This is a genomic window from Streptomyces sp. NPDC001920, from assembly GCF_053594495.1.
In genome coordinates, this window is record NZ_JBSFEP010000006.1 from 57672 (window position 1) to 113810 (window position 56139).

General features: G+C 71.8%; 50 protein-coding genes, 2 tRNA genes, 1 other RNA gene and 2 pseudogenes (2 of these 55 running past the window's edge). 26 read left to right on the top strand and 29 right to left on the bottom strand.

The window, feature by feature from the left end:
• The 6 genes from ACWCPI_RS11750 to ffs form a co-directional block, all read right to left on the bottom strand.
• Nucleotides 1-814, bottom strand: the 5' portion of a protein-coding gene (locus ACWCPI_RS11750; protein ID WP_451037974.1) for a phosphoribosylaminoimidazolesuccinocarboxamide synthase. 86 nt of this gene lie to the left of the window's left edge; 814 of the gene's 900 nt are visible here — the first part of the coding sequence; it begins with the start codon at nucleotides 812-814; its stop codon lies off the left edge, out of view.
• Between the two features lie 85 nt (nucleotides 815-899).
• Complete coding sequence (locus ACWCPI_RS11755; RefSeq protein WP_451037975.1) at nucleotides 900-2390, bottom strand: N,N-dimethylformamidase beta subunit family domain-containing protein; 1491 nt, start codon at nucleotides 2388-2390, stop codon at nucleotides 900-902.
• A 259-nt stretch (nucleotides 2391-2649) separates the two neighbouring features.
• Entirely contained in the window at nucleotides 2650-4875 is a 2226-nt protein-coding gene (locus tag ACWCPI_RS11760; protein ID WP_451037976.1) for a hypothetical protein, read from the bottom strand.
• A gap of 291 nt (nucleotides 4876-5166) precedes the next feature.
• Nucleotides 5167-6420 (bottom strand): phosphoribosylamine--glycine ligase, encoded by a 1254-nt coding sequence (purD, locus tag ACWCPI_RS11765; protein ID WP_451037977.1) that lies wholly within the window; start codon nucleotides 6418-6420, stop codon nucleotides 5167-5169.
• 156 nt (nucleotides 6421-6576) lie between these two features.
• Entirely contained in the window at nucleotides 6577-8862 is a 2286-nt protein-coding gene (locus ACWCPI_RS11770) for a DNA polymerase III subunit gamma and tau (RefSeq protein ID WP_451037978.1), read from the bottom strand.
• 59 nt (nucleotides 8863-8921) lie between these two features.
• Nucleotides 8922-9020: signal recognition particle sRNA small type (gene ffs / locus ACWCPI_RS11775), an RNA gene on the bottom strand.
• Nucleotides 9021-9092: 72 nt separating this feature from the next.
• On the opposite strand from ffs, the gene ACWCPI_RS11780 reads away from it, so the two are divergent.
• Both ACWCPI_RS11780 and ACWCPI_RS11785 read left to right on the top strand, forming a co-directional pair.
• A tRNA-Ser gene (locus ACWCPI_RS11780) sits at nucleotides 9093-9180 on the top strand.
• Between the two features lie 437 nt (nucleotides 9181-9617).
• A complete protein-coding gene (locus ACWCPI_RS11785; RefSeq protein ID WP_451037979.1) occupies nucleotides 9618-10199 on the top strand; it encodes a hypothetical protein in 582 nt (193 codons plus the stop codon).
• 254 nt (nucleotides 10200-10453) lie between these two features.
• Here ACWCPI_RS11785 and ACWCPI_RS11790 read toward each other — a convergent pair whose 3' ends face one another.
• The 10 genes from ACWCPI_RS11790 to ACWCPI_RS11835 all read right to left on the bottom strand — a co-directional run bounded on the left by ACWCPI_RS11790 (nucleotide 10454) and on the right by ACWCPI_RS11835 (nucleotide 24385).
• Entirely contained in the window at nucleotides 10454-12883 is a 2430-nt protein-coding gene (locus ACWCPI_RS11790; RefSeq protein WP_451037980.1) for a SpoIIE family protein phosphatase, read from the bottom strand.
• A gap of 267 nt (nucleotides 12884-13150) precedes the next feature.
• Complete coding sequence (locus ACWCPI_RS11795; RefSeq protein ID WP_451037981.1) at nucleotides 13151-13954, bottom strand: Fpg/Nei family DNA glycosylase; 804 nt, start codon at nucleotides 13952-13954, stop codon at nucleotides 13151-13153.
• 50 nt (nucleotides 13955-14004) lie between these two features.
• Nucleotides 14005-15291: a TerD family protein gene (locus ACWCPI_RS11800; RefSeq protein ID WP_451037982.1), complete on the bottom strand. Its 1287-nt coding sequence runs from the start codon at nucleotides 15289-15291 to the stop codon at nucleotides 14005-14007.
• A 48-nt stretch (nucleotides 15292-15339) separates the two neighbouring features.
• Nucleotides 15340-17340: a beta-galactosidase gene (locus tag ACWCPI_RS11805; protein WP_451037983.1), complete on the bottom strand. Its 2001-nt coding sequence runs from the start codon at nucleotides 17338-17340 to the stop codon at nucleotides 15340-15342.
• Nucleotides 17337-18653 (bottom strand): glycoside hydrolase family 36 protein, encoded by a 1317-nt coding sequence (locus tag ACWCPI_RS11810; RefSeq protein WP_451037984.1) that lies wholly within the window; start codon nucleotides 18651-18653, stop codon nucleotides 17337-17339. Before ACWCPI_RS11810 ends, ACWCPI_RS11805 begins: the two co-directional genes overlap by 4 nt.
• 26 nt (nucleotides 18654-18679) lie before the next feature.
• The gene (locus ACWCPI_RS11815; protein ID WP_451037985.1) at nucleotides 18680-19567 is read right to left on the bottom strand and encodes a carbohydrate ABC transporter permease; all 888 of its coding nucleotides are present in this window, start codon (nucleotides 19565-19567) and stop codon (nucleotides 18680-18682) included.
• On the bottom strand, nucleotides 19564-20550 hold the full coding sequence (locus ACWCPI_RS11820) for a carbohydrate ABC transporter permease (RefSeq protein ID WP_451037986.1): 987 nt from the start codon (nucleotides 20548-20550) through the stop codon (nucleotides 19564-19566). The genes ACWCPI_RS11815 and ACWCPI_RS11820 overlap by 4 nt, the downstream gene beginning before the upstream one ends.
• 5 nt (nucleotides 20551-20555) lie before the next feature.
• A complete protein-coding gene (locus tag ACWCPI_RS11825; RefSeq protein WP_451037987.1) occupies nucleotides 20556-21869 on the bottom strand; it encodes an ABC transporter substrate-binding protein in 1314 nt (437 codons plus the stop codon).
• A gap of 210 nt (nucleotides 21870-22079) precedes the next feature.
• Entirely contained in the window at nucleotides 22080-23813 is a 1734-nt protein-coding gene (locus ACWCPI_RS11830; RefSeq protein ID WP_451038213.1) for a copper resistance CopC/CopD family protein, read from the bottom strand.
• Between the two features lie 128 nt (nucleotides 23814-23941).
• Nucleotides 23942-24385, bottom strand: a complete 444-nt coding sequence (locus ACWCPI_RS11835) for an ATP-binding protein (RefSeq protein ID WP_451037988.1) — start codon at nucleotides 24383-24385, stop codon at nucleotides 23942-23944.
• Between the two features lie 231 nt (nucleotides 24386-24616).
• Between ACWCPI_RS11835 and ACWCPI_RS11840 the strand changes: the two genes are divergently transcribed.
• Together ACWCPI_RS11840 and ACWCPI_RS11845 are read left to right on the top strand one after the other, a co-directional pair.
• Nucleotides 24617-25471 (top strand): helix-turn-helix domain-containing protein, encoded by an 855-nt coding sequence (locus ACWCPI_RS11840; protein ID WP_451037989.1) that lies wholly within the window; start codon nucleotides 24617-24619, stop codon nucleotides 25469-25471.
• An 11-nt stretch (nucleotides 25472-25482) separates the two neighbouring features.
• Nucleotides 25483-25665, top strand: a complete 183-nt coding sequence (locus tag ACWCPI_RS11845) for a DUF397 domain-containing protein (protein WP_451037990.1) — start codon at nucleotides 25483-25485, stop codon at nucleotides 25663-25665.
• Between the two features lie 12 nt (nucleotides 25666-25677).
• Here ACWCPI_RS11845 and ACWCPI_RS11850 read toward each other — a convergent pair whose 3' ends face one another.
• The 4 genes from ACWCPI_RS11850 to ACWCPI_RS11865 are packed head-to-tail and all read right to left on the bottom strand — an operon-like array spanning nucleotide 25678 to nucleotide 29666.
• Nucleotides 25678-26445 (bottom strand): SDR family NAD(P)-dependent oxidoreductase, encoded by a 768-nt coding sequence (locus tag ACWCPI_RS11850; RefSeq protein WP_451037991.1) that lies wholly within the window; start codon nucleotides 26443-26445, stop codon nucleotides 25678-25680.
• Nucleotides 26442-26915, bottom strand: coding sequence for a cupin domain-containing protein (locus ACWCPI_RS11855; protein WP_451037992.1), 474 nt, complete (start codon nucleotides 26913-26915; stop codon nucleotides 26442-26444). Before ACWCPI_RS11855 ends, ACWCPI_RS11850 begins: the two co-directional genes overlap by 4 nt.
• Entirely contained in the window at nucleotides 26912-27535 is a 624-nt protein-coding gene (locus tag ACWCPI_RS11860) for a GNAT family N-acetyltransferase (RefSeq protein ID WP_451037993.1), read from the bottom strand. Before ACWCPI_RS11860 ends, ACWCPI_RS11855 begins: the two co-directional genes overlap by 4 nt.
• Nucleotides 27528-29666 carry a penicillin acylase family protein gene (locus tag ACWCPI_RS11865; RefSeq protein WP_451037994.1) on the bottom strand — a complete coding sequence of 713 codons (2139 nt, stop codon included), beginning with the start codon at nucleotides 29664-29666 and terminating at the stop codon, nucleotides 27528-27530. Before ACWCPI_RS11865 ends, ACWCPI_RS11860 begins: the two co-directional genes overlap by 8 nt.
• Before the next feature lie 77 nt (nucleotides 29667-29743).
• Here ACWCPI_RS11865 and ACWCPI_RS11870 point away from each other — a divergent pair, with 77 nt between their 5' ends.
• The 8 genes from ACWCPI_RS11870 (at nucleotide 29744) to ACWCPI_RS11905 (ending at nucleotide 35470) form a co-directional block, all read left to right on the top strand.
• Entirely contained in the window at nucleotides 29744-30463 is a 720-nt protein-coding gene (locus tag ACWCPI_RS11870) for a siderophore-interacting protein (protein ID WP_451038214.1), read from the top strand.
• A gap of 99 nt (nucleotides 30464-30562) precedes the next feature.
• Nucleotides 30563-32050, top strand: a complete 1488-nt coding sequence (locus ACWCPI_RS11875) for an FG-GAP-like repeat-containing protein (RefSeq protein WP_451037995.1) — start codon at nucleotides 30563-30565, stop codon at nucleotides 32048-32050.
• A 25-nt stretch (nucleotides 32051-32075) separates the two neighbouring features.
• The gene (locus ACWCPI_RS11880) at nucleotides 32076-32669 is read left to right on the top strand and encodes an HhH-GPD-type base excision DNA repair protein (RefSeq protein ID WP_451037996.1); all 594 of its coding nucleotides are present in this window, start codon (nucleotides 32076-32078) and stop codon (nucleotides 32667-32669) included.
• Between the two features lie 67 nt (nucleotides 32670-32736).
• A complete protein-coding gene (locus ACWCPI_RS11885) occupies nucleotides 32737-33426 on the top strand; it encodes an HdeD family acid-resistance protein (RefSeq protein ID WP_451037997.1) in 690 nt (229 codons plus the stop codon).
• An 86-nt stretch (nucleotides 33427-33512) separates the two neighbouring features.
• On the top strand, nucleotides 33513-33839 hold the full coding sequence (locus ACWCPI_RS11890) for a hypothetical protein (RefSeq protein ID WP_451037998.1): 327 nt from the start codon (nucleotides 33513-33515) through the stop codon (nucleotides 33837-33839).
• Nucleotides 33840-33886: 47 nt separating this feature from the next.
• Nucleotides 33887-34012 carry a hypothetical protein gene (locus ACWCPI_RS11895; protein WP_451037999.1) on the top strand — a complete coding sequence of 42 codons (126 nt, stop codon included), beginning with the start codon at nucleotides 33887-33889 and terminating at the stop codon, nucleotides 34010-34012.
• 412 nt (nucleotides 34013-34424) lie between these two features.
• Complete coding sequence (locus ACWCPI_RS11900; RefSeq protein WP_003999914.1) at nucleotides 34425-34721, top strand: type II toxin-antitoxin system VapB family antitoxin; 297 nt, start codon at nucleotides 34425-34427, stop codon at nucleotides 34719-34721.
• Nucleotides 34722-34831: 110 nt separating this feature from the next.
• Complete coding sequence (locus ACWCPI_RS11905; RefSeq protein ID WP_451038000.1) at nucleotides 34832-35470, top strand: LytR C-terminal domain-containing protein; 639 nt, start codon at nucleotides 34832-34834, stop codon at nucleotides 35468-35470.
• Nucleotides 35471-35534: 64 nt separating this feature from the next.
• Here ACWCPI_RS11905 and upp read toward each other — a convergent pair whose 3' ends face one another.
• Nucleotides 35535-36170 (bottom strand): uracil phosphoribosyltransferase, encoded by a 636-nt coding sequence (upp, locus tag ACWCPI_RS11910; RefSeq protein ID WP_388802986.1) that lies wholly within the window; start codon nucleotides 36168-36170, stop codon nucleotides 35535-35537.
• Between the two features lie 136 nt (nucleotides 36171-36306).
• On the opposite strand from upp, the gene ACWCPI_RS11915 reads away from it, so the two are divergent.
• The 8 genes from ACWCPI_RS11915 to ACWCPI_RS11950 all read left to right on the top strand — a co-directional run bounded on the left by ACWCPI_RS11915 (nucleotide 36307) and on the right by ACWCPI_RS11950 (nucleotide 40927).
• Nucleotides 36307-36501: a hypothetical protein gene (locus tag ACWCPI_RS11915; RefSeq protein WP_451038001.1), complete on the top strand. Its 195-nt coding sequence runs from the start codon at nucleotides 36307-36309 to the stop codon at nucleotides 36499-36501.
• 316 nt (nucleotides 36502-36817) lie between these two features.
• A complete protein-coding gene (locus tag ACWCPI_RS11920; RefSeq protein WP_451038215.1) occupies nucleotides 36818-37345 on the top strand; it encodes a tRNA adenosine deaminase-associated protein in 528 nt (175 codons plus the stop codon).
• A 65-nt stretch (nucleotides 37346-37410) separates the two neighbouring features.
• Nucleotides 37411-37917, top strand: coding sequence for a nucleoside deaminase (locus ACWCPI_RS11925; RefSeq protein ID WP_451038002.1), 507 nt, complete (start codon nucleotides 37411-37413; stop codon nucleotides 37915-37917).
• Between the two features lie 84 nt (nucleotides 37918-38001).
• Nucleotides 38002-38086, top strand: a tRNA-Ser gene (locus ACWCPI_RS11930).
• A gap of 143 nt (nucleotides 38087-38229) precedes the next feature.
• Nucleotides 38230-38409 carry a hypothetical protein gene (locus ACWCPI_RS11935; protein WP_388802995.1) on the top strand — a complete coding sequence of 60 codons (180 nt, stop codon included), beginning with the start codon at nucleotides 38230-38232 and terminating at the stop codon, nucleotides 38407-38409.
• 9 nt (nucleotides 38410-38418) lie between these two features.
• On the top strand, nucleotides 38419-38712 hold the full coding sequence (locus tag ACWCPI_RS11940; protein WP_451038003.1) for a Dabb family protein: 294 nt from the start codon (nucleotides 38419-38421) through the stop codon (nucleotides 38710-38712).
• Nucleotides 38713-38877: 165 nt separating this feature from the next.
• Entirely contained in the window at nucleotides 38878-39747 is an 870-nt protein-coding gene (locus ACWCPI_RS11945; protein WP_388803001.1) for an RNA polymerase sigma factor SigF, read from the top strand.
• A 268-nt stretch (nucleotides 39748-40015) separates the two neighbouring features.
• Nucleotides 40016-40927, top strand: coding sequence for an RNA polymerase sigma factor SigF (locus ACWCPI_RS11950; protein ID WP_451038004.1), 912 nt, complete (start codon nucleotides 40016-40018; stop codon nucleotides 40925-40927).
• 362 nt (nucleotides 40928-41289) lie between these two features.
• Here ACWCPI_RS11950 and ACWCPI_RS11955 read toward each other — a convergent pair whose 3' ends face one another.
• The gene (locus ACWCPI_RS11955) at nucleotides 41290-41514 is read right to left on the bottom strand and encodes a hypothetical protein (protein ID WP_451038005.1); all 225 of its coding nucleotides are present in this window, start codon (nucleotides 41512-41514) and stop codon (nucleotides 41290-41292) included.
• Nucleotides 41515-41719: 205 nt separating this feature from the next.
• Nucleotides 41720-41911, bottom strand: a complete 192-nt coding sequence (locus tag ACWCPI_RS11960; RefSeq protein WP_388803010.1) for a hypothetical protein — start codon at nucleotides 41909-41911, stop codon at nucleotides 41720-41722.
• Between the two features lie 205 nt (nucleotides 41912-42116).
• On the opposite strand from ACWCPI_RS11960, the gene ACWCPI_RS11965 reads away from it, so the two are divergent.
• The 4 genes and pseudogenes from ACWCPI_RS11965 to ACWCPI_RS11980 form a co-directional block, all read left to right on the top strand.
• A complete protein-coding gene (locus ACWCPI_RS11965) occupies nucleotides 42117-42614 on the top strand; it encodes a MarR family winged helix-turn-helix transcriptional regulator (RefSeq protein ID WP_451038006.1) in 498 nt (165 codons plus the stop codon).
• Nucleotides 42615-42627: 13 nt separating this feature from the next.
• Nucleotides 42628-45081, top strand: coding sequence for an MFS transporter (locus ACWCPI_RS11970; protein WP_451038007.1), 2454 nt, complete (start codon nucleotides 42628-42630; stop codon nucleotides 45079-45081).
• 90 nt (nucleotides 45082-45171) lie between these two features.
• Complete coding sequence (locus ACWCPI_RS11975) at nucleotides 45172-45996, top strand: YceI family protein (RefSeq protein WP_451038008.1); 825 nt, start codon at nucleotides 45172-45174, stop codon at nucleotides 45994-45996.
• A gap of 7 nt (nucleotides 45997-46003) precedes the next feature.
• Nucleotides 46004-46090: pseudogene (locus ACWCPI_RS11980) on the top strand (IS5/IS1182 family transposase); the annotation flags it as partial.
• On the opposite strand, the gene ACWCPI_RS11985 reads toward ACWCPI_RS11980, so the two are convergent.
• Nucleotides 46076-46966 carry a LysR substrate-binding domain-containing protein gene (locus tag ACWCPI_RS11985; protein ID WP_451038009.1) on the bottom strand — a complete coding sequence of 297 codons (891 nt, stop codon included), beginning with the start codon at nucleotides 46964-46966 and terminating at the stop codon, nucleotides 46076-46078. The pseudogene ACWCPI_RS11980 and the gene ACWCPI_RS11985 sit on opposite strands and share 15 nt — an antisense overlap.
• Nucleotides 46967-47237: 271 nt before the next feature.
• Here ACWCPI_RS11985 and ACWCPI_RS11990 point away from each other — a divergent pair, with 271 nt between their 5' ends.
• Complete coding sequence (locus tag ACWCPI_RS11990; protein WP_451038216.1) at nucleotides 47238-48560, top strand: serine hydrolase domain-containing protein; 1323 nt, start codon at nucleotides 47238-47240, stop codon at nucleotides 48558-48560.
• Nucleotides 48561-48718: 158 nt separating this feature from the next.
• Nucleotides 48719-48802: pseudogene (locus ACWCPI_RS11995) on the top strand (PPOX class F420-dependent oxidoreductase); the annotation flags it as partial.
• On the opposite strand, the gene ACWCPI_RS12000 reads toward ACWCPI_RS11995, so the two are convergent.
• From ACWCPI_RS12000 to ACWCPI_RS12020, 5 genes are all read right to left on the bottom strand, one after another.
• On the bottom strand, nucleotides 48790-49569 hold the full coding sequence (locus tag ACWCPI_RS12000) for a TetR/AcrR family transcriptional regulator (protein WP_451038010.1): 780 nt from the start codon (nucleotides 49567-49569) through the stop codon (nucleotides 48790-48792). The pseudogene ACWCPI_RS11995 and the gene ACWCPI_RS12000 overlap by 13 nt on opposite strands.
• A 330-nt stretch (nucleotides 49570-49899) precedes the next feature.
• The gene (locus ACWCPI_RS12005) at nucleotides 49900-51399 is read right to left on the bottom strand and encodes an MFS transporter (RefSeq protein ID WP_451038011.1); all 1500 of its coding nucleotides are present in this window, start codon (nucleotides 51397-51399) and stop codon (nucleotides 49900-49902) included.
• 122 nt (nucleotides 51400-51521) lie between these two features.
• On the bottom strand, nucleotides 51522-53753 hold the full coding sequence (locus tag ACWCPI_RS12010) for an ArnT family glycosyltransferase (protein ID WP_451038012.1): 2232 nt from the start codon (nucleotides 53751-53753) through the stop codon (nucleotides 51522-51524).
• Nucleotides 53750-55111 carry a glycosyltransferase gene (locus tag ACWCPI_RS12015; RefSeq protein WP_451038013.1) on the bottom strand — a complete coding sequence of 454 codons (1362 nt, stop codon included), beginning with the start codon at nucleotides 55109-55111 and terminating at the stop codon, nucleotides 53750-53752. Before ACWCPI_RS12015 ends, ACWCPI_RS12010 begins: the two co-directional genes overlap by 4 nt.
• Before the next feature lie 14 nt (nucleotides 55112-55125).
• A protein-coding gene (locus ACWCPI_RS12020) for an ATP-binding protein (RefSeq protein WP_451038014.1) crosses the window boundary here: on the bottom strand, nucleotides 55126-56139 show its 3' portion. The gene runs 558 nt beyond the window's last position; only the last 1014 of its 1572 coding nucleotides appear in the window; its start codon lies off the right edge, out of view; it ends in the stop codon at nucleotides 55126-55128.

Sequence of the window (56139 nt, forward strand, 5' to 3'; positions counted from 1 at the left end):
GCGGGGGCTGCTCGCTCCTCCGGTCCCAGCCGGACGCCGGCGAGGTCAGCCAGTCACGGACGAACTGCTTGTCGTACGACGGCTGCGCGCGGCCCGGCTGCCACTGGTCGGCCGGCCAGAAGCGGGAGGAGTCCGGGGTGAGGATCTCGTCGGCGAGGACCAGCGTCTCCCCGTCGAAGCCGAACTCGAACTTGGTGTCGGCGAGGATGATGCCGCGCTCACGGGCGATGTCCCGGCCGCGGGAGTAGACGGCGAGGGTGGCCTGCCGGAGCCGGGCGGCGGTGTCGGCGCCGACCTGGCGGGCGACCTCCTCGTAGGAGACGTTCTCGTCGTGCTCGCCGACCGCGGCCTTCGTGGCCGGGGTGAAGATCGGGGCGGGCAGTTCGGAGCCGTCCACGAGTCCCTCGGGAAGGGCGAGGCCGCAGACGGTGCGGGACTCGTCGTACTCGACCAGGCCGGAGCCGGTGAGGTAGCCGCGGGCCACCGCCTCCACCGGGACCATCTGGAGCGACTTGCAGACGAGGGTGCGGCCCGCCCAGTCGGCGGGGGCGCCGGCGGGCAGGTCGGTGCCCAGGACGTGGTTGGGGATCAGGTCGGCGATCTGGTCGAACCACCACAGGGACAGCTGGGTGAGGACGCGGCCCTTCTCGGGGATCTCGGTCGGCAGCACCCAGTCGTACGCGGAGATGCGGTCGCTGGCGACCATCACGAGGTCGCCCGCCTCGTTCTGGTACAGCTCGCGCACCTTGCCGGTGTGCAGGTGCACCAAGCCGGGAACCTGGGTCGGCTCGGGCTTTTCTACGAATCCGGACACGGTTCCTCCCCGTGGTTCTGTCCAAGTGGCTCGATTCTCCCGTATGCCGGAGATCGACCGCGGACGGGGGGTGCTTCAGCTGAGGTCAGTCACGTTTGCAGATGCGGTCGAGGAGGTTTGCGGTGGCGCGCTGGACACGCGCGTCGACGTGGCCCGGGCGGTCCAGCGCGGGGGACCAGGCGAACGTCCCGGACGCGAAGACCAGGGCGCCGGAAGGTGCGCGGTACAGGGACGTCTCCTGGTGGCGGACGACGCCCTCCTTGTCGGTGTACGGGGAGTGGGCGAGCAGGACGCGCTCCTCGTGGTCGGGCAGCGGGGTGCGCGGAAAGTAGCGGTCGGCCTCGCCCGCGACCATGCCGGCGAGTTCGTCGCCCTCGTGTGCGCCGGTCGCCTCCCACAGCCAGTGGTCGGCGTTGCGGACGATCAGGGGGTGCGGCTCGGGGACGTGGCCCGCGTACTGGATGCCGATCACCTCCTGCTCGGGGCGGTCGATCTCGCGCCAGAGCACCGGGCGGCCGGGGCCCTTGCGCTTGCGGCAGGTGAGCAGGCGGTCGGGGACGCCGGAGGGCGAGGGTCCCAACTCGACCTGCCAGTACATGGAGTTGGCCGAGAGGAAGACCAGGGAGGTGCCGTTCTCGCGGGCGACCTCCACCGTGCGGCGCATCTGCGTCGACCAGTACTCGTCGTGGCCGGGGAAGACCAGGCCGCGGTACCGGGTGGGGTCGACGTGTCCGGCGTGCAGGTCGCGGGCGTCGGCGTAGGCGAGGTCGTAGCCGTAGCGCTCGGCCCAGCGGATGAAGTCGTAGGCGTGGCCGACGTGCAGGGGCAGGCCCGCGCCCGCGTACGGGCGGTCGAAGGAGACGGTCGTGGCGGCGTCGGTCTCGCCGAGCAGCCGGCCGTCCTCGTCCCAGGCGTGATAGAGGCTGGCTCCGGTGCGGCCGTCCTCGGGGTAGAGGTTGTACGCCTGCCAGGTGATGTCGGGCAGGAGCAGGAGCAGGTCCGCGGGGTGCTTGTCCCGCACGGTGAAGGGGATGTGGGAGCGGTAGCCGTCGGCGGTGGTCAGGACGGCCACGTACGCGCCGATGCTCCAGTACGACGGGATCTGCAGGCGCCAGGACAGCCACCAGTGGTGGCAGGAGACCGTGCGGTCGGCGGTGAGCGGTGGGGGCTGCACGATGCCCGAGAGACGCGGGCTGGTGGTGATCTTGGCGGCGCCGTCACCGCCGTAGTGGCCGATGCGGTAGACGTCCACGGCGAATTCCTGGGGCGGGTCGACGGTGATGTGGAAGTCGACGGCCTCGCCGGGGGTGACCGCGCCGGTGGATGTGAAGCCCTTGATCTGGCGGTGGATGTCGTCGGCCGAGCGAGGGCCGGCGCTTCGGGGCGCCGGGACCCTGGGTGTGTTCGCCGTCGGGGGGTGGGCCTGACCGTCCACGTACCAGGGGACGACCTGGCCGGTGTCGTCGAAGTACGTCACGTTGCCGCGCAGCCAGGGGACGGGTCCCTGCCCGAAGGGGTCCGTCACGGCGTGCGCGAGTGCTCCCGACTCCCAGCGGCGGATCTGCTCCGACCCCATGGCCACTACCCCTCCCTCGTCCCCCGTGGCGGTGCGTCGAGCGTTGTGTGGTGCCAGTTGCCCATGTGACTTGCGGTTTCTTCCTTCAGGCGCGGGCCGCGGTGACAACTGTCGTCTGTCGTAAGCCCTTGCCATATGCGCTATCGGTCCCAGCACATCACATTGCGCACGCATCCTGTCACTATTCGTTGCGAATTGGCCGAAAGTGGAACCGGGGCCTCCGACCGCGAACGCGTCCGGGCCGCTGTGTTCCAGGTGTTCAGACGAGTCGTACCGGCTTCTCCGGGCGTATCCCGGACTCCAGCAACCAGGCGCGCAGAGGTGCCGGATCGCCCTCCTCGATCAGGCTGAGCACCCTGGGGGTCAGATCGGCGGCCCTCTCGCCGTTGATCAGAAGGGTGGGCCCGTCGAGCCAGTCCAGCCCTGGGGCCGCGCCTGCCGTGTCCATCGCGGCGCAGCACACCATCGCCGTCACGTGGTCGGTCAGCAGCTCCCGGGACGTGCGCGGCGGTTGGAGCGGGAAGAGGGGCAGCGCGCCGATGTCCAGGAGAGTGCTGCCGGCGGCCGGGGAGGCCGTCCGGTCCGTCGGCGCCGCGGCCTCCTCACGGGCCAGTTCGGCGGTCAGGCCGGCGGCGAGGGTGGAGCTTCGCTCGGTTTCCTCGGCGTCCGAGGGGTGCTCTTCGGCCATGGATGCGTAGGGGGCCTTGGGGGGTGTCGGGGTGTTGGGCGGGGTGGGGGCGATGGGGGCGCCCGGGGCGCCGGGGCCGCTGGGGGCGCCGGGGCCGCTGGGACCGCTGGGACCGCTGGGGCCGCTGGGGCCGCTGGGGCCGCTGGGGCCGCTGGGAGGGTGTGGCGGCTCGGGAGCGTCGGTGGCCTGGGGGGTGGTGGGGGGATGAGTGCCGGGGGTGGGGGTGGGGGTGGGGGTGGGGGTGGGGGTGGTGAGGTCTGAGGTGGGGCCGAGCTCGGGGGTGGGGCCGGTGGTGGGGCCGGGAGCGAGTTCGGAGGCGGGGCCGGTGGTGGGGCCGGGGGTGGGCTCCGAAACAGGGCCGGGAGTGGGCTCGGAGGCGGGTCGAGCTGCGGGGCCGCTCGTGGTCCCGGAGGCGGGCCCGCCATCGGGTGCGGCCGTGGGGTCGGAAGCGGTCGCCGGGCCGGGCCCGGTCGGGGGACCGGTGATGGTGGTGGAGGTCGGTGGGGTCGACAGGTGGTCCAGGACGCGGGCAAGGGTCGGGCCGTCCGCCTCGGGCGCGGTGCCACCGGGCGTGGGGCGGACGCCGAGGGTGTCGAGGACGCGGTGGAGGCGGGCCGCGTCGGTACGCCACTTGCGGTCGACGACCTCCTCCGGATACGCCTGCCAGTCCACCGGGGACCAGTCCGGTCCGGGCTCGGCGGGACCGCCGTGGAAGAGTCGGGCGGCGAGCAGTGAGGCGGCCTCGTCGATCGCGCCGGGCTCTTCGAGCAGGTCACAGGCGGGGCGCTCGCCCAGTCGGGAGGCGAAGCCCTCGGCCAGCCGGTCCCGTCGGGACAGTTCGGTGAGCGCGGCCACGACGCCCGCGTCCAGCCGGGACGGCCAGCGGCCCATCCGCCAGGCCGGCAGTGCGACGCGGGTGAGCAGCCGGTCCCAGCCGGCGTACGCCAGCCCGACCTGTTCCTGGGCGACGATCCGCAGCCCGTAATCCACAGCCTGTGCACGCTCGGCGGCAGCGGCGGCCACGCCCCGCTCCATCTCGGCGGCGTGATCCCGGCAGCTGCGCAGCAGCAGGCGCGCGACCCAGCCGAGGGCCGCGCACACCGCCCGCGACCCCGGGCAGCGGCCGCTCGTCGAGGCGACGGCCACCGCGGCGTCCAGGCCCCGGACGAAGCGCCGGGCCAGGGCTATGTCCGGGTGGGCGGACGGACCCGTACCGGCGACGACCGGGGCGAGGACCGCACGCAGTTCGCCCACGCGCATCCACCACAGGAACGGGGAGCCGATGACGAGGACGGGGGCGGCGGGCGCACGGCGCTGGGCGCCACGGGCGCTCGGGCCGCGCAGGCCGCCAGGTTCGTCGCCGTCCTCGGCCGGTGGACGGCCGTGGGACGGATGCGTGCGGTCCTCCAGCCAGCTGTCGCAGTCCGGGGTGAGCGCTATCGCGGACGGAGCGGGCACGTCCAGGCGGTCGGCGAGGTCGCGCACCATCCGGTACAGGTCCGGCGCCTGCTCCTCGGTTATCGGGACCGTCGGGCTGACGGCGGGGCGGGCTCGGGCCACGACCAGGGCGACACCGGCGGCGGCGAGCAGAACGAGCGCGGCGACCGGGGTCACCACCCAGCGGGCGACCTGCCAGACCGGCCCGACGAGGTGACCGGTGGAGACGCCCGCGAGCAGCACCACGGCGACCGCGGCGGGCAGCAGGGCCACGGCGAGCGCACGGCTGCGAATGCGCAGCACGGCGAGCGCACGGGCGCGCGCGGCCTGCGCACCCATCTCCACACCCATACCGGTCACGCCGGACCTCACCCCCTCCGCGCTGCCCTGGCTGTCCGGACTGTCCTGGCTTTGCTCACTCCCCCACTGTGGCACCCGCCACTGACATCGCAATGCCGGTGGGCCAAGTGCCGGAATGCTTGCGCCGCACCCTAGTTGGGGCCCCGGCTCACGTCAGCCGGATGGGGCATCGGTCACTCGATGGAATGGCTTTGGGGAAAGGTGAACGACGGACAGCAAGGATCAGGCCCCGAATCCTGAGACGGATTCGGGGCCCGCGGGGTTTATCGGAAGCAGGGGTTTCGGGGGTGCCTACGCGCCCTGCGCCGCCTTCGCCGCGATGTCCGTACGGTGCTGGGAGCCGTCGAGCCGGATACGGGCGACGGCCCGGTAGGCGCGCTCGCGGGCCTGGGTGAGGTCCTTGCCGGTCGCCGTGACGGACAGGACGCGGCCGCCGGCACTCACGACCGCCTCGCCGTCGCGCCTGGTGCCCGCGTGCAGGACGTAGGCGTGCGGGGCGTCCTCGGCGGCCACCTCGTCGAGGCCGGTGATCGGGTCGCCGGTGCGCGGGGTTCCCGGGTAGTTGTGCGAGGCGACGACGACGGTGACCGCGGCGTCCTCGCTCCAGCGCAGGGGCTCCAGGTCGGCGAGGTCGCCCCTGGCGGCGGCCAGTAGGACGCCGGCCAGCGGGGTCTTCAGACGGGCCAGGACGACCTGCGTCTCGGGGTCGCCGAAGCGGGCGTTGAACTCGATGACCCGTACGCCGCGGGAGGTGATCGCCAGACCGGCGTAGAGCAGGCCGGAGAACGGGGTGCCGCGTCGGCGCATCTCGTCGACGGTCGGCTGCAGGACCGTCTCCAGGACCTCGCCGACCAGCTTCGGGTCCGCCCACGGCAGCGGGGAGTAGGCGCCCATGCCGCCGGTGTTGGGGCCCTCGTCGCCGTCGAGGGCGCGCTTGAAGTCCTGGGCGGGCTGGAGCGGGACGACCGTCTCGCCGTCGGTGATGGCGAAGAGGGAGACCTCGGGGCCGTCGAGGTACTCCTCGATGACGACGCGTTCGCAGGCGTTGGCGTGCGCCCGGGCCGCTTCCAGGTCGGCGGTCACGACGACGCCCTTGCCGGCGGCGAGACCGTCGTCCTTGACTACGTAGGGGGCGCCGAAGGCGTCGAGGGCCTCCTCGACCTCGGCGGGCGTGGTGCAGACGTAGGAACGGGCCGTGGGCACGCCGGCCGCGGCCATCACGTCCTTCGCGAACGCCTTGGAGCCCTCGATCTGCGCGGCCTCCCCGGAGGGGCCGAAGACGGGAATGCCCGCCTCGCGCACGGCGTCGGCGACCCCGGCGACGAGCGGCGCCTCCGGCCCGACGACGACGAGGTCGGCACCGAGCTCCGTGGCCAGCGCGGACACGGCCTTGCCGTCCAGGGCGTCGACCTGGTGCAGCTCGGCGACCTCGGCGATGCCGGCGTTGCCGGGTGCGCAGTGCAGCGCGGTGACGTCGGGGTCGAGGGACAGGGAGCGGCACAGGGCGTGTTCGCGGGCGCCGCTACCGATGACGAGGACCTTCACGGGGGTCAGCCTAACGGGGTTCTTGTGCGGGATGCCGAGGGGCCGGGGGTTGGCGACCTGTACGTTCCTCCAAGTCCGCCCCGTGTGCTCGTTCAAGTCCGCGCGTCTACGAAGTCAGTGCTCTGCGAAATCCGCGCGTCTGTGAAGTCCGTGCGTCTACTCGTTCATGATCTCTTCCACCACCGTCGCCCCCAGCTCCCGGACGATCAGGTCGTACCCGGACAGGGCCGACTCGTTGAGGTCGGGGTCGTCGTCCTCGGGGATGTCGTCCTCGATGGAGACGGGGGGCGGCGGCTCGGGTGCGGAGCGCTGCGGCGCCGGGGCGGGGGCCGAGGCCGTCGGGGGCGAGGTCGGCGCCGTGGACTGGGCAGGAGCCGGGCGCTGAGGGGACGGCGCACCGCCGCCGAAGCCGCTGTTGCCGCCACCGCCGTAGCCGCCCGCGCCGCCCCCGGCGTGGCTTCCGGCCCCGCCGCCGCCGAAGCCGGGGGAGCCGCCGGTCGGCGCAGGAGCCGAGCCGCCACCGGACGGGTCGACGATCGCCTCGATCTTCCACTGCACGTTGAACTGCTCGGCCAGCGCCTGCCGCAGGACGTCCTCGCTGCCGCTGCTCGCGAAGTTGTCGCGCGCCCCGGCGTTGACGAAGCCGAGTTGCAGGGTGGTGCCGTCGAAGCCGGTCACCTGGGCGTTCTGGCTGAGCAGGATCCAGGTGAAGCGGCGCCGGTTCTTGACGGCCTCCAGGATGTTGGGCCAGAGCATGCGCGGGTCCAGGCCGCCGCTCGGAGGGGCGTAGGCGGGTGCCGCGCCCGGGGTGGGGGCCGGCGGGGGTGCCGAGGGCTGCGGAGCGGGTGTGGGGGCGCCGCTCGGCGCGGCCGGGGACTGCTGGGCTCCGCCGCCCGCCGAGGCCGCCGTGGGCCAGCCACCGGGGCGGCGGCCGCCGCCTGCGGACGCGGCGGTGGGCCAGGCGCCGGGGGCCGGGGCAGAGGCGGGAGGCGCGGCGGGAGCGGCGGCCGGGGCGGGCGCAGGCGTGGACTCCGCGGCGACAGGGGCCGGAGCTTGGGATTGCTGGGGTCGCTGGGGCTGTTGGCCGGCCTGCGGTCCCGCAGCGGGAGCCGAGGGGGTGGGCGGGGTGGGTGCCGTGGGCGGCGCACCTGGAGTCCGTACGGCGGCCCGGGCCGCGGCGGGCCCGCCACCCGGCGGAACGGGCGCGGCGGCGGCCGCCCCCGCATGGGCGTCGGGCCCCGGCACGTACCCCATGGCGGGCATGCCGGCACCCGCGGAGAAGTTGCCGCCCCGTTCCAGGCGGTCGAGGCGGGCCATCACGGAACGCTCGTCCCCGTACGCCGCGGGCAGCAGCACCCGGGCGCAGATCAGTTCGAGCTGGAGCCGCGGGGAGGTGGCGCCCCGCATCTCGGTCAGCCCCTCGTTGACGAGGTCGGCGGCCCGGCTCAGCTCTGCGGCGCCGAAGGTGCCGGCCTGGGCCTGCATGCGCTCCAGGACGTCGGCGGGGGCGTCGAGGAGCCCCTTCTCCACGGCATCCGGCACGGCGGCCAGGATCACCAGGTCCCGCAGCCGCTCCAGCAGGTCGGCGACGAAACGGCGGGGGTCGTTGCCCCCCTCGATGACACGGTCCACGACCTCGAAGGCGGCGGCCCCGTCGCCGGTCGCGAAGGCCTCCACGACGGAGTCGAGCAGCGAACCGTCGGTGTAGCCGAGCAGCGAGGTGGCCATGGCATACGTCACACCCTCCTCCCCCGCTCCGGCGAGCAGCTGGTCCATGACGGACATCGAGTCACGCACGGATCCCTGACCCGCGCGCACGACGAGCGGCAGCACGCCGTCCTCGACGGGGATCTCCTCCCGGCCGCAGACCTCGGCGAGGTAGTCGCGCAGCGTGCCCGGCGGGACGAGCCGGAAGGGGTAGTGGTGGGTCCGCGAGCGGATGGTCCCGATGACCTTCTCGGGCTCAGTGGTGGCGAAGATGAACTTCAGGTGCTCGGGGGGCTCCTCGACGACCTTCAGCAGCGCGTTGAAGCCGGCCGACGTGACCATGTGGGCCTCGTCGATGATGTAGATCTTGTAGCGGCTGGAGGCGGGGCCGAAGAAGGCCTTCTCCCGCAGCTCACGGGCGTCGTCCACACCACCGTGCGACGCGGCGTCGATCTCGATGACGTCGATCGAGCCGGGCCCGTTGCGGGCCAGGTCCCGGCAGGACTGGCACTCTCCGCACGGGGTCGGCGTGGGCCCCTGCTCGCAGTTCAGGCACCGCGCGAGGATCCGCGCACTGGTCGTCTTGCCGCAGCCGCGCGGTCCGCTGAACAGGTACGCGTGGTTGACCCGGTTGTTCCGCAGCGCCTGCTGCAGCGGGTCGGTGACATGCTCCTGCCCGATGACCTCGGCGAAAGACTCCGGGCGATAGCGGCGGTACAGCGCGAGAGACGACACGCCTACGAGGTTATAGGCGCCCACTGACAACGAGCCCCGCCCGCCGACCCGCCTCCGGACACGCAAGCGCCCCCCACGCACCCGCCAGAGCCAACCTACCCTTGCTGCCTTCCGGCCCTGGGGGAGTTCAGTCAGATAGCGCCGCGTGAGGGGCTCCACAGAGAGTACCCGATGTCAGCAGCGGGGAACGAGTTCGCGAGCACTCCTCTCGGTCATGTAATGTTTCCGGCGGAGGATTCGCCTAGAGGCCTAGGGCGCACGCTTGGAAAGCGTGTTGGGGGCAACCCCTCACGAGTTCGAATCTCGTATCCTCCGCCAGCCCAGAGGGCCGGACCGCATCAGCGGTCCGGCCCTCTGGCGTTTGTCCGTCTCGGTTTCCGTCTCGGTTTCCGTCTCAGTCGGTTCTCGGCGGCTCCCGGAGCTCGTCGCCGACCTCTTTCGCGACCTTGCGGAGCATGGTCCCGGTCACATGCACGGACGAGCTAGCCTCGCCGAGGGCGACCCGGACATGCGTTCTCCGAGACGTACGGCTTGGCGATGTTCTCGGCCCGGTGCTCAAGCCGGCTCCGGATTGCGGTGCCGCGGCGGCATCCGATGAGCGCGAGAATCATGCCGGCCTGGGTGCCCCGGCATGATGGGCACGACCGTGCATCACGGCTACCGGCGGCGGCCTGGTGCATCCGGGGGTTCCGCAGCGGCGGGCCGGGGGGATCTTCCGTGGGGTGAGGTCTTCCGACTGCACGAAGGGGGGCATCGTGGACGCCGGTTGGACGGGGTTGTTGATCGCGGTGGTGGGCGTGGCGGGCACGCTGGGAGCCGCGGTGCTGACACAGAACCGCGCGGACCGCACCAAGCGCATGGAGCTCCAGGCCGCCGCTGAACAGCGGCGTGAGGAACGCGGTCATGCCGAGGAACTGCTCAGGGCGGAGCAGACCCGACAACAGCAGCGCGAGAACCTTGAACGGCGGCGCACCTGCTACGTCACACTGAACACTGCCTCACGCCAGTACGTGACGGCGATGACCAACTACCTCTACGCGCTTCAACGCAGCGAGGACGTTGCCACGGCCCTGGAGAGTCTGGAGGCGGGCAGGCTGGCCTATCGGGACAGCTACGCGGAATCCCAGATGATCGTTCCGGAGGCGGTGTTGCGCGCCTCCAGCACGGCAAAGAGACGTTTGAACGCCGCGTACGGCAAGCTCAGGAAGTACGGAGCGGCACCCGCCACCTATGCGGAGGAACTGGCGGCCCTGGAGGGTGAACTCCGCAAGGAGGTCTGGCCTTACCTGGGGGCGCTGAAGAAGGCCATGCGTGCCGACCTGGGCGTCGACGACTAGAGCGAACCGGTCCGGCCCGGGCCGCAGACGTCCTGAGCGGGGCAGGCGGGGTCTCGGGGCGAGGTGGCCTGCGCGGCGGCCGCGGTGTCAGGTCCGGGACCTGTGTCGGGGAGGAGATCGAGCTGACGGCCGGGACCGCGGCCGTCGTGCCGCGCGGTCGCCGGCACCGCATCGCCCTGGGCGGCCCCAGCGACCTTATGTCCGTCACCCTGCCGCGGGGCAGCCGCCTGGAGAAGCGGAAGCGTGGGTGATCTTCATGTCCCGTGGTCGAGGGCCTGCTCCGTCCAGATCGTCTTGCCCTTCGGGGTCTGGCGTGTGCCCCAGCGTCGGGTGAGCTGGGCCACCAGGAGCAGGCCCCGGCCGCCCTCGTCGTAGGTGCGGGCGCGGCGCAGGTGGGGGGAGGTGCTGTCGCCGTCGGTCACCTCGCAGATGAGGGAGCTGTCGTGGGCGAGGTGGATCAGGCGGAGCTGGATGGGGGGCTGGGCGTGGCGGATGGCGTTGGTGACCAGTTCGCTGACGACCAGTTCCGTGACGAAGGCGGCGTCCTCCAGGTCCCAGGCGTCCAGCTGGGCCAGGGCGTCCTTGCGGGCCTGGGCGACGGCGGACGGGTCGGCCGGGACGTCCCAGGCGGCGACCTGGGAGGCGTCCAGCGCGCGTGTACGGGCCAGGAGGAGGGCGACGTCGTCGGGCGGGCGGGGCGGCAGGAGGTCGGTGAGGATCCGGTCGCACTGGGCGTCCAGGGTCGGCTCCGAACGCGTGAGGAGGCGGCAGAGGCGAAGGACGCCATCGTCGCCACGGGCGCGGCGGCCCGGTGTGATCAGGCCGTCGGTGTAGAGGGCGAGCAGGCTGCCCTCGGGCAGTTCGATCTCGGCTGCCTCGAAGGGCAGGCCGCCCAGACCCAGCGGCGGGCCGGCCGGCAGGTCGATCAGCTCGGCGGGGCCGCCGGGGCTCACCACGGCCGGCAGGGGATGTCCTGCGCGGGCCAGGGTGCAGCGCCGTGAGATCGGGTCGTACACCGCGTACAGGCAGGTCGCTCCCACCTCGCCGCCGGTGTCCCGCTCGGTGGACAGGCGGGCGACCAGGTCGTCGAGGTGGGTGAGCAGTTCGTCCGGCGCCAGGTCGATGTCGGCGAGGGTGCGTACGGCCGTGCGCAGGCGGCCCATGGTCGCCGAGGCGTGGATGCCGTGGCCGACGATGTCGCCCACGACGAGCGCCACGCGCGCCCCGGACAGGGGGATCACGTCGAACCAGTCGCCGCCCACGCCGGCGTGCGCGTCGGCCGGGAGGTAGCGGGAGGCGACCTCGACCGCGGCCTGCCGCGGCAGCCGCTGCGGCAGCAGGCTGCGCTGCAGCATCACCGCGGTGCCGCGTTCGCGGGTGAAGCGGCGGGCGTTGTCGATGCACACGGCCGCCCTGGCCGCCAGTTCCTCGGCGAGCACCAGGTCGTCCTGCCGGAAGACGTCGGGGTTGCGGTGACGTGCGAAGACGGCGACGCCCAGGGTGGTTCCGCGTGCCGTCAGGGGCACCGCCATCACCGAGTGGACCCCGAACTCACGGACCCGGGAGGCACGGGCCGGGTCGCGGGCGACCAGGGCGGTGATCGCGGGGTTCGTCATCTCGTACAGCTTGGCCCGGCCCGAGCGGAGCGTCTCGGCCGGCGCGGAGCCCGCCGGGTACTCGTCGAGGCTGCCGAGGGCGACGACCGCCTCCGGGACGCCCGGGGTCCCGGACTGGTGGGCGGCCCGGCGCAGCACGACGGGGCCGGTCGTGGCCACGGCGTCCGGTGGCGGCTCCTGGAGGTCGTCGAGGGTGGTCAGCAGGTCTACGGTGACGAAGTCGGCGAAGTCGGGGACCGTCACGTCGGCCAGCTCCTGGGCCGTACGCATCGCGTCGAGGGTGCTGCCGATGCGCCGGCCGGCGTCGGCCATCAGCTGGAGCCGCTTGCGGGCCCAGTACTGCTCCGTCATGTCGTGCGAGGTGAGGCACACGCCGCGCAGGGTGCCCGCGGCGTCGCGCAGCGGCGACATGAGGACGGACCAGGCGTGCGTTCGGGACGCGCCGGCGGGGCGCAGGAAGTCCTCGTCGTACTGCGGCTCGCCGGTCCGAAGGACCCGCGCCATGCTCTGCTCCGCCCGCTCGCCGGCCGGGTCGTCCACGATCTCGTTGACGCGCAGGCCGAGCATGTCGGCCTCGGTGAGGGCCACGGCCTTCTCCATGGCCCCGTTGGCCCGCCGCAGGCGGAGCCTGGTGTCGTACAGCGCCAGCGCGCAGCACGGGGACTGGGCGAACGTCCAGGACACGAACGGCTCGTCCAAGGGCTGGGGCCGGCGGCCGGTCACCGCGGAGACCACGAACCATTCGCGTCTGCCGGTGGGCGCCGTCCTGTGGTGCGCGAGGACCTTGATCTCCCGCCGTCCGCCGTCGAGGTGCCGGAGGGGGATCTCGCCGTGCCATCTCGACAGCCGTGCGAAGGGCGGCAGGTCCGGGGCCGGGACCGGGTCGGCCAGCAGGTCGGCCGCCGGCCGTCCGACGATCTGTGCGCCCGAGTACCCGAGGAGCCGCTCGGCACCCGCGTTCCACCCGGTCACCGTGCCCTGTTCGTCGATGGTGACGCGGGCCGTGAGCTCCTCGCCGACCACCTCGTCGAGCGGACCGGGCGCCCGGCCGATGGCGGGCTCGTCCATGATCGCTCATCTCGCTCTCGCAGAGATCCGTCAGGTCGGCGATCCGCGGCGCGCGGTCCGCCCCCGCGCGTCCGCGGACGTCGTTGCCCGGACTCAGAGCCCCGGACAGCAGTGGAGTCCGATCAGCTCGCGGGGTCCGGGTGCGTGCGACCGCAAGGCGCCGGAAGCTCCTCGCAGCGGAGCTACCAGGGGCTTTCGGCAACGCGGCGAGCGTACGTGCCGGGCGTCGCGAGCCGGACTCCAACCTTGTGCGGAGCTCTTCAGCCATTATCGCCGTCCGGTGGCGCTCGGCGCGGCCTGGCAGCTCGGGCACCACACCGTGGTCCGGCCGCCCACGCGGGTCCGGCGCAGGGGGGTGTGGCAGCGGGGGCAGCGAGGGTCGGGGGAGTCCCGGTGGCCGGTCAGCCAGGAGTCGCGGGGCGGGACGCAGCCGGCGGTGACCGCGGGACGCAGGGTGCGGCGCATCTCGGTGTACAGACGGTGGGCCTCCGGCCCGGTCAGGGCGTTGGCCGGGGTGCCGGGGCGCAGCCTCGCGCGCCACAGGATCTCGTCCGCCAGGAGGTTGCCGAGGCCGGCCACCACCGACTGGTCGATCAGCACCGCCTTGAGGCGACCGCGGTGCGAGGCGAGCGCCCCTTCGAATGCAGCGCGGTCCACCGTCAGGGCGTCGGGGCCCTGCCGGCCGAGCAGTCGTAGGACGTCGCGGTCGTCCTCCGCCAGCCACAGGCCCTGGAGTTTGCGCTGGTCGCGGTAGCGGAGCTGGCGGTCGCGGGCGAGGGTGAACAGGACCCGGTCGTGCGGCTCGGGCCCGTCGTCGGGGTGGGCGCAGAGCAGCCGGCCGGTCATGCCGAAGTGCAGCAGCAGGGTGGGGCCGCCGGTACGGGCGAGCAGCCACTTGCCGTGCCGTTCCGTCCCGGTGACGCGCCGCCCCTCCAGGGCTTCCCGCAGCCGCCGCGCGTCGATCCCGTGCAGGACGCCCGCGTCGCGCACGTCGACGCGCCGGACGACTCTGCCCTGGGCGCAGGACCGGAGGACCTCCCGGAACCCTTCGACGTCTGGCAGCTCGGGCATGGCGGACGGCTTTCGGCACTGGGAGGCGGTGTGCCTGCCCGAGTGCCCCGTCAACGCCTCTTGAACTCCACCGGTCCCGCGTTCATCTCGACGGTGCCGTCCGGGTGGAGGACCGGGCGGCGTTCGGTCATGCGGGCGCTGTACGCCTCGACCTGGTGGATCGCGGCTCCGTCGGCGTCGGTGAAGTCGACGAGGGCGATGGCCACCCAGTAGCGGGTCTTGGTGTTCTCGAAGAGCGGGACGGTGACCGTGGAGCCGCGACCGTCGGTGACCACGACCTTCGCCCCGAAGCTGCGGAACGAGCCGAAGCCGTTGCTGACCGCGGAGTACGCGCAGAGCAGGACGTAGCCCTGCTGGTCCGGGCGGACGATCCGCAGTGTCTCGCGGCCGGGGACGCGGGCGTCGCCGTCGAGGTGGATGAAGGGAGGGTGCTTCAGGGAGCCGAGGCTCTTGTAGTAGACGACGTCACCGTGGCCGCCCTTCTTCGCGGCGCTCTCGCCGGGGGCGGGGCGGGACCTCTTCTTCGCCGTGACGAGGGTGCCGGGTGCCTGGTCGCCGCGCACCGCCTTCGAGGCGGGCACGAACAGGGCGTACAGGTCGAGGTCGGCTCCTCTCCTGCGGCGTTCGTCGCTGCCGCCGTCCCACTCCAGGGTCGCCGTGACCACCAGCTCGCGATCGGCCTTGTCCAGGCTCATCGAGACCTGGCCGCCCTTGTCGAGGCTGACCGTGCCGAGCGGGGGCTTGCGCAGGCTCATGGGGGGCGGGACGGCGGCGGGTCGCGTCGGTACGGGCCGCTCGGGTTCCCCGGACGGCTGCTCCGGTTCCGCCACGTCGATGCCGAAGTCCGTGGCGAGACCGGCCAAACCGTCGGCGTAGCCCTGGCCGATGGCGCGCAGCTTCCATGTCTCGCCCCTGCGGTACAGCTCCACCAGCAGCACGGCGCGCTCGCCGTCGGTGAGGGCGGGCGGACGGAAGCGGACCGGGTCGGCGCCGGCCTGGGTGGCGTGGACCAGTACGTCCTCGACCTCGCGGAAGGTGCGGCTGACGTCGTCGGGATCGCAGCTGCCGACCAGGACCACCCGGTCCACGTCCGCGGGCAGGGCGGCCGGGCTCACCTCGATGCGTTCGGGGCCGTCGGCATCGGCGGCGAGGTGGCGGACGGCACCGGACTCGGCGGACGGCTGGTTGTAGAAGACCAGGTCGTCGTCGGAACGCACCTTGCCGTCCGCGGCCACCAGCAGGGCGCTGAGGTCGACCGTGCCGCCGACGGTGCGCAGTTCGGCCACGAGGGGCCCGGAGCCCACCACGGTGTTCCCGCCCTTGCTCAGCTCCGGCATGCCGCCCCGCCCCTCGAATATCCCGATGATGTCCCGCCACCCTGTCACTCAGCGGGGCTCGCGCACCACCGCCGTCTCCCCCGCCGGGACGCTGACCGCCCCCGGCGCCGGTTTGCCCGTGAGCAGTTCGGTGGCGCCGGACGCGACCGCGACATGGGCGGGCCGGTCGGTGTGGTTGATCAGGAAGAGGTAGTCGGCGTCCGGGCCGCGTCGCAGCACCGCCTCGACGCCCCGCGGGGTGCTGCGCACGGGCTCGACGCCCGCCTCCCCGCGGATGCGGTCCAGGAGCCCGGTGAGGGTCTCGGGGTCCGGCAGGGTGGCCAGGTACCACGCGACGCCCGCACCGTGGGCGTGCCGGGTCACCGCCGGTACGCCGCTCAGGGGCCCGCTGGTGTACGACGCGACCGTCTCGGCGCCGGCCGGGCGCACCCGCTCCGACCACAGGGTGCCGCGGCCGCCCGAGCTCAGGCCCACCGACTCCCCCGGCAGCAACGGGAACAGCTCGTCCGTCCGTACCCCCAGCACGTCCCGGAACGCTCCGGGGTAACCGCCCAGCCGCACATGGCAGTTCTCGTCGACGGCGCCGCTGTGGAAGCCGACGGCCAGCGTGCCGCCGCGCTCCACGAAGCCGGTGAGGTTCGCCGCGCCCGTGTCGTCCACGAGGTAGAGGCTCGGGGCGAGGACCAGGCGGTAGGCCGACAGGTCCGCGTCGGGGCGTACGAAGTCCACCGCGACGCCCGCCCGCCACAGCGGCTCGTACCAGGCGCGGACCAGGTCGTGGAAGCGCAGTTCGGCGCTCGGCTGGGACGGGAGCTCCATCGCCCAGCGGGCGTTCCAGTCCCAGACGATGGCCACCTCGGCGGTGCCGGCGCTGCCGCGCACCTCGGCCAGCGCCCGCAGGTCGGCGCCGAGTCGGACGACGTCACGCCAGATCCGGCTGTCCGTGCCCGCGTGCGGAAGCATCGCCGAGTGCCACTGCTCGGCGCCCGCCTTCGCCGCGCGCCACTGGAAGTAGGCGATGCCGTCCGCGCCCCGGGCCACATGGGCCAACGCGTTCCGCCGGAGCTCGCCGGGGCGCTTGGCCCGGTTCACCGGCTGCCAGTTGACGGCGCCCGTGGAGTGCTCCATCAGCAGCCAGGGCCCGCCCGCGAGGGAGCGGACCAGGTCGCCGCTGAGCGCGACGTCGATCTCGGACTCGGGGTCGGCGGACTGGAGGTAGTGGTCGTTGGAGACGATGTCCAGCTTCGGGGCCCAGCGCCAGTAGTCGAGGGCGTCGAAGTTGTACATCACCATGAAGTTGGTGGTGGCGGGGATCGAAGGGGCCGCCTCCAGCAGCACCCGGCGCTCCGCCTCGTACAGCGACAGCAGTTCGTCGCTGCAGAAGCGGCGCCAGTCCAGTTGGTGGGTGGGGTTGGGGACGGCGCCGGTGGGGCGGGGCGGGAGGATCTCGTCCCAGTCGTAGTACCACTGGCTCCAGAAGCGGGTGCCCCAGGCGTGGTTGAGGGCGGTGAGGTCGTTCGCGTACCGCCCGCGCAGCCAGCGCCGGAAGGCCGCCGCGCTCTGGTCGCAGTAGCACTCGGCGTTGTGGCAGCCGTACTCGTTGTGGACGTGCCACATCACCAGGGCCGGGTGGTCCGCGTACCGTCCGGCCAGCGCCCGCGCCATCCGCAGGGCCGCCTCCCGGTAGGCGGGGCTCGACGGGCAGAACGTCTGGCGGCTGCCGTACGACAGCGTCCTGCCGTCCTTGTCCACGGGCAGCGCCTCGGGGTGGGCGCGGAAGAACCACGCCGGGGGCGCCGCCGTCGGGGTCGCGAGGTCGGCGGCGATGCCGTGGGTGTGCAGCAGGTCCAGGACGCGGTCGAGGAGGGAGAAGTCGTACGCGCCCTCGCTGGGCTCCAGCAGCGCCCAGGAGAAGATGCCGACGCTGACCATGGTCACCCCGGCCTCGCGCATCAGGCGCATGTCCTCGGCCCAGACCTCCTCGGGCCACTGCTCGGGGTTGTAGTCGCCGCCGTAGGCGATGCCGGGGACGGACAGTTCGCGCTTCACCGGGCGGCTCCCTGAAGGAGACGGCGGGTGGTGGTCACGCCCCACTCGTCGAGCGAGAGCAGACGGTCGCTGGACGCCACCAGGCCGCCGGTCGCCTCGACGTGCGCGGCCCACCGCTCCCGGGTCTCGACCGCGGGGCGGGCCATCAGGCAGTCGGGGTCGTTGATCCAGAGCCGGCCGTGCTGCCACTGGCGTCCGGCGCCGGTGAACTCGGCGGGGTCCTGGCCGGGCTGGCTGTAGTCGTCGGCCTCGGGGCGGCGGTGCGGGGCCGTGTCGGGGCTGACCCGCATCGCGTCGAACAGCCCGATGGACGCGAGCAGGGGCGCCCCACAGCCCAGCAGGTAGGCGTCCGCGCCGATCGCCTCGCGGATCAGGTTGATGCCGGCCCGGTAGGCCGTCAGCGCGTCCACGTCCGGGTCGTGCCGTACGCCTTGAAGCGCGCCCGCGTACAGGAAGTCGACCTTGAAGTAGTCGTAGCCCTCGGTGCGCAGGGTGCGGAAGACCTCCGTCAGGTACGCCGCCGCCCCGGGATGCGTGGTGTCCAGGACGTGCAGGTCGTGGCCCCAGTTGCGGCCGGCGTGCGTGAAGCCGCCGTCCTCGTTTCGGACCAGCCACTCGGGGTGCTCGGCGGCCAGCTCGCTCGCCGGGTCGACGAGGAAGGGGGCCGTCCAGATGCCGGCGCGGCGGCCTCTGGCCCTGATGGTGTCGGCGATGCCCGCGCGGGAGCGGAAGCGGCCGGAGAGGGTGAGCCAGTCACCGAGAGCCCGCTGGTATCCGTCGTCGATCTGGACGACGTCGATGGGCAGGTCGAGCGTGTCCATCGCGCGGAGGTTCTCGTGGATGTCGTCCTCGGTGACCTGGGTGAAGTACTCGTACCAGGAGCACCAGACGGTGGGGGCCGGGCGGGGAGCGGGCAGCTGGAGGCTGTCGGCCCACTCGCCCAGCACCGTCCCGACGGTGGACCCCGTCCACTCCTTCACGGCCCCGTCGGAGCTGACCTGCGCCCGTCCGTCCGTCATGACGAGCCGTACGGACGGGACTTCGCGCGTCGGATCGACGGCCGCCCACAGGCGGACCGGTGAGCCGTCGCCCGGGTCGAGCGCCAGCAGGCCCTCGCCCTGGAAGGTTCCCTCGGGGACGGTGACGCCGGGCCGGTAACACACGGTCGCCCAGTTGTCGTTGGTCGGGCGGTACGGCTTGTCGCCGAGGGCGTAGGCGCCGCTGGGGCTCCAGGACTGCCAGCCCTCCTCGTGGACGCGGGCCTTGCCGGGGTCCACGGGCACGGAGGCGACCGGGGTGAAGGGGTTGTGCACGGGGGTCTCTTTCAAGCTGCGGGCCGTCAGCCCTTGTTGGCGCCCAGCGTCAGGCCGCTGACGAACTGCCGCTGGAGCACGAAGTAGACGATCAGCGTGGGGATCGCGGTGAGCAGGGCGCCGGCGGCGACCAGGTTGGGGTCGGTGAAGTAGGCGCCGGTGAGGTTGTTCAGGGCCGAGGTGATCGGCATGTTCTCGCCGGTGGAGATCAGCACGAGGGCCCAGAAGAAGTCGTTGTAGATCCAGATGGACAGCAGCGTCGCCAGGGCGGCCATCGCCGGACGGCACAGCGGCAGCACGATCTGCCAGTACTGCCGCCACACCGAGGCGCCGTCCACCAGCGCGGCCTCGGTCAGCTCGTGCGGCAGGGTGCGCATGTAGTTGCTGAGCACGAAGGCGCAGAAGCCGGACTGGAACGCGACATGGATCAGGACCAGGCCGAGGGCGGAGTCGTAGAGCTTGCCGCTCATCGTGATGCCGGGCAGGTCGATCAGCAGGTACAGCCGGTACAGCGGGGTGATGATGACCTGCTGCGGCAGGAGGTTGCCCGCGGTGAAGACCAGCAGCAGCGCGAGGTTGAGCCGGAAGTCGAAGCGGCTGACGTAGAAGGCCACCATCGACGACAGGAACAGCGTCAGCAGCACCGCCGGGACGGCGATGATCATCGTGTTGACGAAGTAGTGGCTCATGTCCGACTGCGTGAACGCGTTCGTGAAGTTGTCGAAGTTCAGCGTGTCCGGCCAGGACACGTATCCCTTCTCGCTCGTCTCCGAGTACGGCCGCAGCGCGGAGTAGACGGCCCACAGCAGCGGCGCGAGCCACGCCAGCGCGGCGCCGGCGAGGAAGAGGTGCAGCAGGATCCGGGCGGGGCGCAGGGGGGTGCGCTTCCTCGGCGTCAGGGTGCCGGTGCTCATGCGCGCCGCTCCTTCCGGAAGGTGGCCACCAGGTAGGGGATGATCACGACGAGGGAGATCAGCAGCAGGACGACCGCGATCGCGGAGCCGTATCCGATGCGGCTGGACTCGCCGATGATGTTGTTGGTGACCAGGATCGAGAGCAGCTCGGTGCCCTCGGCGCCCTTGTTGAAGACGAAGACCAGGTCGAAGCAGCGCAGGGCCTCGATGATGGTGACGACCAGGACGACGGTGTTGGTCGGGCGCAGCGTCGGGAAGACGACGTTCTTGAACGTCTGCCACTCGTTGGCCCCGTCGAGCGCGGAGGCTTCCCGCAGCGCGGGGTCGACGCCCTTCAGGCCGGCCAGGTAGAGGATCATCATGTAGCCGGTGTGCCGCCAGGACGCGGCGACGAGGATCGCCCACAGATTGAGGTCCGGGTCGCCGATCCAGTCGATGTACTTGCCGGGCTCGTTGGCCCCGATGATGCTGTTGATCAGTCCGGTGTCCGGGTTGTAGATCAGCTGCCAGACGAACCCGATCACCGCCATCGACAGCACGACGGGCAGGAAGAACGCGGTCTGGTACACCCGGCTGAACCGGATCCTCTTGTCCAGCTGCACGGCCAGGAACAGCCCCAGCGGCGTCGGGATCACGATCAGCACGACGAACCAGATGACGTTGTGCTCGACGGCCGGCCAGAACTGCGGGTTGTTGGTGAACAGCTCCTTGAAGTTCTCCAGCCCGACCCACGTGATGGAGTCGAAGCCGATGCCGTCCCAGGTGGTGAAGGCCAGCGCGATGGAGGCGAGGGCCGTCACCCACACGAGGGCGATGTGCAGGATCGTCGGCAGGCCCGCCATCAGGCCGAGGGTGAACCGGTCGCGGCGGGTCAGCAGGCGGCGGTGCCCGTGGGGCACGTGTGTGGCGTTCGCGGCGGGGGCAGCGCCCGGAGGCGGCACGGCGGCCGCCTCCGGGTTCTCCTTGGTGGTGTGCGTGGTCATCTCGATCAGCCCGACGCGAAGATCGTCTTCTTCTGGCGCTCGATCGAGGACAGCAGACCGTCGACCCCCTTGGGGTCGCGGACGAACTTCTGCAGCGCGGGCTGCATCACCGTGGAGGTGAAGTCCGGACGGCTGTCGCGGTCCATGAACTGCGTCAGGGACTTCGCGCCGGAGATCATCTCGTACGCCTTCTTCTGCAGCGGCGTGTACGAGGAGGTGTCGGCATCGGTGGTGGCGTGGACCACGCTCGGGTCGGACTTGAGGTAGATGTCCTCGGCCTCGGACGTGCCCAGGTACTCCAGGAGCTTGACCGCCTGGGCCTTGTTCTTCGGGCTCTTGCTCATCATGAAGCCGTCGGTGGGCGCCTCGACGGTGTCCTGTCCGTGAGCCGGGTCGATCTCCGGGAAGGCGAAGAAGTCGAGGTCCTCCAGGGCGGCCTTGTCGGTGAACTGCTGGGCCACGAAGGTGCCCAGCAGGTACATGCCGGCCTTCTTCGAGGCGAGCGTCTGGGCCGCGTCCTGCCAGGTGCGGCCGACGGCGCCCTCCTGGTGGAACGGGAGGATCTCGGACCACAGGTCGAAGACCTTGCGCACCTTGGCGTCGGTCCAGGAGGCCTTGCCCGCCATCAGCTCGACGTGGAAGTCGTAGCCGTTCTGGCGGAAGTTGATCTGGTCGAAGGTGCCGAGCGCGGGCCAGGCGTCCTTGTCGCCGAAGGCGATCGGGACGAGCCCGTCCTTCTTCATCTGCTTGCACAGCGCGACGAAGTCGTCCCACTTCGTCGGGACTTCGTAGCCCTTCTCCTTGAAGACGCTCTTGCGGTAGAAGATCGCCCACGGGTACGAGTACAGCGGCACGAAGTAGTACTTGCCGTCCTCACCCTTGCTGAGCTTGTGCATCGCCTCGGGGAAGTTGCCCCCGATGGTCTTCCACACGTCGTCTATCGGGGTGGCCAGGCCCTTGGCCGCGAAGAACTGCATCCGGTAGCCGGCGAACCAGGTGAACACGTCGTCGGGCGTGCCCTGGAGGTAGGAGTTGATCTGCTCCTGGAAGGTGTTGGAGTCCTTCGTGTTCACGTCGACCGTGATGCCGGACTTCTTCGTGTAGGCCGCGTAGATGTCCGCGAACGCCTTCTTCGGCACCGGGTCGGACGCCTTGGAACCGAGGGTGACCGTCTTCGGGTCGCTCGCCGCGCCACCGCCCCCGCAGGCGCTGAGCAACGGGACGCCCGCGCCGAGCAGCGCGGCACCACCGAGGCCGCGCAGCAGGGTGCGGCGGCCGGGAGAGGGCAGGGAGAGACCGGAGGGGGAGAAGTCGTGCATCTGCGGCTCCTGAGGGCAGGGTTCGATCACGAGGGTGTGACTGTCGAAGTCCGTCGCAACCGATCAGAAATCAACTTGACCGAACACGATGGCGCAATAACAGCCCTATGTCAGGTCATGCGTCAAGAGATGCCCATCGACGTTTCGGAAACGTGACCGACATCTCGAACCGGCCCTCGCAGCGGGTCGGCCTGCCCGAAGCGGCAGGCCTCAGCGCACCACCACGGTCCTGGTCTCGCTCACCTGGTCGACCTCGGACGTCCGCACCGTCACCTTCATCTCCCAGGTGCCGGCCAGGGGCAGGTTGAGGAAACTGTTGGCCCAGTAGCCGCCCTTGTCGGTGAGCTCGGCGTCGATGGGGCCGATGTCCTTGGCCGGGAGCGTGAAGGAGATCCGCAGCTCGGGGACGATGGCCACCCCGCCGTCGGGCCCGTAGACGAGGGCCTCGACGGAGTTGTCGCCGACCCGGCCCGGGTCGAGGGTGATCTGCACCTTGCCGCGACCGCCGGGGGTGCCGACGTCGAAGGGCACGTCGGTCACGGAGGCGCCGACCACCGCCGGTGTCCCGGCCGCCGCCTCGGCCTCCGCGCGGCCGGGCAGGGTGCTGGTCAGGAGGGTGGTGAGCGCCAGGACCGCGGCGCCCACGGCGACCTCGGCGAGGACGGAACGGCGCAGTCCCCGGCGCTCCGCCTCCGCGGCCGACGGCCCGTCGGTCCGCGGCGGCTCCGGCAACGGCGGCCCCCCGACCGGCGCCGGCACCTTCTCCCGTACGACCGTCTCCGCGTCCGTCTTCGCCTTTGCCTTCGCCAGCAGCGCCGTCCAGCGGCGGGACACGGCCGCCGCGCCGAGGAGCAGCCCGACCGCGACGAGCTTGAGGACCAGGAGCCTTCCGTACGTCGTGCCGCTGAGCGCGTCCCACGAGCCGAGACCGCGCCAGGACTGGTAGACGCCGGTGACGACCAGGACGATCACGCAGGTGAACGCCAGGCGGGAGAACCTGGCGACCGCGGCCGGCGTCAGATGCGCCCGGTACAGGATGACGAGCAGGGCCGTGAGGCCGCCCAGCCACACCGCGGTGGCCAGCAGATGCAGCGCCGAGGACGTCATCGCGGCCGGCACCTGGATGCCCGCGGAGGCGTGCTCCCCGGCGGCCCAGGTCGCGGCGAGGCCCACGGCGAGGGCGGCGCCGGACCAGCCGTAGGGCTTGCGGCGCCCGGCCGGCCGTACGAGATAGACCCCGGCGGCCAGCAGCAAGGCCAGCCGGGCCAGCAGGACCAAGCCCGGCCGGCCGGTCAGCGTCCGGGCCAGGGCGTCGGGGTCCAGTGCCCCCAGCGGCCCCTCCCCCGTCTCGTACGGGGCGCGCAGTGCCAGCAGGGCGAGCGTGGCGGCGAGCAGCGTCCACCAGCCGGTCCGCAGCAGCCTGGCGAGCACCGGGGTGTCCGGTGGCCGGCAGACCGCCATGAACGTCGCCGTGCCGATCAGCAGGGTGGCGGCGAGGTAGGCCAGATAGCGGGCGATGTTGTAGAGACTCTTGGTCGCCGGGTCCTCGGCGGGGCCGGTGTCCACGGCGGCCGTGGTCAGGGAGCGTTCGCCGACGGAGAAGGTGAACGCCCCGGACACCGGGTGACTGTCGGCCGACACCACCCGCCAGGCCACCGTGTACGTGCCCCGGTCCAGTTTCGCCGGCAGCGACACCCGGGCGGTGTCACCGCCGCCCGGACCGTGCTGCGGCTCGCCCGTGCGCAGGCGGCGGCCGTCCGGATCCAGGACGCGGAAGGAGTCCTCCAGCAGGCCGACGGACTCCGTGAAGGTCAGGGTCAGATGCCGGGGGGCCGACTTGAGGACGCTTCCGTCCCCGGGGTCGGTGCCGCGCAGCGCCGCGTGGGCCGACGCGGGGCCGGTACCGCCGAGGAGGAACAGGACCAGCAGGGTGCCCAGCAGCACCAGCCGTCGAAGCCGCCGCCGCCCTCGACGCCCCTGCCGTCCGCCGTCAAGCCTCACGCCGCTTCTCCGTCGTCGATCCGCGCCCTCTCCGGTTACGTACGGAAACGAGGCGCTCCACGCTCACCCGCTCACCCGTTCACCTCGAACCAGAGCAGCTTTCCGGCACGACGGTCCAAGCCGCCGTCGCAGAGGGACACGCCGCCCCAGCAGTCGGCGTATTCCTGTACGAGTCTGAGCCCTCGCCCCCTGCCGAGGTGCACCGGGGGGAGGGGGACATGGTCATGGGGCGGTCGGCCGAAAGGCGCGGGAATGCGGGGGTGACTGTCCCAGACCCCGACGCGCAGCCGTCCGTCGGCGAGCGCGGTCAGGCGGAGGGACGCGGGGCCGTGGGTGTGCAGGTAGGTGTTCGTCACCATCTCGGAGGTCAACAGCTCGACGGTGTCCAGGACTTCGGGCCTGCCGTGGCTGGCGAGCACCGAACGTACGGTCATACGTGCGACCCGTGCCGCGCGGGGGTCGTGGGGGAGGCGGAGGGCGTACACCCAGGTGTCCGACGGGGATACGGTGCGCATGGAAACCTCCGGAGGGCCGTGGGGTGAGGGGACTGAGTTCGCTCAACTGCCGCGCCGGGCGGTGGCAGTGCCTTGGGGGTGCGCTTCCGGCTTATGGGCGGGGGGAGTTGGGCGGTACGTGATAACCGTAGGACAGATGGTTAGATACATCTAACCGAATCCGTTGAAAGCATCCATGCTTCACTCGTGTGAGGGAGCGCAGCGCCGCGTCGCGGCCAGGAAGGAGACGCAGTGCCGCCCACCAACAGCCCCACGCTCCGACAGCGAAGGCTGGGTGCAGAGCTGCGCAAACTCCGTGAGCGGGCGGGGCTGACCGCCACCGGCGCCGCCGAACTCCTCGGCGTCAACCAGGCTCGCGTCAGCATGATCGAGACCGGCCGTACGCCCATCAGCGCCGACCGGCTCCGCGCCATGGCGAGCGTCTACGACTGCAACGACGAGAAGCTCATCGACGCCCTCGCCGCGATGACGGGCCGACGTAGTCGGGGCTGGTGGGAGGAGTACCGCGACCATGTACCGGTCGCCCTGGTCGACTTGGCTGAGCTGGAGCATCACGCCGCTGGGATCCGTGTGGCACTGGTGATCCACATCCCGGCGCTGCTGCAGACCACCGATCACGCCCGAGCCCTTTTCCAGTCGGCGGCTCCACCGATGCGTCAGTACGAGATCGAGCACCGCCTCACACATCGGATGAAGCGGCAGGGCATCCTGCACCGAGAAGATCCGCCTCCGTATGCGGCGATCATCCACGAAGCAGCCCTTCGCATGGGCTTCGGCGGCCCCGTCGTCACCCGTGGTCAGCTCAAGCACTTGATCGACATGAGTGAACTACCCCACGTCACCGTCCGAGTGATCCCTTTCGGCGCGGACCGCTTCCCGGCCACCGGCCCGACCTTCGACTACGTCGATGGCCCCGTCCCGCAACTTGACACGGTCCAACTGGACTCGCACCACGGCGCCTGTGAATTCCTCGACGCCGAAGCACAGTTGAACAAGTACCGGGCGGCACTCAACCGCATGGAGTCCTGCGCACTCAGCCCCGCTGAGACCCGGGACTTCATCCACCACCGCATCCAGGACCTGTGAAGGAACCCACCATGCCCACTCTCCGCTGGCAGAAGTCCAGCTACAGCGCCGAGGGCTCGAACTGCGTCGAGATAGCCACCACACCCATAACCATCCACATCCGCGACTCCAAGAACCCGACCGGCCCCCACCTCACCCTCCGACCCACTGCCTGGACGGACTTCCTCGCGCACACGGCGACCGCGCGGCGTTGAGGCGAGCCCGGGTCACCACGTAGGCCGTGCCGACACCCCTCCGTCCACCACCAGGTCGTGCCCCGTGATCCAGGACGCGAGCCCCGACGCCAGGAACACGCACGCGTCCCCCACGTCCTGCGGCCGGCCCAGCCGCCCCGCGGGAGCCGCCGCACGCCATCTCGCCGCCCCCTCCGGCCACGCCTCCTCCAGCCCCTCCCGGGCGATCAGGCCCGGCGAGACCGTGTTGACGCGGATGCCGAAGCGGCCGTACTCCAGGGCGGCCGAGCGGGCGTGCATCACGACCGCCGCCTTCGACGCGGAGTAGTGGGCGTGCAGGGGTGCCGGATGCGACGCCTCGATGGAGGCGATGTGCGTCACGGAGCCGCCCCCGTCCTGCCCCCGCATCACCTCGGCCGCCGCCTGCGTGCACGCGAAGACGCTCGACAGGTTGGTGTCCACGACCGCCCGCCACTGCGCCACCGACATCCCCGCCAGCTCCTGCGTCGGTTGCACCCCCGCGTTGTTGACCAGCGCCGTCAGTCGCCCGCCACCCCACTCGGCGGCGTCGGCGACCACCCGCCGGCACGCGCCCTCGTCGGTGAGGTCGGCCCGCACCACGAGGGCGCGGCCGCCCAGCCCTCTGATGTGCCGCGCCAGTTCGTCGGCCGCCTCCACCCCCGTACGGCAGTGCAGGACGACCGCCGCCCCCTCCTGCGCGAACCGCGTCGCGATCCCGCGCCCGATGCCCCCGCCGGCACCCGTGATCAGGGCGACCTGTCCTTCGAGGAGTCCGCTCATGGGCGGCACAGTGCCGCGATCCGGGCGGCTTCGCGGGGATAGCGCGCCGTCAGTTCCGCCAGGTCGCCGTGCTCGTAGCCCTCGTAGGTGAAGCCCGGCGCCATCGTGCAGCCGAAGAAGGTCCAGGAGCCGCCCGCCTGCACCCGTGCACCCATCCAGGTTCCGGCGGGGACGGTGAGCTGGACGTGCTGACCGTGCAGCACGCCGGGGCCGAGCACCGCGGTGCGGGACGTTCCGTCGGGGGCGAGGAGCAGCAGTTCCAGGGGGTCACCCAGGTAGAAGTGCCAGACCTCGTCGGACGGCAGGCGGTGCAGGGCCGAGAAGTCGTCCGCGGTCAGCAGCGCGACTATCGCCGTGCCCTGCGGCCTCCCGTCGGACTGCTCAGGTCCTTCCCACGTACGGCGGAACAGCCCGCCCTCGCGCGGGATCGGCTCCAGTCGGTAGTGCGCGACGAGGTCTTCTGGGGTCACGCCCCACAAGCTACCGGCCGGGCGAGGAAGGCAAGTTGAGCCTCCTTCGCCGGGATGTACACGTCCGGCAGGTCGACCTCGGGCAGCACCACCCGCGGACCGGCCGTGAAGCCCTGCTTCAGGAAGCGGGCGACGGCCTTGCCGTTGCGCACGTCGGGGTCGACCACGACCCGCTGCCGGCCCAGTGTGCCGAAGACGTACCCCGCGACGACGGTCAGCAGCGCCGAGGTCCAGCCGGGCCGCGCGCCTTCGGGGCCGGCGGGCGCGAGCAACAGGTGGACGCCGATGTCGCCGGGGCGCACGTCGTAGCATTCGCCGACCCGGTCGGCCTCCGGCTCGTAGGTCTGGAGGAGCCCGACGGGTTCGGCGTCCCGTACGAGGAGGAAGGCGTGGTGGGTGGCGAGGGTGTCCATGTGGGTGTAGATCTCGGCGACCTGATCCCTGGTCAGGCCGGTCATGCCCCAGAAGGAGGCCCGTTCCTCGCTGACCCAGCCGTGCACGAGGCCGGCGTCGGACCGCGGGTCGAGCGGCAGGACGCGGACGGTGCCGAAGCCGTCGACGGCCTGCTCGTGGAGGGGTTCACGGACGGCGGCAGGGTGGGCCGCGGGCTGCTCAGACATCGGTTTCCTTGGTGAGCCGGGTGAAATCGGTGACGACCGGCACCAGTTCGCCCCGGGTCCACAGGGGGAGCTGGTCACGGTGGTGGGGTGAGCCGGGGATGCCGCAGGCGCCGAGCGGGACCACCCAGCGGCTGGTCTCGCGGTCGGCGAGGTCCCAGACGTAACGGGCGGCCGGGCCGCGGGCGCTCAGGTCGGTGAGGCCGGGCACGGCGGAGGTGCACAGCACGCAGTCGTGGTCGCCGGACAGGCCGGGTTCGTCGTACGGCGTGTCGGGCAGGGCTCGCCAGGGGGCGAGGCGGTGGGTGTCGCCCCAGGTCCGCCGGTTTCCGGTGGGCTGCCCGGCAGCCGACGCGGCCACCTCCTCGACCGCCGCGCGTACGGTCTCGGCGCGGTCGATGCCGTACAACTCCTCGGCCCGCAGCAGGTGTTCGAGGGCGAACCCGACGCGCGGGAGCAGTGCGAGCCAGGGGAGGAGGACCTCCGGGTAGGCGGGTGGGGAGGACAGCGCGGCGAAGGCGGGGTGGGCGGCGAGCCGGCGTACGACCGCGCTGCGCAGCGTGGCGTAGACGGCCGCGGCCTCGCTGTCCGCGTCCATGTGGCGGTCCCAGGCCAGCAGTGTCCGCCGCACGCGGTCGGCCTCGGGGGTGAGGGCGTCGAGGGTGCCCAGGATGTCCAGCAGGGGTTTCGCGGAGGCCAGTCGGGTGTCCATGTGGATCGCCGGCATGTCGGCGGCCGACCAGCGGTCCTTCTCGCCCAGCAGGGCCGTGATGCGGTCGGCGCGGTGGGGCGGGGCGAACTCGATGCCGAGCGGGGCGGCGAGGCCGCGCTGGTTGGCCATGGCGGCGACGCCGTCGGTGAGCCCGCCGCGGGGCGTCTCCTGCCAGCCGCGCCAGTCGTGGCCGGGCTCCCAGGCGGGGACCAGCCGGGTGCGGTTGGCCTCCGAGCGCACCGGCACCTTCCCGGCGACCCGGTGCAGCAGGCCGCCCTCGGTGTCGGCGGCCTGGACGACGTTGACGGGTTCCGCCCACAGGTCGACGGCACGGTCGACGTCGGCGACCCGGCGGGCGCGCAGCAGCGGAAGGAGAGCGCCGAAGCCGAGGTCGGCGGTGACACGGGGTGGGTAGCGCAGGGCCAGGGCGAGGGGCGGGGCGTCGTCGTCCCGGGCGTCGGCGAGGTCCCCGTGGAAACCTTCCTGCAGATCGGGGAGACCCTCCGGCCCTCCGATGATCACCGGCCCGCGCTCGGTCTCGATCACCTCGACCTCGACCGGCTCCTCCCCCGCCACCTCCACCACCTCGGTGTGCCGGGCGGCCCGCCGCCACACGCCGTCCGGCCCCAGGGCCTCCACTCCCGCCCCGGTGCGCCGCAACCGTTCCCGGTACAGGTCCTGGTAGTCGGCCATGGCGTTGGTGATGGCCCAGGCGACCGTGCCCGTGTGGCCGAAGTGGGCGATGCCCGGGACGCCCGGGACGGCGAGGCCGACGACGTCGAACTCCGGGCAGGAGAGGTGGATCTGCTGGTAGACGCCGGGATCCTCGATGAACCGGTGCGGGTCGCCGGCGATGAGCGGATGCCCGGTGACGGTCCGCTCCCCGCTCACCAGCCAGCCGTTGCTGCCGGAGGTGCCCGGCCCGTCCGTGGCGAACAGGCCGACGGCGTCGGCGCCGAGATGCCGTACGACCTGCTCGCGCCAGAGCTTGGCCGGGAAGCCCGCGAAGAGGATGTGGATGCCGAGCCAGATGCCGAGCGGGGTCCAGGGCTCCCAACGCCCGGGGGCGAGTGCGGTCCTCGTGAACTCCGGGGTGCGGCGCGCGCCTTCGGCGAGGCCCTCGTTGACCCCGTCGACGTACGCCCGCACCCAGGCCGCCGTCTCGGGGTCCCGTCTCTCCAGTTCGGCGAAGCAGCGTCTCGCGGTGTCGTCGAGGCGGGCCCGTCTGACGAACCGGTCCCAGGGCAGGGCCCCGGCGCCCAGGAAGGACGCGGACGTACCCTGGGCCCGGTGCCGTTCGACCTCCAGCTGCCAGGCCCGGTCGAGGGCGGTGACGCGGCCCTGCACACGGGCGAGTTCCCTCGCCCCGGCGGCGCGGAGATGCGGAATGCCCCAGGCATCACGGAAGATCTCGCCGGTCACCTGTGCCCCTCCCTTGCTTTAGGTTAGCCTTGCCTAAGTGATTGGTGCAGGAATCGTACGCGAAGGGTGAGGACGTCATGGGGCAGGGGCACGGCTGGGAGGGCGCGGTCCTGAAGCTGCTGCGCGCCAAGGACTTCGTCCTCACGGTGACGGGCGCCGAGGACGTCACCGAGCACTACCGCCGCGTCCACCTCACGGACGGCGGCATGCTGGCGGCGACCGGCGTCCATCCCACCATGTGGGTCCGCCTGTGGTTCGACAACGCCGGCAAGCCCCATCAGCGCGCCTACACCCTGGTCGACCCGGACCCGGCGGCCGGCACCTTCAGCCTGGAGTTCGCGCTGCACGAGGGCTGTGCCAGCGACTGGGCGCGCACGGCGAAGCCCGGCGACACGATCGAGGCGACCGTCCACGGCACGGGTTTCTCCGACCCCGACCCGGCGCCCTCGCATGTGTTCGCCATCGCCGACACCGCTTCGCTGCCCGCCCTCAACTCCCTGCTCGCCGCGCTCGACGGGGCTCCCGCGACGGTGTGGTTCGAGGGCGAGAGGGACGGCCTGCCCTTCCGCACCGAGAACTCCCGTCACGACGTGCGGACCCTGCCGCGCCGCGACGCCGGGGCCCATCTGGTCGCCCAGGTGAAGGAGACCCTGCCGGACCTGCTCGACGGCACCGCGGACCCGTACGTGTGGATCGCCTGCGACACGGCGACGACCCGGGCCCTCACCTCGTACGTCCGCAAGGACCTGGGCGTGCCGAAGCAGCGGGTGAACGCGCTCGGCTACTGGCGGCCCTGACACGGCGTCGGGGGCGGTACGCCTTTCCGAGGGCCGTACAACCATTCCCGTGACCCGTGCGTCGAGTGGGACGTCCGTCGCACGAGTCGAGGAGTCCCGTTGCGCAGAGCAGTCACGGCGGCAGCCGTGCTCACCGCGTCCGTCGCCGTCACACTCTCCCCCGTGGCAGCGTCCGCCGCCGCCCCCTACAAGGGCGCCAACACCGCCGCCGTCCAGGACGACTTCAACGGTGACGGCTACCGCGACCTGGCCGTCGGAGCGCCGGGCGCCGCCAACGGCACGGTGGAGGAGGCCGGTTCCGTCGTCGTGCTCTACGGCTCGGCGTCCTCGGTGAGCACCACCCGCCGCACGGTCATCACCCAGGCGACCACCGGGATCCCCGGCACGGCCGAGGAGTCCGACCGCTTCGGCAGGACGGTGGCCGGCGCCGACCTGGACCGGGACGGATACGCCGACCTGCTCGTCGCCGCTCCGGGCGAGGACGTCGGCGACGCCGAGTCGCGGGGTTCGGTGACCGTGGTGTGGGGTGGGCCGAACGGGCTGGCGGGCGGCGCCACCATCGCCCCTCCGACCGGCTACGGCGAGGGCAGGACCTACTGCCGCTTCGGCATGTCCATCGCCACCGGCGACATGAACGGCGACGGCGCCCCCGAGGTCGGCATCGGCTCCGGCTGCAGCATCGCGTCCTACAGCGGCCCCTTCACCCGCACCGGCCAGGCCGCCTCCCGCTACCTGGAGTGGCGGGAGAACGCCCGAGGCGTGGTGATGGGCGACGTGAACGGCGACGGCAAGGCCGAGCGCTTCTACCTGGCCGGTCCCACCGACGGCGACATCCGCGGGCCGGTGACCCTCGACAAGGGCGCCCCCCACCCCGAGGACCCCTTCATCGACCAAGGCGTGGAACTGCCGTACGCCGACGGCCACGCCGGGCAGATCGGCGACGTCGACGGCGACGGGTACGGCGACCTCGTCACCGGTGTCGCGGGCGACGACTCCCACTTCAACGCGCCCACCCCGGCGGCCCGTCGCGGCGGCGAGATCCAGGTGCTGTACGGCAGCGCCCAGGGCATCACCCCCGAGCAGAAGCCGAAGGTCTTCCACCAGGACACGCCCGGCGTCCCCGGCAGCGCGGAGTGGGGCGACTGGTTCGGCCAGTCCCTGAGCGTCGGCGACGTCGACACCGACGGGTACGCCGACGTCCTCGTCGGCGCCCCCGAGGAGGCCATCGGGTCGCGTGCCTCGGCGGGCACCGCCGTCCTGCTGCGCGGCTCCGCCGCCGGCCTGACCACCGCCGGGGCGGCCGGCTACACCCAGGACACCGCGGGTGTGCCCGGTTCCGCCGAGACCGGCGACCAGTTCGGCGCGGCCGTCCACCTCGCCGACCTGAACAAGGACGGCAAGGCCGAGACGGTCGTCGGCGCGCCCGGCGAGAACAGCGACGGCTGCGTCTGGGTGGCCCGCGGCTCGGCCTCGGGCCCGGTCACCAGCGGCTCGGCCAACCTGTGCGGCACGAGTTCCGGCATCACGGTCCGGGGCATGGACGCCGGCTTCGGCGGCGCCCTCATCAGCCCTCACGTGGAGAACTGACCCGGGCAGGGGCATGATCGGGGTCATGGACGTCGCCCTTCATCTCGCCCAGGACCCCGAGGCCGACGAGCTCCTCGGCCGCAGCCCCCTCGCCGCGCTGGTCGGCATGCTGCTGGACCAGCAGGTTCCGATGGAGTGGGCGTTCAAGGGGCCCCGTACGATCGCGGACCGGCTCGGCGCGGACGACCTGGACGCGCACGACATCGCCGCGCAGGACCCGGACGCCTTCTCCGCCCTGCTCTCCGAGAAGCCGGCCGTGCACCGCTACCCGGGCTCCATGGCCAAGCGGATCCAGCAGCTGTGCCAGTACCTCGTCGAGCACTACGACGGTGACGCCGAGCTCGTCTGGACAGGCGTCGACGACGGGCGGGAGCTGCTGCGCCGGCTGCAGGAGCTGCCCGGCTTCGGCAAGCAGAAGGCGCAGATCTTCCTCGCGCTGCTGGGCAAGCAGCTGGGTGTGCGGCCGGCGGGCTGGCAGGAGGCCGCCGGCGCCTACGGCGAGCCGAAGTCCTTCCGCTCCGTCGCCGACATCACCGGCCCCGAGTCGCTGGCCAAGGTGCGGGCGCACAAGCAGGAGATGAAGGCGGCGGCCAAGGCCGCGAAGGCGGCCGGCCGGTAGCGTCCGGCGTCAGTCGAGTGGCCCGTCCCGGATGGCGGGGCGGGCCGCCTCGTTCAGAGCATGGACCATGACCGAGGCACCGACCGGCTCGCCCGGGGGCCGGGACTACGACGACCGCCGGGTCCACGCGGGCCATCGGCACGGGCCGGGGACATCCCGTGAGCCGGGAACGGCCCACGAACCCGAGCCGCCCCTCGAAGGACCCCTGCACGCCCTGTCCCGGGCCGCCTGGCAGATCGTGCTGCTCACCGGCGCCGCCTCCCTGGTCCTCGGCGTCCTGATCCTGGTCTGGCCGGACGCCACGCTCTTCGTCTCCGGCGTCCTGTTCGGCCTGTATCTCCTGATCAGCGGCGTGTTCCAGCTGATCGCGGCCTTCGGCACCCACCGGACGACCTCACTGCGCGTGCTCGCCTTCATCAGCGGCGCCCTGTCGGTCCTCCTCGGCCTGTTCTGCTTCCGCCGCCCGATGCAGTCGATCCTGCTGCTCGCCCTGTGGATCGGCATCGGCTGGCTCGTCCGCGGCATCACCCAGACCCTGGCCGCCGCCTCCGACCCGGCCATGCCGGCCCGCGGCTGGCAGCTCCTTCTCGGCGTCGTCACCTCCGTCGGCGGGATCGTGCTGATCGCCTCCCCGATCGAGTCGCTCACCGTGCTCACGCTGCTCGGCGGGTGGTGGCTGGTGGGCGTCGGCCTCGTGGAGATCCTCACCGGGGCATGGCTGCGGGGCCGGGCCCGCCGGGTCCCGCACGAGCTGTGATACCCGCCACGCGCTCCTACGCCGTGCGGGCGGATCTCCCGTCCGGGGCGATGAACGCCGCACGGCCACCGGGGAGATGACCCTCCGTGAGCAGCATCGCGCGAAGCGTTCCCCGCAGCCGTGCCTGGCTGCGGGTCCTCGTCCTGCTGCTCGCCCTGCTGGTCCCGGGTGCGCACGCCCTGACGCCCGCCGTGCCGGTCGTGGCCGGAGCCCTCGGCGAGGCCGCCGAGCACGACACCCTGGACACGGCTCTGCGGCCACCGGCCCGCGCGGACCGACGGCGCACCGCGGGCCTGAGCCCCACGCCGCGGCCCGGGCAGCCACCCTGCGCCCCGGCCCGCCGCACGCCCCCCGCGCCACCGGGTCCGCCGTACGTCCCGCCCCGTCCGCGCACCGTGGTCCTGCGCTGCTGACAGACCCCGCGACCAGGTCAGTCAGTACGACGGAAGGAAGCACAGCCATGCCCACGGACCACTACGCGGTCCTGCGCGCCCTGCTGCGTGCGGAGGCCGCACGCAACACCCCGAAGCCGCAGGTCAAGCAGGACAAGCCGCAGCAGCCCCCGAAGGACCGGCAACGCGGCTGACCACCGGCGCGGCGGAGGCGGTGGCCCTCGTGGGTGCCTGCCGCCTCCGCCGCGCGGTGCCGAGCGGGGAGTACCCGGTCACCACCCCCTTTCGGGCGAACCGGGCGCACGGTCCACACGCCCGCTCCGCGCCCGCCCTGACCCGCCCCCCTCGTCGCCGACGCGCCTTGCGCGCGGCCACGCGGCCCCGGCGTCGGCTCGGACGCCACACGCCGCACCACTCGCCTCCGACGTGCGTTCGGTTCGGCCGTGGGAGGCCACGCCCGGGTTCCGTTCCGGTCCGTTCCGGGTTCCGAGCCGGTCGAGCTTTCCCCGACCGATATCGCTTCGTCCCGTTTCGCCCCGGCTTTTCCGACGTCGTACTCCGTCGCCATGGCTGCGCCCGGAACGTCTTGACCGGTAGGCTTTCCGTGTGATCTTCAAGCGCATCGGAAACGGCCGGCCGTACCCCGACCACGGCCGGGAAAGCACCCGGCAGTGGGCGGACGTCGCGCCGCGCCCGGTCCGCCTCGATCAGCTCGTGACGACCAAGGGGCAGCTCGATCTGGAAACCCTGCTCGCCGAGGACTCGACGTTCTACGGCGATCTCTTCGCGCACGTCGTGAAGTGGCAGGGCGACCTGTATCTGGAGGACGGCCTCCACCGCGCCGTACGCGCGGCCCTGCAGCAGCGCCAGGTGCTGCACGCGAGAGTCCTCGAACTCGACTGACCGGGGCCCGGACCCCCACCCGTCAGGCTGTTGGCCCTTTCGGGTTGGACTGAGCGGTATCGGATGATCATCTGGTAGGCATCACCGCTCGGGCGCACTACGCTGCGCTCATGAGCATGCTGACTCCCCCGGGCATGGGCGGCCAGTACCGGATCAAGGGGGACAAGTACCCGCGGATGCGCCGTCCACGGCGGCGCGGGAGGCTCGTCGTCCTCGCCGTCGCCTCCACCGCCGCGCTGGGCATGGTCGGCTGGGGCACGTTGCAGCTCATCGACGTCTTCAGCGGCGGCAGAAAGGCTTCAGCAGCCGGTCCGAAGGCGGACTGCGGGACGACGGCGAACCCCTCGGCCTCGCCGACCGCCCCGCTGCCGAAGCCGGGCGGGATCACCGTCAACGTCTTCAACGCCACCACCCGCAGCGGCCTCGCCAAGCAGACGGCGGACGAACTGAAGAAGCGCGGCTTCAAGATCGGTGACGTGGGCAACGCCACCAAGGAGTTCGACAAGAAGGTCAAGGGCACCGGGCTGCTGCTCGGCCCCGACTCGGCGCTGAACACCTCGCTGCCCGTGCTCGCCACCCAGCTCGCCTCGGCCGAACGCCGCACCGAGCCCACCCGCAAGGGCGCGGCCGTCGACCTGATCATCGGCGACGACTTCAAGGAGCTCACGAAGAAGAAGGACGCCGACAAGGCCCTGGCCGCACTGGCCGAGCCGGAGCCGACGTCCACCGCTTCGAAGGGCGCCTGCTGAGCAACGCCCCAGGGATGCGGGGACCGCATCGCCGGGGAGGAGCAGGCGGATCCCGCCCCGCGCCCTACTCGGCCGCCCCGTAGAGGCGGTCGCCCGCGTCACCCAGTCCGGGAACGATGTACCCGTGCTCGTTCAGATGGTCGTCCACCGCGGCCGTGACCACGGTCACCGGCGTCCCCGCCAGTTCCCGCTCCATCAGCTCCACGCCCTCGGGCGCGGCGAGCAGCACCACGGCGGTCACGTCGTCGGCGCCCCGCTTGATCAGCTCCCGGATCGCCGCGACGAGCGTGCCGCCCGTGGCGAGCATCGGGTCCAGGACGTACACCTGGCGGCCGGAGAGGTCCTCCGGCATGCGCGTGGCGTACGTGGAGGCCGCCAGCGTCTCCTCGTTGCGGATCATGCCCAGGAAACCGACCTCGGCGGTCGGCAGCAGCCGGACCATGCCGTCCAGCATGCCGAGGCCGGCCCGCAGGATCGGCACCACCAGCGGGCGCGGGTGGGAGAGCTTGACGCCGGTGGTGGCGGTGACCGGGGTCGTGATGTCGACCGCTTCGGTGCGCACGTCCCGCGTGGCCTCGTAGGCGAGCAGGGTGACCAGTTCGTCGGCGAGCCGGCGGAAGGTCGCGGAGTCGGTGCGCCGGTCGCGCAGCGTGGTGAGTTTGTGGGCGACCAGGGGGTGGTCGACGACGTGGAGACGCATGTCCACAACAGTAACCGGGCCGGATCTGCCCGGTGTCCCACGCTGAGCGAGCCCAAGGCCATCGGTTGACGCTCTCGCTGGCATCAAAGCGCCCATCGGGGGGAAAGTGGGAGGGACGTACCGGGGGTGGTTGCCTATGCCGAAACCTGAGTCCGCGACGGATCCCGCACAGGACTCGCCGGAGCAGTCCGACGCGGCGCGTCGCCGCCGCCGCGCCCAGTTCCTGCGCGACCTCGCCGAGGCCCGCGCGCTGCGGGACCGGGTCCAGCCGCGCCGCGCCAAGGTGGCCCGGCTGCGCCACGCGATGCGTATGCGCACGTTCCGCTGGTAGAGCGAGCCGAAGTCAAAGATCCGCGGCTCACCGTGGCGCTGAACCGGTGGTCGTGCGTGGACACCTGCGAAAGCCGCGTACGATCCGCACGTGGCGGCAACGAGTGCGCTGGTGAGTCCTTCGCGGACCTGCTCGTGGGTCCCCTCGGGCCGACGCGATCAAAACTGCCGGACACAGGGAGCCGAAGACGTCCCCTGAACGTCTTGTTTCTGCCACGATTCCGAGTGGGTGGGGCTCGGACCCCGAGCCTCCCCGCCCGCAACCTCCGCCGGGGGGACCCCCAACCGGCACGCCTATGACCAGTGGGAGAGTCACGGTGTACTTCGCCGCACTGCTCGCGCGCACCGAAGACGGGTGGGAAGCGAGCGACACAGAGCTCGACGATGTGGAGACCCTGTCGGATCTTGCCGACCTGGCCCGTGAAGCCTCCCCCGACGAGGACACGGTGCTCGTGCTGATCGAGCAGGAGGACGCCTGGTTCGGCGTCGTCCGCGTGGACGGCGAGGACGACCCTCGCATCTACATCTCGGACGCCGCCGCAGCCGCTCGCAGCAGCTACGGCGAGATCCTGCTCACCGACGAACTGCTCGGAAGGGAGCCCGGCGACGACGGCCCCGACCTGGACGCCCTCGACCTCGACGGCACGGAGGAGCCCGACGGCGACTCCGACGACGAGGACGGCGGCGGTGCCGAGGCGGTCCCGCACAGCCCCGTCGGTGACAGCGAGATCCTCGACGACCTCGGCGTCAGCGAGAAGGAGCTGAAGGCCCTGGACGCCGACGACGCGCTCAGCGCGATCGCCGAGGCCCTCGGTGCCTCGGAGGTGCTGGAGACCGTCCGCTGACCTCGTTCGACCAGGGGCCGGCGCCCGAGGCGCCCGATCCCGTACGCGACCGCTGGCGGGCAGCGATGCGACTCGCCCTGGACCAGGCCGAACTGGCCGTCCGGGGCGGGGACGTCCCCGTCGGCGCCGTCGTGCTGTCCGCGGACGGTACGACCGTGCTCGGCGTCGGCCACAACGAGCGTGAGGCCACGGGCGATCCGACCGCGCACGCCGAGGTGCTGGCGATCCGGCGGGCCGCCGCCGCGTTGCAGGAGGCGGCGCGGTCCCCGCGGGCATCCGGCGCAGGGGAAGCCTCCGGCGAGGGCGGCGGTGAGCGGCGGGCGGGAGAGTGGCGGCTGTCCGGCTGCACGCTCGTCGTCACGCTGGAGCCCTGCACGATGTGCGCCGGCGCGCTCGTGCAGTCCCGGGTGGACCGGGTCGTCTACGGCGCCCGGGACGACAAGGCCGGCGCCGCCGGCTCCCTCTGGGACGTCGTACGCGACCGTCGGCTCAACCACCGGCCCGAGGTGATCGAGGGCGTGCTCGCCCAGGAGTGCGCGCGCGTACTCACGGAGTTCTTCCGGGACCGGTGAGACGGATTCGTCCGGTGTCGGTCGCGGCGGGCGTCGCGCATATCGATTTCAAAGCATGGCCCGGCGTGCTGTAAGGTCTCCCTCGGTAGCGTGTCCGAGCGGCCGAAGGAGCTCGCCTCGAAAGCGAGTGTGGCGCAAGTCACCGAGGGTTCAAATCCCTCCGCTACCGCTTGAGAAGGGCCCCGCCGACAGGCGGGGCCCTTCGTGCTGTTGATCTACCGAGAGGCGCGAAGGTTACACTCACCGCCGGTAACACAAGGCCCTTTCGGCCCTTTCGGCTCATACGGCGCAGCAGGCACAGGGGAGGCCGCGATGGCGGTGAATTCGAAGAAGATCGCCGTCTATCTGCTCGCGGTCTTCGTGCTCTACGTGATCATCACCGACCCGGCCAAGGCCGCGGACTACGTCCAGGTAGGGTTCGAGGGCATTTCGGACGCCGCCCAGGCCATCGGCGACTTCATGACATGGGTCGCCAACGGCGGCGACAGCTAGGGAGTACGCATGATCCGCCACCTGGTCCTGTTCAAGCTCGAAGAAGGCGTCCGGCGCGACGACCCACGGGTGGTGGAAGGCGTCGAGGCCTTCCGGTCGCTCCAGGGACGGATCCCGGAGATCCGGCACTGGGAACTCGGCTGGAACATCAGCGACCGGCCCATCGCCTACGACTTCGCCATCAACTCCGCCTTCGACGACGTGACCGCCCTGCGCGCGTACGTGGAGCACCCCGAGCACCAGGCGGGCGTCGCCCTGTGGCGGGAGTTCGCCACCTGGGTGATCGCCGACTACGAATACTGAGCCCCGCGCCGCCGGGTCGGCCACGATCCCCTGGAGCCCTCCGCCGTAACGGCGGGGGGCTTTCGCGTGTCCTGCGCAGCGATCCCTCCCCAACACGGGATTATGCGGTACTTGAACACAATGAACTGTCTTGTGATGCTATGACCGCTTTTGACGGATGAGTTGATGGATCACGAGGTGGAGTTGACCGTGCCGGCCAGTACTGCGCCTCAAGCCCCGAGCCCGGGAGCCCCGAGCGAGGAGGAGACCCCGGCGGCCGCGCCGCCCCGGAGCCGCGGAGCCGACACCCGGGCGCTCACCCAGGTCCTCTTCGGGGAGCTCAAGCAGCTCCAGCCGGGCACGCCGGAGCACAACCGCGTACGCGGAGCGCTCATCGAGGCGAACCTCCCGCTCGTGCGCTACGCGGCCGCCCGCTTTCGCTCCCGCAACGAGCCGATGGAGGACGTGATCCAGGTCGGCACCATCGGACTCATCAACGCCATCGACCGCTTCGACCCCGACCGGGGCGTCCAGTTCCCGACGTTCGCGATGCCCACCGTCGTCGGCGAGATCAAGCGCTACTTCCGCGACAACGTCCGCACGGTCCACGTACCGCGCCGGCTGCACGAGCTCTGGGTCCAGGTCAACAGCGCGACCGAGGACCTCACCACCGCCTTCGGGCGCACCCCGACGACCGCCGAGATCGCCGAGCGGCTGCGCATCACCGAGGACGAGGTGCTCTCCTGCATCGAGGCCGGGCGGTCGTACCACGCCACCTCACTGGAGGCCGCACAGGAGGGCGACGGGCTGCCCGGACTGCTCGACCGGCTCGGCTACGAGGACCCCGCCCTGGACGGCGTGGAGCACCGGGACCTCGTCCGGCATCTGTTGGTGCAGCTGCCCGAACGCGAGCAGAGAATCCTTCTGCTGCGCTACTACAGCAACCTCACCCAGTCGCAGATCAGTGCGGAACTCGGGGTTTCCCAGATGCACGTTTCGAGGCTACTCGCGCGTAGCTTCCAACGACTGCGGTCGGCCAACCGGATCGACGCGTAACCGCATACAAGATCGACCGGTCACCGTCACGAGCGAATCGCTCACCAGGGCGGATCCCGACAGTTGCGTGCCGAAATACCGTCAGACCCCCTTTATCCAGGGCGGATTCGGGTCTCACATGTCGACATGTCACTACAGCGTGTTGCCGACATGTGACATTCTTCGGGAAGCGCGTTTGCCGCGGCTTCGGCTCCGGTATTCAGGTGAAGGCTGACGTTCCTCGACGGGAGCGTCCGCCGCGACCGTCCCGCGACCCAAAGGGGGTGGCATGTCCGTAGAACAGGGCAGCTCGAAGGTGCTCACGCTCACGAAGAGCGAGTCCGCGCCCGACGCCGCGCTCGACGACGTTACGGCCCTCCAGGCCGTAGAGGCCCCGGCCCTCCCGGCCGCCGACGTCCCGGCCCTGCCGGCTTCGGTGAACATCGACACCCGCACCCTCTCCCGCTCCCTGTTCCTGCGGCTCGCCGCCCTGGACGAGAACAGCCCCGAGCGCGCGTACGTCCGGGACACCCTGATCGAGCTCAACCTCCCGCTGGTGCGCTACGCGGCCGCCCGCTTCCGCTCGCGCAACGAGCCGATGGAGGACATCGTCCAGGTCGGCACCATCGGCCTGATCAAGGCGATCGACCGCTTCGACTGCGAACGGGGCGTGGAGTTCCCGACGTTCGCCATGCCGACGGTCGTCGGCGAGATCAAGCGGTTCTTCCGTGACACGTCCTGGTCGGTGCGTGTCCCGCGCCGCCTCCAGGAGCTGCGCCTGGCCCTCACCAAGGCCAGCGACGAGCTCTCCCAGAAGCTGGACCGCTCGCCGACGGTGACCGAACTCGCCACCGTGCTGGGCGTGTCCGAGGAGGACGTCGTCGACGGCCTCGCGGTCGGCAACGCCTACACCGCCTCCTCGCTGGACTCCCCGGCCCCGGAGGACGACGGCGGCGAGGGCTCCCTGGCCGACCGGCTCGGCTACGAGGACAGCGCGCTGGAGGGCGTCGAGTACCGCGAGTCCCTCAAGCCGCTGCTGGCCAAGCTCCCGCCCCGTGAGCGGCGGATCATCATGCTGCGCTTCTTCGCCAACATGACCCAGTCGCAGATCGGCGAGGAGGTGGGCATCTCGCAGATGCACGTCTCCCGACTGCTGACCCGGACCCTCGCGCAGCTGCGGGAAGGCCTCATCTCCGACTGACCCTTCATATGTGACTGAGCGTCAGCCACCATGGCCCGATGCCCAGCTCACCCCGGACGACCTGGACGCCTGGCCGTCGGTGCGCCCTGATGGGCGCGTCGGCGGCCGTCGTCTGCCTGGGCGGCGTACTTGGCCGTGTGCGGGACGGCGGGGCCGTGAGGGGTGCCTCTCGACGGGGGCCGCGGGCGGCCCGCCGCGGGTGTCCGGTACGGCCGCCCTGCCGACGGGTGAGGTGACGCTGGTGCCGCTCGGCGGAGCGCACCGGGGCGGCGTGAGGGGCGGCGGTCCGCGCGGCCACCCGTGACAGCAGGAGAGGCGGAGCCCGGCCGGGCCGGCTTCCTCGGCGGACGGGGACCTCTCCCTCAGGCCGGCGAAGCCGCCGAGGCGGCAGACTCCGCGGGCCCCACCGGATCCGCGACCCGGCCCGGCGGTTCACCCCCCGAGGCACCCTCGGCATCCGCCTCGCCCGCGGCACCGGCCGAACTCGCCGTCGGCGCCCCCGTGCGGGAACCCGCCGACCGGCGCTGGTGGAAGACGGTGACCCTCGCCTTCCACAACTCCGGCGGCACGGCGGTGCGTTCGGGCACCGTCACCTTCGGCACCCGCATCATCGGGGCGCTCGGCGTCGGCTGGGCGACGGTGGAGTCGGCGCGGGAGCCTCCGGCGCCGATCGGGGCGGGTGCGCGGGAGGGTCGGGACCTGGACGGTGTGCGTCGAGGCGTGGCGCGTGCCGCTGGGCGTGCACATCGTCCGCGGGACGTCTCCGTCCGGTGGAATCAAGGGGCCTGCGGCCTACTTGAGCGCCAGCCAGGCCACCGCCGCCACGACCGCCACCGCGACGATCACACCGACGATCAGACCGACGCGCGGGCCGGAGGAGGCCTGCTGACGTCCGCCCTGCGGAGCCTCGTCGACGAACGCGCGGAACATCTGGGTGCTGCCTGCGGGGTCGTGGTTGCCCTGGGGGCCCTGGGTGTTAGCCATGGCCTGAGACCCTAGCGAATCCGCCCGTTCGGCCCAAGTGGGGGCTCCCGCCCTGCACAGGGGGTCACAGGACCCCCTTCACCTGCACATTTACGGTCGCAATGCTTGCCTTTGCCAACTTTTTGCGCCCACGCCCGTCCGTTTGTTTGCCTGTAGCAACCAAGCGCTTCTATGGTTGCCCTAAGCAACAAACACGGGAGGTGTGATGGCCGAACAGGCGCAGTACGAGGAGCTGGTCCGCCAGTTCAGCGCCTTCGGCGCCGTGAAGCGGGAGATGGGACGGACGCTGCCGTCCGACTGCCCCGCCGGTTCCGCCGCCGTACTGACGTTGCTGGCACGCCACGGGGACATGCGCATGAGCAAGCTCGCGGACCTGCTCGCCGTGGACATGTCGGTCACCAGCCGTCATGTCGCCCACGTCGCCGAGCGCGGCTGGATCGAGCGCTCCCCCGACCCCTCGGACAAGCGCAGCCGCATCCTGCGGCTCACCCCTGACGGCGAGGAGCGGGTGCGGGAGATGTCCCGGCGGACCACGCACCTGCTCGCCGAGCGGCTGAGCGACTGGACCGACGACGAGGTCGCCCAGCTGACCCGGCTCATGACCCGGCTGCGCGCGAGCTTCGACGACTGCCGGACCACGGCCGGACCGCCGGCGCCGCCCCACCCCCAAGAGCCCCCCCGTACACCCGCGACCACCCCGTAAGAGAAGGAAGCCCATGGCAACGACCACACCAGCCGGTGTGCGGGCCCACGCCAAGCACTCAGGAGGCCCGTCCGCCCACGGCGCTCCGATGTCGCACCGGCAGATCATGGAAGCGCTGACCGGGCTGCTGCTCGGTATGTTCGTGGCGATCCTGTCGTCGACGATCGTCTCCAACGCCCTGCCCGACATCATCAAGGACCTCGGCGGCGGCCAGAGCGCCTACACCTGGGTGGTGACCGCGTCGCTGCTGGCGATGACCGCGTCCACCCCGCTGTGGGGCAAGCTCGCCGACCTGTTCTCCAAGAAGCTGCTCATACAGCTGGCCCTGGTCGTCTTCGTGGCCGGCTCCGCGCTGGCCGGTCTGTCGCAGAACGCCGGAATGCTCATCACCTTCCGTGCGGTGCAGGGCATCGGCATGGGCGGTCTGTCCGCGCTGGCCCAGATCATCCTGGCCGCGATGATCTCCCCGCGCGAGCGCGGCCGCTACAACGGCTACCTCGGCGCCACCTTCGCCACCGCGATGGTCGGCGGCCCGCTGATCGGCGGTGTCATCACCGACACCGACTGGCTCGGCTGGCGCTGGTGCTTCTACGTCGGCGTGCCCTTCGCCGTGATCGCGCTGATCGTGCTCCAGCGCACCCTGCACCTCCCGGTCGTCAGGCGGAAGGTCAAGGTCGACTGGGCGGGCGCCTTCTTCATCACCGCCGCGGTCTGCCTGCTGCTGGTCTGGGTGACCTTCGCCGGTGACAAGTACGACTGGCTGTCCTGGCAGACGTACGCGATGACGGGCGGCTCGCTCGCGCTGCTGCTGGTCTTCGTGTTCGCCGAGTCCAGGGCGAGCGAGCCGATCATCCCGCTGCGCCTGTTCCGCAACCGCACCATCACCCTCGCCTCGCTGTCCTCCCTGTTCGTCGGCGTCGCGATGTTCGCGGGCACGATCTTCTTCAGCCAGTACTTCCAGCTGGCCCGCGACGAGTCGCCGACGATGTCCGGCGTCCTCACGATCCCGATGATCCTCGGCCTGTTCGTGTCCTCGACCGTCTCCGGCCAGGTCATCACCCGCACCGGTCGCTGGAAGGCATGGCTGGTCTCCGGCGGTGTGCTGGTGACGGCGGGCCTCGGGCTGCTGGGCACGATCCGCCACGACACCGAGTACTGGCACGTCGCCGTCCACATGGCCCTGCTGGGCCTCGGCGTCGGCATGATGATGCAGAACCTGGTGCTGGCCACCCAGAACCAGGTGGACCCCAGCGACCTGGGCGCCGCCAGCTCGGTGGTGACCTTCTTCCGCTCCCTCGGCGGTGCCATCGGTGTCTCGGCACTGGGCGCGGTCCTCAGCCACCGGATCACCCACTACGCCGAGGAGGGCCTGACCGCACTGGGCGTGCGGGGCTCCTCGGGCCACGGCGAGATCCCCGACCTCGACGCGCTGCCCGCCCCGGTACGCACCGTCATCGAGAGCGCGTACGGCCACGGCGTCGCGGACGTCTTCCTGTACGCCGCGCCGATCGCCTTCCTCGCCCTGGTGTTCGCCCTGTTCATCAAGGAGGTCCCGTTGAGGACGAAGGGGGCCCTGGCCCAGGCCGCCGAGTCGCAGCCGCCGAAGGCCGTGGCGCCGGCGCCGGTGGCCGCGCAGGAACGCGTCCCGAGCTGGGCCGACACCTCCTCCCGGACCGACGCCGCTCCCGAGGAGAGCCAGGGGCTCGCCGGAGTCCCGGTGCGCGGCTTCGTCCGGGGTGCCGAGAGCGCGCCCGTGGCGCAGGCGGCGGTCACGCTGATCTCCCTCGCCGGGCGGCAGCTCGGCCGGTCGGTGGCGCAGTCCGACGGCGCGTACGCCGTCGACGCGCCGGGCGCGGGCTCGTACGTCCTGATCGCCTCCGCCGACGGCTTCCAGCCCCAGGCCTCCACGATCGTCGTCGACGACGAGCCGGTCGCGTACGACATCCTGCTCAGCGGCACCAGCGGACTGACCGGTGCGGTCCGGGCCGCGGGGAGCGCGCTGCCGGTCAAGGACGCGATGGTGATCGTCACCGATGTCCGGGGGGACCTGCTGGCCACCGCCACCACCGGTGAGCAGGGCGAGTTCTCCTTCGCCGAGCTGGTGCCGGGTGCCGTGACCGTCGCGGTGAACGCCGCCGGACACCGGCCGCGCGCCCTGCCCGTCGAGATCGGCGGCACCGGCGTCACCCGCGTCGAGGTCGACCTGGAGGCCGGCGCCCAGGTCCAGGGCGTCGTACGGGCGCCGCACGGTCCGCTGGCCGACGCCCGGGTCACGCTGGTCGACGCGGCGGGCAACGTCGTCGGGAGCGCCACCACCGGCGCGGACGGGGCATACGCCTTCACCGACCTGGACGGCGGCGAGTACACGGTCATCGCGACCGGCTACCCGCCGGTGGCGACGGCTGTGACGGTGACCGGCCACGGCGTCGACGACCACGACATCGAACTCGCCCACCCCGGCGAGTAGCCAGACCCCGGCCCGTGGCGGGCGGCGCGCCTGAGCGGAGGCGCGCCGCCGCCGCGGGCCGGTTCCTTGAGCTCGAAGGAGTGACGTGAGATGGGACTGACCGCGAGGATCCGCACCCGGGACGGATGGGCCGTGTCGCACGCGGTCGTCACGGTGACCGACATGACCGGCGCGCAGGTCCTGCGCGCGGAGGCGGACGCCGAGGGGACCGTACGGGACCCGCAGCCACTGCGGCCGGGGGCCTACACCCTCATCGTCACCGCCGTCGGCTACGCGCCCGCCGCCGCGAGCGCGATCGTCACGGCGAGCGGCCGGGCCGAGGCCGGCACGGTGACCCTGGCGCGGCAGGGCGGCACACAACTGCCGCCGCCCGGACCCTGGACCGTCGACCCCGCGCACTCCGGCGTGGCCGCGGTCGCCCGGCACCTGGGGATCTCCAGTGTGCGCGGCCGGTTCACACGGTTCTCCGGTGCCATCGAGGTCGCTGCGGACGACGTCACCAAGTCCCGGGTCCAAGCGGTGATCCAGGCCGACTCCATCGACACGGGCAACGGGATGCGGGACCGGCATCTGAAGTCGCCGGACTTCCTGGACGTGGCGAAGTACCCCGAGATCACCTACCGCTCGACGGGCGTCACGGCCGCGGCCGGCTCCGACCGCTGGACGGTGCACGGGGAGTTGGGCATGCACGGTGTCGTACGGCCGGTCGATCTGGACCTGGCCTACCTGGGGACGGGGGCCGACCCGTGGGGCGGGACACGGGCGGCGTTCCGGGCGACGACCGAACTGCACCGGGACGACTTCGCGATGAACTACAACCAGGTCGTCGAGGCGGGCATCGCGGCCATCGGCACGACGCTGAAGGTCGAGCTGGACATCCAGGCCGTGCAGGGCGAGTCGCTGCCGCAAGGGTGAGCACGGCAGGGTCACGCACCACCGTTACGAGCACAAGCCGGAACGCTTCCTCGCCTTCACCGCCGTCGCCGCGACACTCTCAGTGCCTCGCCGTACCCAAGTCCCCCACAACCTGGGCAAGTGCCCGGACGGGGGCGAACTCGGTGTCGCTGCGCCAGACCAGGCCCCAGCGCAGGCCCGGCCAGTCGTGAATGGGCAGATAGACGATGTCGGGGCGGGCGTGGTAGCGGGTGACGTGGGCGCCCAGGTTGTGGATGACGTCCCCGGCGCCGACCTGGGTGAACAAGTCGTCCAGGCTCTTGATGGCCGGGCTGTGGCGTTCGATCGGGCGGCCGCTGGGGGTTTGGAAGGGCGTGAAGGCGTCCGCCCAGTAATCGGGTCCGGCCGGGCCCTGCCAAATGCCGAAATCGCCGAAGACCTCCAGGGAGACCGATGGCCGGACGGCCAGTTCGTGGTCGTGGGCGACGAGTGCCACCGCGTGTTCGGTGTAGATGACCGGCCCCACCGTGAGGTCGGGCTCCTCCACAGGCAGCCAGGCGACCAGGACGTCGATCTCTCCCCGCCGCAGCGGGCCGAACGCGTCGACGAACGGGTTGTGCCGTATGCGCAGGGCACACTGCGGGTGGCGGGCGCGGAACGCCTCCCAGTAGGGCCGTAGATCGTGGGCGTTGCTGGGCAGCATGCCCACGCGTAACACCTCGGTCGTACCCCGCGCGGCGAGCCTGGCCCGCTCCACGCTCTCCCGTAGCCCCCGGTAGACCGGCAGCAGGTCCTCGCGCAGTTGCTCGCCCAGCGGGGTCAGCCGCACGTTTCGGCTGGTGCGCTCGAACAACCGCGCCCCGACGCCTCGTTCCTGCTTCTTGAGAGCCTGGCTGACCCGCGCTTGCGAAACGTGCAGCCGTTGGGCCGTCCTGCCGAAGTGAAGTTCTTCCGCAAGCGTCAGGAAGATCTCGATGTCCCTCAGCTCCACCCGTCCCGTCCCCGTCCCCCTCGGCGCTGTGACGACACACCACGATCCATAAGCGGCAGGTTATCCGGCCTTTCGTGATCTCCCGTTGTTCCCCTTCCGGCCAGGCGAAATGCTGAAGGGCAGGCCGGACGACCAACTCGGCGATCAAAGTGAACACAAGGGGGACGACATGTCACAGGCCACCAGACAGACCGTGAGCTGGGACGAGCGGGGGAACTGGGCTCTGAGTGGCGGCGCGGACGGTGGGCTTTCGCGAGCGGGGCTGCGCCGGATGCGCGAGGTGCTTGCCGGTTACGTCGAGTCCGGGGCGGTTCCCGGACTGGTCGCCCTGGTCGGCAGGGGCGACCAGGTGCACGTCGAGGCCTTGGGCACGCTGCACGCGGCTCATCGATCGGATGCTCGATCGGTCGGCCGTTCGGGCGGCGGACCGGACGCCGGACTCCACGGTGGATCGGAGGGCGGATCGCCGGACGGCGGTGGGGCGGACGGCCTCGTCGGCGCTGCTCGCGGTGACCGACGATCTGCGGGGGCTCCGGGTGGTGCGCCGATGCGTCGGGACACCCTCTTCCGCATGGCCTCACTGACCAAGCCGGTCACTGCCGCGGCGGTGATGATCCTGGTCGAGGAGTGCCGACTGCGACTGGACGACCCGGTCGAGACCTGGCTGCCCGAGCTGGCGAACCGGCGGGTGCTGGCGCGGATCGACGCCCCGTTGGACGACACCGTGCCCGCCCGGCGCTCGATCACCGTGCGCGATCTGCTGACCCTGACCTTCGGTTTCGGTCTGGTGCCGGCTCCGCCGGACACGTACCCGATCCAGGTCGCCGTCCGGGAGCGGGGCGTCATCGGTGACGGGACCGCGAACTGGCCGACGGTCGGACCGGACGAGTGGATCAAGCAGCTGGGCGCTCTTCCGCTGATGTACCAGCCCGGCGAACGGTGGCAGTACCACGTCGGCTCAGACGTGCTCGGGGTCCTGGTCTCGAGAGTGGCGGGCCGGTCCTTCGGGGAGTTCCTGCGCGAGCGGCTGTTCGAGCCACTGGGGATGGTGGACACCGGGTTCCACGTGCCCGCCGACCGGATGCACCGGCTTCCCACCAGCTACGCCCACGACCCGGAGACCGGCGAACTCACGACCTGGGACGAGGCCGTCGGCGGTAAGTACAGCCGGCCGCCGGTGTTCGAGGCCGGTGGTGACGGTCTGGTCTCCACCGTCGACGACTACCACGCGTTCCACCGGATGCTGCTGAACAAGGGGAGCCACGAAGGCGAGCGCGTCCTCTCCCGCGCCTCGGTCGAGCTGATGACCACGGACCACCTGACGCCGGAGCAGAAGGTCGAGAAGGACCAGTTCGGTGACCTCTTCGGACGGCACGGCGGCTACGGCTTCGGCATGGCGGTGCGCACCCATCGCCGTGACCTCGCGTCCGTGGGGCAGTTCGGGTGGGACGGCGGCCTGGGCACGACAGCGTACGCCGACCCGGCGGAACGGCTCATCGGGATTCTGCTGACGCAGACGGCCATGGACTCCGCGGACACCCCCCGACTCCACCAGGACTTCTGGACCACCGTCTACCGGACGCTCGACGACTGACCATGCGCGGGCCGGCGCGGTGTCCGGGTCGCTGATGCGATACAGCGTGCACGGCAGGGCCGACGCCTCCACAGTTCTGCAGACGTAGAGCCGGTGGTGGGGCTGGATCATCCGGAGAGTGGCTTCCGGTGGGCCGCCGGTCCCGCATGACCAAGTTCCGGTCGATCATTCGCGTGACGCCGCGGCAGTGGGGGCCGGTGGCGACCGGCGGGTTCCCCGCGCGGCTCGTTCAGGGCGACTGAGACGGCGAGGCACTGCGCGCCACCATCGCCTCGATGCCCGCCACCAGCAGGTCCAGGGCGAAGTCGAAGTCCCGCTCCCACATCTCCTCGACCGTGTCGCCGCCGCGGGCCTCCATGAGTTCCGTGGCGTCCTGGACGAGGTCGGCGGCCTGCGGAGCCTGGGTCACCGTGCTCATGGTGTGCTGGAAGTAGTCGTCCGGGGTCATCCCGAACGCCGCGCTGCGGGCGATGAAATGGCCCTCGATGGTGCCGAAGCCGTACACGAACTGGAAGACGGCCGAGATGGCGGCCACCAGCCCGTGCGCGGGCAGGCCGGTCCTGCGGATGATGTGCTGCACCAGGCGGGAGAAGGCGAGGCTGTTCGGCCCGATGTTGACGTAGGTGCCGATCAGCGGGGACAGCCACGGATGGCGCACCAGCAGCCCTCGGTACCCATGGGCCAGCGCCCGCAGCTGGTCCCGCCAGTCCTCGTCGGCCTCCGGGTCGGGCAGGGTCAGTTCGCCGAAGGCGGCGTCGAGGGCGAGCTCCAGGAGGTCGTCCTTGGTGTCGACGTACCAGTAGACGGACATCGCGGTCACGTTCAGCTCGGCGGCCAGTCGCCGCATCGAGAACTTGGCCAGCCCCTCGGCGTCCAGCAGCCGGACCGTCGCCTCGACGATCCGGTCCCGGTCGAGCCCGGACGGCTGCCCCCCGCCGCGCCCGCCGCGACGCTCCTTGCCCTCCAACCAGACACTGGTCCGCGCCGTCTGCCCGGTCGCCCTCACCATGGCGCACCTTCCTGGAGATCCTTCACTGGCAGAGATGCTAGGTCGTGTCCGCAAAGTCCCGTCGTCCGCCCGGAGGGCGGGCCCCGCGGCGTATGGTGCGTGCTCTCGGTGTGCCGGGCGGAAGCCCTCGTACTGGTTGTACGTGGGCTTTCGCCCGGTGCGGCGAGAGTGCGTGCCAGGCGTCGCAGGGCAGGCGGGACTTTGCGGACACGACCTAGGCGGCAGCCGGCCGAGGGGTGCGGGAGCGGTGTCGCCGTGCGGCTGCGCCGCGTGGGCGCGACCAGCCACGACGAGACCGCAGCCGCACAGTGAGCCGGACCACCTCGGTTCTCAGGCGGAGTCTGCCCGCTCTGCCCGCCGCAACAACGCCGCCGCGACCACACCTCCGGCCAGCACGGCCGCCGCGCCGACCAGCTGACTGGTCTCCAGGCCGGAGGCGAAGGCGTCGGTGATCCGCGCCCGCTCCGCGTCCGACCCCGCCTCGGCCAGCGCCCCCGGCAGGGACACCGCGGCCACCGGGATCAGCGCGGCGAAGCGGGAGTTGAGCACGGCCCCGAGCACCGCGACGCCGAGTCCTTGTCCGAACTCCGCCACGGTGCCGTTGACACCGGCGCCGACACCGGCCTTCTCCGGCGGGATGGAGCTCATGATGGCGTGCGCCATCGCCGGGCTGGCGACCGCGGCTCCCGCACCGATGAGCACCAGGCCCAGCAGCGTGCCCGGGTACCCGTGGTGGGTGAGCGTCGCGATCGACACGAGGCCGGCGGCCATGGCCGTCATGCCGAGCCCGATGGAGACCGGGGTGCCGAGCCTGGCCGACCACTTCGCCGCGAGGCCGGTGAAGTTCAGGGCCACGATCATCAGCGCGAGGGGCGCTGTGCGCAGCCCCGCCTCCAGGGGGCCGTATCCGAGGACGAACTGCATGTGCTGGGTGAGCAGGAAGAGCGAACCGCCCATCCCGAAGGTGATCAGCACCGCTCCCGCCACGGCTCCGGTGAACCGCCGGTTCCGGAAGAAGTGCATGTCGAGCATGGGATACGGGATCCGGCTCTCCCAGTACGCGAACGCGCCCAGCACCACGACCGCGACGGCGGCCGTCGCCAGCACCCGGCCGGACGTCCAGCCGTGCTCGGGCCCGGAGATGATCGCGAACACCAGGGAGGCCATGCCGATCGTGGACAGCAGGGCACCGAGCAGGTCGGGGCGGTCGCCCTGCGGGTTCTTGGACTCGGGCACCAGCGCCACGACCGCCACCAGCCCGATCGCGGCGACCGGCAGGTTGATCAGGAAGATCGCGCCCCACCAGAAGTGGTCCAGCATGAAGCCGCCGATGAGCGGACCGGCCGCGAAACCGAGGGAGTTCACGGCCGCCCAGATGCCGATCGCCTTCGGCTGCTCCTCGGGCGTGAAGATCTGCATCGCCACGGCGAGCGTGGTCGTCATCAGCAGCGCGCCGCCGATACCCATGCCGGCCCGCGCCGCGATCAACTGACCGGAACTCTGGGCCAGTCCGGCCACCAGGGAGCCGATGCCGAACAGGACGAGGCCCGTGGCCAGCATCTTCTTGCGGCCGTAGCGGTCCGCGGCGCTGCCGGCGGTCAGCAGCAGACCGGACTGCACCAGCGAGTACGCGTTGATCATCCACTGGATGTCGGAGGTGGCGGCGCCCAGTTCGCTGGTGAGGGAGGGGATCGCCACGTTCAGGATCGTGTTGTCGAGCAGCACGGTGAGCTGGGCCAGACAGATGACACCGAGGATCAGCCAGCGCTGCGGGTGGCCTTGGGGTCGGGCTTCGGCCGCTTGGGCCTGTTCCTGGGGGGACGTCGTCATGCTGTACACCGTAGAACGGCTCCCATACGCCGTACAACGCAATTTTACGCCGTACGGCGAGGGTGGTGGCCCGGAGCCGTTGAGCGCCCCGGGCCACCGCCGTGTCCGACGTTGCGGCTGCGTCAGCCACTGGTCCTCTGCGTCAGGTCGTAGAAGGTCGCCGACCCCACCGTGACCTGCTTGAAGTTGGCCTCCACCCACTCCGTGATCTGCGCGGAGGTGCCGTCGCCCCTGCCACCCATGCCCCCGCCCGCACCGGAGGCGATGAAGTAGTGGATCTCCCCGTCCGCCACGTACTGCTGGAACTCGGCCAACGTCGGTGACGGGTCGGTGCCGTTGAAACCGCCGATCGCCATGACCGGGTCGCCGGTGGAGAGCTGGTAGCTCGCGGCGTTCTGGGCACCGATGGCCGCGGCGACCCAGGTGTGGTCACTCGCGTTCTCCTCCAGCAGATCCCTGGCCTCGTCGCTGACACCGGCGCCGTTGAGCAGACCGCCGACACCGCCCCGGCCGCCCATGCCGCCGCCGTCACCGGTCTGGCCGCGGCCGGGCATACCGTCCTGCTGGTTCTGGCCCTGCCCCTGCCCTTGGGTGCCGCCGTTGCCGTTCTGCTGTCCCGGCATGCCGCCGCCGGGGAAGCCGTCGCCGTTCTGCTGTCCTTGGCCCTGCGGGTTTAGGCCCTGCGCGTTCTGGCCCGGCATTCCGCCCCCGCCGGGGCCGCCGCCCATACCGCCGGGGCCGCCGCCCCGGCCGCCCGCGACGGCGGGACCGGCCGTGACGATCGAGCCGGTGTGCCCCTCGTTCACCGTGGTGAGGGTGTAGGCGGCCGGGCCGGCGAGTGCCGCTGCCAGGCCCAATCCGACGACACCCAGGGCGAGTCGGCGTCCCAGCCGGGCCGAGAAGATCAGGCCGAGGGCCGCGAGGAGACCGCCGACCAGCACCAGCCACTTCAGCCAGGGCAGGTAGTCGGAGGAGCGGTTGAGCAGGACGTACCCCCAGGCCGCGGTGGCCGTCATCGCGGCCGCCAGGGTCAGCGACGCCCATGCCCTGTCACGCCTCTCCCAGAGCAGCGCCGCGCCCATGCCGACCAGCGGGGCGATGTAGGGAGCGAGGGCCACGGTGTAGTACTCGTGGAAGATGCCCTGCATGTAGCTGAAGACCAGCATGGTCGTGAGCAGGGCGCCGCCCCAGACCAGGAACGAGCCCCGGGTCACGGACGTACGGCCGGCCTTGCGGGTGGCCACCAGGCCCGCGGCCAGCAGGATCAGCGCGGCCGGGATCAGCCAGGAGACCTGGCCGCCGATGCCGGAGCCGAAGAGGCGGTCCCAGCCGGTCTCGCCCCAGTTGCCGCCGCCGTTGCGGCCCCCGCCGCCGACGCTGCCGGTCTCCTCGCCGTTGAGGCGGCCGAGGCCGTTGTAGCCGAAGGTCAGCTCCAGGAAGGAGTTGTTCTGCGAACCGCCGATGTACGGGCGGGAGGAGGCGGGCCACAGCTCGACGATCGCGACCCACCAGCCGCCGGAGACGACGATGGCTGCCAGACCCGCGGCGAGCTGACCGATCCGCTTCTTCACCGGCACCGGCGCGCAGACCGCGTAGACGACGGCCAGCGGCGGCAGGATCAGGAAGGCCTGCAGGGTCTTGGCGAGGAACGCGAAGCCGATCGCGACGCCGGCCCACACCAGCCACTTCGTACGGCCGTCCTCCAGGCCCCGGATCACGAAGTAGCAGGCCACGGCCGTCAGCAGGGCCAGCATCGCGTCCGGGTTGTTGAACCGGAACATCAGCGCAGCGACGGGGGTGAGCGCGAGCACCGCACCCGCGATCAGACCGGCCGCCGGGCTGAACCGGCGTCGTACGGCCGCGTGGACGACGGCGACCGTGCCGACACCCATGAGGACCTCGGGGACGAGGATCGCCCACGAGCTGAGGCCGAAGAGCCGGACCGACAGGGCCATCGGCCACAGCGCGGCCGGGGGCTTGTCGACGGTGATGGCATTGGCCGCGTCCAGCGAGCCGAAGAAGAAGGCCTTCCAGGACTGGCTGCCCGCCTGGACGGCCGCCGAGTAGAAGGAGTTGGCGTAGCCGGAGGCGCTCAGGTTGCAGAGGTAGAGCAGGAACGTGGCGAGGAGCAGGCCGAGGAAGGCCGGGCGTGCCCACCGGGGGTCCTCGGGGCGACCGCGCCACAGCCGCCGTCCCCGGGTGCCGGGGCTCCCGACTCCGCCGTGGGCCTCGTGGGTCCGGGGGGCCTCGTGGGCCTCGTGGGTCTGGTGGGCCTCGTGGGTCCGGTGGGCCTCGGGGGCCCTTTCAGCCTCTTCTGTCGCGTCGGGGGTCTGCTGGTCGTAGTGGACGGTCATCGGGAGTCCCTGGGGTCGGTGTGGTGCGTGTGCGGGGATGAGCGCCGCGGCAACGGGCCGTAGGGCGACGCCGGTTGCTCGACCGAGGTGTGTGGCGCGGCCACTGCGGAAGGGGCGTCGCGCTGGTCCGGGAAGACCCACGCCCTGAAGAGCAGGAAGCGCAGTACGGTCGCCGCGAGGTTGGCGGCGACCAGGACCGCCAGTTCGGTGGAGTGCGCGGGGGCGCTGCTGGCCGCGTCGAGGGCGGCGAGCGAGCCACTGGTCAGAGCGAGGCCGATACCGAAGACGACCAGGCCCTGCGCCTGGTGCCGTACGGCCCCTTCACGGCCGCGGACGCCGAAGGTGAGGCGCCGGTTGGCCGCCGTGTTGGCGAGGGCGGAGACCAGCAGGGCGAGCGCGTTGGCGACCTGGGAGCCGGTGAAGACGCGGAAGCCGCTGTACAGCAGCAGGTAGAACAGGGTGGACAGGGCACCGACGGCGCAGAATCCGAGGAGCTGGCGGGCCAGGCCGCCGGGCACGTCCTTGATCGCGCGGTCGCGCGGGTCGTCGCCGAACGGGCGGGCGAGCCGGTCGAGCGGGAGCGAGCCACTGGCCAGGGCCTTGCCGACCCGCCACACGCCCTTGAGGTCGTCGGTCGCCGTCCGCACGATGTGCACGGTCGAGTCGGGGTCGTCGACCCAGTCGACCGGGACTTCGTGGATACGGAGTCCGGCCCGCTCGGCGAGCACCAGCAGCTCGGTGTCGAAGAACCATCCGGTGTCCTCGACGAGGGGCAGGAGCACCTGGGCGACATCTCGCCGTACGGCCTTGAAACCGCACTGCGCGTCGGAGAAGCGGGCCTGGAGCGAGCCGCGCAGGATGAGGTTGTACGCCCGGCTGATGAACTCCCGCTTGGGTCCGCGCACGACGCGCGAGGTGCGGGCCAGCCGGGAGCCGATCGCGAGATCCGAGTGGCCGGAGATCAGCGGCGCCACCAGTGGCAGCAGGGCGTTGAGGTCGGTGGACAGGTCCACGTCCATGTAGGCGAGGACCGGGGCGTCCGAGGCGGCCCAGACGGTCCGCAGCGCCCGGCCGCGGCCCTTCTGCTCCAGCCGGAAGGACGTGACCTCCTCGACCTCCGCCTCCAGCCGCGACGCCACCTGGGGGGTGGTGTCCGTCGACGCGTTGTCCGCGATCGTGATGCGGAACGCGTACGGGAAGGTGCGCTTGAGGTGATCACGCAGTCTCAGCACACAGGGCTTGAGGTCCTTCTCCTCGTTGTGGACGGGGATCACTACGTCCAGGACAGGCGTACCGGCATCTCCGGCCGGGAGGTGCTCCCGCGCCGGCAGGGTGCCGGGAGAAGAGTCGGTTCGCATGGGACCGACCTTCGTCAGGCGCCCTGTTCCGCCCATGTGGTGACGCTGTGCCGTGCCTGTGAGTGTTGCTGTCGGCTCGGTTCGGGGTCCGGATACGCGGGCAGGGCGGGCAGACGCAGCGTGAACACGGTGCGTCCCGGCACACTGTCGACGGTCACGGCGCCGCCGTGCGCCGCCGCCACGGCCTGCACGATCGCGAGGCCGAGGCCGGTCGAGCCGGTGGCACGGGTGCGCGCAGAGTCGCCGCGCGCGAACCGTTCGAAGACGTGCGGAAGCAGGTCCTGGGGGATGCCCTGACCGTTGTCCTCGACGTCCACGCACAGCCACGGGCCCCGCCGTTGAACACGGGCAGTGACCGTCGTGCCGGGTGGGGTGTGGTTGCGGGCGTTGCCGAGGAGATTGACGAGCACCTGGTGCAGACGTGCCGCGTCCGCCGACACGAGTGCCGGTTCGTCGGGCAGGTCGAGACGCCAGGTGTGGTCCATGCCGGCCGCGCGGGCGTCGCTGACGGTGTCCACGACGAGGGGGACGAGGTCGGTCTGCTCGAACTGGAGGGGGCGGCCGGCGTCGAGACGCGCCAGCAGCAGGAGATCCTCGACGAGCAGGGTCATGCGCCCGGCCTCGGACTCGATACGCCCGAGGGCGTGCTTGGTGTCCGGCCCGATGTCCTCTCTGCCGCGTCTGGTCAGCTCGGCGTACCCGCGGATGGAGGCGAGCGGGGTGCGCAGCTCATGGCTGGCGTCGGCCACGAACTGCCGTACCCGCGTCTCGCTCTGCTGGCGGGAGTGCAGGGCCGCGTGCACGTGGGCCAGCATGCGGTTGAGCGCGGCGCCGACCTGCCCGACCTCGGTGTGCGGGTCGGTCTCGGACTCGGGGACCCGTTCGCTGAGGTTGACCTCGCCGGTGTGGAGGGGGAGTTCGGAGACGCGGGTCGCGGTGGCGGCGACCCGGCGGAGGGGGCGGGTGGCGACGCCGACGATGACGGTGCCGGCGATGCCCGCGGCGACGACGGCGGCCGCGGTGACGCT

Excerpts from the sequence above, each read along its gene's own strand:
- ACWCPI_RS11850 (WP_451037991.1), bottom strand. The coding sequence starts at position 26,445 with ATGAGCGGACTCCTCGAAGGACAGGTCGCCCTGATCACGGGTGCCGGC.
- ACWCPI_RS11945 (WP_388803001.1), top strand. The coding sequence starts at position 38,878 with ATGGATCACGAGGTGGAGTTGACCGTGCCGGCCAGTACTGCGCCTCAA.
- ACWCPI_RS11755 (WP_451037975.1), bottom strand. The coding sequence starts at position 2,390 with ATGGGGTCGGAGCAGATCCGCCGCTGGGAGTCGGGAGCACTCGCGCAC.
- ACWCPI_RS11790 (WP_451037980.1), bottom strand. The coding sequence starts at position 12,883 with ATGGACGAGCCCGCCATCGGCCGGGCGCCCGGTCCGCTCGACGAGGTG.
- ACWCPI_RS11885 (WP_451037997.1), top strand. The coding sequence starts at position 32,737 with ATGACCGAGGCACCGACCGGCTCGCCCGGGGGCCGGGACTACGACGAC.
- ACWCPI_RS11880 (WP_451037996.1), top strand. The coding sequence starts at position 32,076 with ATGGACGTCGCCCTTCATCTCGCCCAGGACCCCGAGGCCGACGAGCTC.
- ACWCPI_RS11970 (WP_451038007.1), top strand. The coding sequence starts at position 42,628 with ATGGCAACGACCACACCAGCCGGTGTGCGGGCCCACGCCAAGCACTCA.
- ACWCPI_RS12005 (WP_451038011.1), bottom strand. The coding sequence starts at position 51,399 with ATGACGACGTCCCCCCAGGAACAGGCCCAAGCGGCCGAAGCCCGACCC.
- ACWCPI_RS11935 (WP_388802995.1), top strand. The coding sequence starts at position 38,230 with ATGGCGGTGAATTCGAAGAAGATCGCCGTCTATCTGCTCGCGGTCTTC.
- ACWCPI_RS11795 (WP_451037981.1), bottom strand. The coding sequence starts at position 13,954 with ATGCCCGAGCTGCCAGACGTCGAAGGGTTCCGGGAGGTCCTCCGGTCC.
- ACWCPI_RS11905 (WP_451038000.1), top strand. The coding sequence starts at position 34,832 with ATGAGCATGCTGACTCCCCCGGGCATGGGCGGCCAGTACCGGATCAAG.
- ACWCPI_RS11815 (WP_451037985.1), bottom strand. The coding sequence starts at position 19,567 with ATGAGCACCGGCACCCTGACGCCGAGGAAGCGCACCCCCCTGCGCCCC.
- ACWCPI_RS11940 (WP_451038003.1), top strand. The coding sequence starts at position 38,419 with ATGATCCGCCACCTGGTCCTGTTCAAGCTCGAAGAAGGCGTCCGGCGC.
- ACWCPI_RS12015 (WP_451038013.1), bottom strand. The coding sequence starts at position 55,111 with ATGCGAACCGACTCTTCTCCCGGCACCCTGCCGGCGCGGGAGCACCTC.
- ACWCPI_RS11950 (WP_451038004.1), top strand. The coding sequence starts at position 40,016 with ATGTCCGTAGAACAGGGCAGCTCGAAGGTGCTCACGCTCACGAAGAGC.
- ACWCPI_RS11925 (WP_451038002.1), top strand. The coding sequence starts at position 37,411 with ATGCGACTCGCCCTGGACCAGGCCGAACTGGCCGTCCGGGGCGGGGAC.
- ACWCPI_RS11820 (WP_451037986.1), bottom strand. The coding sequence starts at position 20,550 with ATGACCACGCACACCACCAAGGAGAACCCGGAGGCGGCCGCCGTGCCG.
- ACWCPI_RS11845 (WP_451037990.1), top strand. The coding sequence starts at position 25,483 with ATGCCCACTCTCCGCTGGCAGAAGTCCAGCTACAGCGCCGAGGGCTCG.
- ACWCPI_RS12010 (WP_451038012.1), bottom strand. The coding sequence starts at position 53,753 with ATGACCGTCCACTACGACCAGCAGACCCCCGACGCGACAGAAGAGGCT.
- ACWCPI_RS11870 (WP_451038214.1), top strand. The coding sequence starts at position 29,744 with ATGGGGCAGGGGCACGGCTGGGAGGGCGCGGTCCTGAAGCTGCTGCGC.
- ACWCPI_RS12000 (WP_451038010.1), bottom strand. The coding sequence starts at position 49,569 with ATGGTGAGGGCGACCGGGCAGACGGCGCGGACCAGTGTCTGGTTGGAG.
- ACWCPI_RS11825 (WP_451037987.1), bottom strand. The coding sequence starts at position 21,869 with ATGCACGACTTCTCCCCCTCCGGTCTCTCCCTGCCCTCTCCCGGCCGC.
- ACWCPI_RS11915 (WP_451038001.1), top strand. The coding sequence starts at position 36,307 with ATGCCGAAACCTGAGTCCGCGACGGATCCCGCACAGGACTCGCCGGAG.
- upp (WP_388802986.1), bottom strand. The coding sequence starts at position 36,170 with ATGCGTCTCCACGTCGTCGACCACCCCCTGGTCGCCCACAAACTCACC.
- ACWCPI_RS11990 (WP_451038216.1), top strand. The coding sequence starts at position 47,238 with ATGCGCGAGGTGCTTGCCGGTTACGTCGAGTCCGGGGCGGTTCCCGGA.
- ACWCPI_RS11975 (WP_451038008.1), top strand. The coding sequence starts at position 45,172 with ATGGGACTGACCGCGAGGATCCGCACCCGGGACGGATGGGCCGTGTCG.
- ACWCPI_RS11965 (WP_451038006.1), top strand. The coding sequence starts at position 42,117 with ATGGCCGAACAGGCGCAGTACGAGGAGCTGGTCCGCCAGTTCAGCGCC.
- ACWCPI_RS11960 (WP_388803010.1), bottom strand. The coding sequence starts at position 41,911 with ATGGCTAACACCCAGGGCCCCCAGGGCAACCACGACCCCGCAGGCAGC.
- ACWCPI_RS11895 (WP_451037999.1), top strand. The coding sequence starts at position 33,887 with ATGCCCACGGACCACTACGCGGTCCTGCGCGCCCTGCTGCGTGCGGAG.
- ACWCPI_RS11860 (WP_451037993.1), bottom strand. The coding sequence starts at position 27,535 with ATGTCTGAGCAGCCCGCGGCCCACCCTGCCGCCGTCCGTGAACCCCTC.
- ACWCPI_RS11835 (WP_451037988.1), bottom strand. The coding sequence starts at position 24,385 with ATGCGCACCGTATCCCCGTCGGACACCTGGGTGTACGCCCTCCGCCTC.
- ACWCPI_RS11800 (WP_451037982.1), bottom strand. The coding sequence starts at position 15,291 with ATGCCGGAGCTGAGCAAGGGCGGGAACACCGTGGTGGGCTCCGGGCCC.